Origin of the sequence: Streptomyces hygroscopicus, assembly GCF_026168105.1 — a bacterium.
GTDB lineage: Bacteria > Actinomycetota > Actinomycetes > Streptomycetales > Streptomycetaceae > Streptomyces > Streptomyces hygroscopicus_D.
Window position 1 is genome coordinate 110,435 of sequence record NZ_LBMW01000018.1, and the last position, 40,862, is coordinate 151,296.

A 40,862-nucleotide genomic window follows, 5' to 3' on the forward strand; every position below is an offset into this window, starting at 1 on the left:
CGAAGGGCCCGCATCCCTCCACCGCGAAGTACAGCGTGCAGCCCAGCGAGAACAGATCGGCGGCCGCGGTGGGCGGCCCGCCGGTGGCGCGCTCCGGCGCCAGATAGCCCGATGTGCCGATGAGTGCGGACGTCTTCGTGTACCGGGTCTCGCCCGCGTCCGGCTGCACCGAGATGCCGTAGTCGGTGAGCAGGACGCGGGCGTGCGGGGTTCCGGTGCGGTCCGGCGCCAGCAGGATGTTCGCCGGCTTCACGTCCCGGTGCATGACGCCCCGCTCGTGCCCGGCGGTGAGCGCGTCGAGCACGGCGAGCCCGATACGGGCGGCCTCGGCGGGCGCGAGGGGGCCGTGCCCGTGGACCCGGTCGCGCAGGTCGAGCGCGCCCGCAACGTACTCCATCACGATCCAGGGCAGGCCCTCGTGCTCCAGCACGTCGTGCACGGTCACCACGTGCGGGTGGCCGCGCAGCCCGGCCGCGTGCCGGGCCTCGGCGCGGGCCCGGGCGACCCGGGCCGCGCGTTCCTCCGTCGCCTCGGCCGGGTCGCGGAACACGATCTCCTTGAGGGCGACCTCACAGGCCAGCCGCTGGTCGTGGGCGAGCCAGACGTGACCCATGGCGCCGGCGCCGAGCCGGTTCAGCAGGAGGTAGCGGCCGGCGATGACCCGGCCCACTCCTGACTGTGGCGATCCTGAGGGCATCCGCTCACTCCCCGGTCCAGGTCGTGCCGGCCGTGGGCGAGCCCGTGACGGGGTCGCGTGTGACCGGTGGCTTGCCGGTGACCGGTGCGCTGGTCGCCGGGTTGCTGGTGCGTGGATTGCTCGTGGGGGGTTTGCTCGTGGGGGGCTTGCCGGAGGCGCCTCCGGCGCTCGCCGTGGGCGGGGACGAGTGGGTCGTCGACGGAGTGGTCGAGTGACTCTCCGGCGGCGGGGTGGTCGAGTGACTCGCCGTGGGCGGGGACGAGTGGGTCGTCGACGGAGTGGTCGAGTGACTCTCCGGCGGCGGGGTGGTCGAGTGACTCGCCGGGGGTGGGGACGAATGGGTTACCGGGGGCGAGGACGTGCCGCTCGTCGGCGGCGAGGAGGAGTGCCCCGTGGCGGGCGGCGAGGAGGTCGTCCCGCTGTGTGTCGGCGTGGAGGGAGAGGTACGGCTCCCGCTGGGCGTCGTCCCGCCCGACGACGGGGGAGTGAATGTGATGCCGCCCGCTCCCGCCGTCGTCCCGGCACCGCCGCCGGTCTGCCCCGTGCCGGTACCGCTCGGTCCGCCCCCGCCCGGACGGTCGGCCCCGCCCGTCTCCACCGACAACGTCACGTACTGCCCGAACGCCAGCTCGGTACCGGGCGCCGGATCCGAGCCGGTGACCAGGGCCTCGTCGGGCGGCTCCCCCTTACCGGCGTAGGCGACCGCCAGTCCCTGCGCCGTCAGCTGCCGGCCTGCCTCGGCGAACGTCCTGCCCGTCACATCGGGCACCTGGTGCCGCACCCGGGTGTCGAAGGGGGCGTCGTGTCCGCCGGTCGTGCCGACGGGCCGGGCGATCCCGCGGTTCGGGTCGTCGACGTCGACGAGTGCGAGCCGGGCCAGCTGCTGCGGCGCCGGCCGGACCGCCACCACGGAGGAGCGGTCGTACCCGGCCCATTTCCTGTTGCCGTCCTGGAACGTGACGGAGATCCGTGTGGTGTCGCCCCGGAAAGGAAGCAATGGATTTCCGCACGAGCACTTCACGGTGGGCTGCCCCTGCGCGTCCACCAATACTGCGATTCCTGCTTCGAGCAGGGAGTCGAATGGGGTGGCCCGGCCCTTCTTGTAGTCGTGGTTCTGAACGAGGGTGTCGTGGCGCAGTCGCACGGGTGTGAGCCGGTCGAGATAGTCCGGAATCTCCGCCTGGGAAATGCCGAGGACCTGTGCCCAGACCTTCGCCTTCTGATCGTTGCGCGGGTCGGTGAGGAATTCCTTCAGCCGCCTGACGTCACAGATCGTCGGCTTCCGCGAACCGCCGTAGAGCCCGGGGGTGTTGCCCGCCTGCAGGCCACCGGGTGCCTGCCGCACCCGGATCGCGGCGTCCTGGCCCAGTCCGCTGCGCTCGTCGAAGAAGGGGGCCAGTGACCGAACTCCGGCGGCCACGGCCTTCACTGCGAACAAATGTGCGTCTCCGCTGCATCCGCTCAGGAGCAGCGTCCCGGCCAGGAGTAATCCGATCCTCCGGATTGTCGACTTCCGGGTCTTTTGCAGGAATCCGCGCAGTGTCATCACCGCTCCCCCCAGCGGTCCCCCTTCGTCCTGCCGGGCAGAGGCAGGACGTCACGCACCAGGTTACCGAACGCGGAAGCAATTCAGGCGGTCTGAAATGAAAGGGAATTCAGCGGTGTGGCAGAACTCAGCGGCTGCGTGCGTTGAGTGAGGCCAGATAGGCGTTGTATGCCTCGAGTTCCTTGTCGCCGTCGCGGTCCGCGGCCCGGTCCTTGCGCTTGGCCTGCCGCTGCTCGGACCCGTACCACTGGAACAGCAGCGCCAGGAGCACCAGCACGGACGGGACCTCGCTGAACGCCCAGGCGATGCCGCCCGCCGAGGTCTGGTCCGAGAGGGCGTCGATGCCGAGCGAGGCGGGCGGGTGGCGGTAGGTGTCGATCATCGGTGTGGAGGCCATCATCAGCGCGATGCCGAAGAACGCGTGGAACGGCATGCCCGCGAACAGTTCGAGCATCCGGATCAGATGGCCGGGGCGGTGCGGGCCCGGGTCGACACCCATGATCGGCCAGAAGAACACCAGGCCGACGGCGAGGAAGTGCACCATCATCGTGATGTGCCCGGCCTTGGACTGCATCAGGAAGTCGAAGAGGGGGCTGAAGTACAGCCCGTACAGGCTCGCGATGAACAGCGGGATCGTGAACGCGGGGTGGGTGACGATCCGCATGTAGCGGCTGTGCAGCAGCATCAGCAGCAGTTCGCGCGGCCCCTTGCGGCCGCGGCCCGCGGGCGGCAGCGCGCGCAGCGCCAGGGTGATCGGCGCGCCGAGCAGGATCAGGATCGGCGAGAGCATGCTGATCACCATGTGCTGCACCATGTGCACGCTGAACATGACCATGCCGTAGTCGTTCAGCTTGGTGCACATGACCAGCATCACGGTCAGGACGCCGGCCACGTACGCCACGATCCGGCCGACCGGCCACTTGTCGCCGCGTCGCATGAGCCGGACCACGCCCCATCCGTAGAGCGCGAGTCCGGCGAGGCAGGCGACGAGGAAGAACGGGTCGGCGGACCATTCGAGCCCCCGCCCCAAGGTGAACGGCGGAAGCTCCATGATCATGCCGTGCCCGCTGTGATCCATCCGCCGGCTCCTGTTTCGTGGGGGTTGTGCGCTGTCTGTCCACAGCTGTCTGTCCGCACCCCAGAGTAGAACCGCCCCCGGCCGCGACTACGACCGGGGGCGGACACTTCGGCTCCCTGCGAATCAGTCCCGCCCTACAGGACGCACTCCGCCTCGGCGTACCGCTCCTGGGGCACCGTCTTCAGCTTCTCCACCGCCTCCGCCAGCGACACCATCACGATGTCGGTGCCGCGCAGCGCGGTCATCCGGCCGAACTCCCCGCGGTGCACGGCCTCCACCGCGTGCCAGCCGAAGCGGGTGGCGAGCACACGGTCGTACGCCGTCGGCGTGCCGCCGCGCTGGACGTGCCCGAGGATCACCGGACGGGCTTCCTTGCCGAGGCGCTGCTCCAGCTCCAGGGAGAGCTGACGGGCGATGCCCGCGAAGCGCTCATGGCCGTAGACGTCCTTGCCGCCCTCGTCGAAGTCCATGGAGCCCGGCTTCGGCTTGGCGCCCTCGGCGGCGACGACGATCGCGAACCGCTTGCCGGCGTCGAACCGCTCGCCCACCCGGGCGGTCAACTCCTCGATGTCGAAGGGCCGTTCGGGCACGACGATCGCGTGGGCGCCGGCGGCCATACCGGAGTGCAGTGCGATCCAGCCAGTGTGGCGGCCCATGACCTCCACGATCAGCACGCGCTGGTGGGACTCGGCGGTCGTCTTCAGCCGGTCCAGCGCCTCGGTGGCCACTCCCACGGCCGTGTCGAAGCCGAAGGTGACGTCCGTGACAGCGATGTCGTTGTCGATGGTCTTGGGTACGCCGACGATCGGCAGACCGTTGTCGGACAGCAGCCGCGCCGCCTTGAGCGTGCCCTCGCCGCCGATCGGGATGATCGCGTCGAGTCCCAGTTCCTCGACATGGCCCCTGGCCCGCTCCACGCCGTCCCGCAGATGCTCAGGACGGACCCGGGAGGAGCCGAGGATGGTGCCGCCGCGAGCCAGGATGCCGCTCACCGCGTCGAGGTCGAGCTTGAGGTAGTCGCACTCCAGAAGCCCTTTCCAGCCGTCCCGGAAGCCGATGACCTCGTCGCCGTGGTCGACGACGGCGCGGTGCACGACGGACCGGATGACGGCGTTCAGGCCGGGGCAGTCGCCGCCGGACGTGAGGACACCAATGCGCATAGCCCGAAATACCTTCTCAACGTGGGCCGGGTCCGGACCACGCTGTCCGGCTCGATCCCCGCCACCCTACCGGCGACAGGGGGCGGGGCAGCACCGTGCGTCCGACTGCTGGACGCGGCCGCTCACCTGTGCGGACGGGGCGTCAGACGGGCCGGCTGCGTCCGGCGTGCGATCAGGTGTACCGGCCGTCGGACGCGCTCCGCGGAACCGTTTCGCGACCGCCCCCGAAGGAGCCCTACGCGGGCTGCTGGGCCGCCGCGATTCGCTCGTTGCGCAACGCCTCGTACCAGCGGTCGTCGAGCGGCGGGAGCGCGTTCACATCGAGCGCCAGCTTCAGCAGCAGATCGGCGATCAGCGGGTTGCGTGCGAGGACGGGACCGTGCATGTACGTACCGAAGACCGTCCCGTTGTATGCGCCCTCCGTGCCGTCGCCCGTGCCGTTGCCCTTGCCGAGCCGCACCTGCGCGAAGGGGCGGGCGGTCGGGCCGAGGTGGGTGACGCCCTGGTGGTTCTCGAAGCCGGTGAGCTGGGGCAGGCCCAGGCGCGGGTCGATGTCCGCGAGGACGTCGCCGACGCACCGCTCGGCCTCGCCGCGCACCGAGACCACGTCGAGCAGGCCGAGGCCCGGCTCGCGCTGCCCGAGGTCGTTGATGAACTCGTGGCCCAGGATCTGGTAGCCCGCACAGACCGAGAAGACGATCGCGCCGTTCTCCACGGCCCGGTACAGACCTCCGTCACGGCGCAGCCGCTCGGCGGCGAGTCGCTGCGGACGGTCCTCGCCGCCGCCGATCAGATAGATGTCGCCGGAGGTCGGGATCGGCTGGTCGCTGCGCACGTCGAGACGGGCGACGTCGAGGCCGCGCTGGCGGGCCCGGCGCTCCACGACGAGCGCGTTGCCCTGGTCGCCGTAGGTGCTCAGCAGGTCCGGGTAGATCCACACCAGACGCAGGCTGTTGTCAGTCATCGATGATCGTCCTTCGTGGTCAGTTGCCGACGCGGCGGCGCAGGTCCTGGAACGCGGTGTAGTTCGCGATGACCTCGATGCGGCCCGGCGGCGCCAGCGATGCGGCCTGGTCGAGGTCCTCGCAGACCTGGAAGGACTGGTTCGCGACCTCCAGGCGCACGGCGAGGTCCAGCTTGCGGTCGCCGATGACGAAGAGCGGGTGGCCGGTCAGCCGCGTGTAGTCGACGTCCCACAGCCAGGAGGTGTCGGTGCCGTCCGCGCCGCGAGCGTTCACCGAAAGGATCACCGGGGTCGGCGGCGGGTCGATCAGCGAGAACGTCTCCAGCCAGCCCGCCGGGTTCTTCGCCAGCAGCAGACGCAGGTCGCGGCCCTGGAACTGGACGACGTCATAGCGGCCGGCGACCGCCTGCACCTGGTACATGCGCTCCAGGGCGACCTGCGGGGGCACTCCGAAGACGGCGGCGACGGCGGCCGAGGAGGTGGCGTTCGCCTTGTTGGCACGGCCCGGCAGCTGAAGGTGGATCGGCCAGGCGGAGCCGTGCGGGTCGAGGACGTGATCGCCGGAGAGCGCCCAGCTCGGGGTCGGCCGGCGGAAGCCGCACTCGCCGCAGTACCAGTCGTCGCCGGGGCGCTGCATCACACCGCCGCAGGACGGGCAGGACCAGGCGTCGTCCTTCCACATCTGGCCTGCCGCGACCCAGATCACGTTGGGCGAGGAGGAGGCGGCCCACACGACCAGCGGGTCGTCGCAGTTGGCGACGATGACGGCCTTCGAACCCGACAGTCCCTCGCGCCAGTTCTCGGCGAGCATACGGGTCTCGGCGGCCCGGTCGAGCTGGTCGCGGGAGAGGTTGAGCAGTGCGATGCACTTCGGGCCGGTGTCCCGGGCGACCCCCGCGAGGTACTTCTCGTCGACCTCGATGACACCGAACCTGGCGTCCGAGCCGCCGGCCAGCGCGGAGGTGATGCCGGCGGGCATGTTGGCGCCGAGCGCGTTGGAGACGACCGGGCCCGCGGCGCGCAGCGCCTCGGCGACCAGCCGGGTGGTCGTGGTCTTGCCGTTGGTCGCCGAGACCAGGACGACGTCCAGGTGCTGGGCGAGCCGGCCGAGAAGGTCGGGGTCGAGCCTGAGCGCGACGCGGCCGCCGATCACCGAACCGCTTCCGCGTCCGGCGGCCCGCGAAGCCGCAGCGACCGCCTTGCCCGCGGTCACGGCCAGCTTGGCCCGCGGCGTCAGCGGGTCCGAGTTGCCTGTCATCAGTTCTCGATCCTCCTTGCGTACGGCGCCGCGCCCTGTCCCGGCAACGTGCGGACCTCAGCCTATCGAGATCCCTTCATGCGCCCGAATCGCGGCACCACCCCGGAGCCCGTGCGGCCTTGAGGACCGTACCCTTGCCGCCATGCGACACGGCTCCATCCCGGGCGCCCGAGGGCGTGTCCGGCCCATCACCCTGCTCGGTGACCGCGTGCTGCGCACCCCGTGCGCCGAGGTCACCGACTTCGGTCCCGAACTGGCCCGGCTCGTCGAGGACATGTTCGCCACGATGTACGCCGCGCAGGGCGTGGGGCTGGCCGCGAACCAGATCGGACAGCCGCTGCGGGTGTTCGTGTACGACTGCCCGGACGACGACGAGGTGCGCCACCTGGGACATGTGGTGAACCCTCGGCTCGTGGAGGCCGACGGGGTGGTGCTCCGCGGACCGGAGGGGTGTCTGTCGCTCCCGGGCCTCGAAGCGGGCACGGAGCGGTACGACCACGCCGTCGTCGAGGGCTTCACGGCGGACGGCGAGCCGGTCACGGTGCACGGCACCGGGTGGTTCGCCCGGTGCCTGCAGCACGAGTGCGACCACCTGGACGGGCGCCTGTACGTGGACCGGCTCAGCGGCCGGCGGCACCGCCGGGTGATGCGACAGGCCTCCAGGGCGTCCTGGAGCCGATAGGCGTCTTGAGCCGGTCGCGGTTGGTCGGTGCCCGGTCGCGCGCACACGGCGGAGGCGCTCCGTGCCATCACCCCGCGCACCCGAAAGGGGCGCCTCAGAACCCGGGACCTCCCATGCGGTCCCCCGCCGCAGCCAGCCGGCCCCACAGAAGATCCGCCAGGCTCCTCACCAACTCCGCCCGCGAGCAGGGCCGTTCGCCCAGCCACCAGTCACCCGCGGCGTGCATCATGCCGACGATGCCGTGGCCCCACACCCGGGCCAGCTCGTGGGTGCCCGGTCCGAGGTCCAGCCGCTCCTCGATGACCTGGGCCAACTCCTCGCCCATCCGGCGCAGCAGCGGAATTGAGTGCCGCCCGGTGTCGAAGCCCTGATCGTTCTGGGTGCCGCCCTCCGCCGGATGCATCAGGAAGCGGTACACCTGCGGTCGTGCCTCGATCGCCGCCAGGTAGGTGTCCAGCGTGGACTCCACCCGCTCCCGCCGGTCGGCCGGGGCGTCCAGCGCCGCCCGCAGCGAGTCGAGGAGCGCGTCCGTGTGCCGCTTGGCGAGTGCGGCGTACAGCCCGCCCTTGTCGCCGAAGTGGCGGTAGAGGATCGGCTTGGTGATGCCGGCTTCGGCGGCGATGGCATTCATCGAGGCTCCGGGGCCGTCGCGCAGCACCACCCTGTCGGCGGCCTCCAGCAGCTCTCGCCGTCGGCGGTCGGCGGACCGCTGCTGATCGGTCCGCTGCGTGGTGTCCATGATCTCTCCCCACCCGTGCTCTATCGGTGACGCCTGCGCAAACTAACACTCAAAGGCGGGTCGGTATCGAACGAGCTGCCGACTCGCCTTGTAGGGGGCTCGTCGTGACCCGGGAGTTGACTTTCCCTACTGGTGAGTAACAGACTTCGGTTACCGCAAGTAACAAGTTAGCGCAGTGCTGGAGGGGACATGGCCGAGTTCACCATGGAGCTCAACGACGAACAGAAGGAGGTCCGGGACTGGCTGCACGGCTTCGCCGCCGACGTGATCCGCCCCGCGGCCGCCGAATGGGACGAGCGTGAGGAGACTCCCTGGCCGGTCATCCAGGAGGCCGCGAAGGTCGGCATCTACTCCCTCGACTTCTACGCCCAGCAGCACTTCGACCCCACCGGCCTCGGCATCCCCACGGCGGTGGAGGAGCTGTTCTGGGGGGACGCGGGCATCGCGCTGTCGATCGTCGGCACCGGCCTTGCCGCCGTGGGCGTCCTGGCCAACGGTACCGAGGAACAGATCGGCACCTGGATACCCCAGATGTACGGCGACACCAACGACGTCAAGGTGGCCGCCTTCTGCTCCTCCGAGCCCGACGCCGGCTCCGACGTCTCCGCCATGCGGACGCGTGCCGTCTACGACGAGGCCAAGGACGAGTGGGTGATCAACGGCACCAAGACCTGGGCGACCAACGGCGGCATCGCCAACGTCCACGTCGTGGTCGCCGTCGTGGACCCCGAGCTCGGCTCCAAGGGCCACGCGTCCTTCATCGTCCCCCCGAACACGCCGGGCCTGTCCCAGGGGCAGAAGTTCAAGAAGCACGGCATCCGCGCCTCGCACACCGCCGAGGTGATCCTCGACAACGTCCGCGTCCCCGGCTCCTGCCTGCTCGGGGGCAAGGAGAAGCTGGACGAGCGGCTGGCCCGCGCCCACGAGAAGGCGAAGGCGGGCGGCGAGCGCGTGAAGAACGCGGCCATGGCCACCTTCGAGGCGTCCCGTCCGGCCGTGGGCGCGATGGCCGTGGGTACGGCCCGGGCCGCGTACGAGGTGGCGCTGGACTACGCGAAGACACGTGAACAGTTCGGACGGCCGATCATCGACAACCAGGGGGTCGCCTTCCAGCTCGCGGACATGCGGACGCAGATCGACGCGGCGCGGCTGCTGGTGTGGCGGGCCTCGTGGATGGCGGTCAACGGCAAGCCGTTCACGGCGGCGGAGGGCTCCATGTCGAAGCTGTTCGCGAGCGAGACCGCGAAGAAGGTGACCGCTCAGGCGATCCAGATCCTCGGTGGAAACGGATACACCCGGGAGTACCCGGTCGAGCGTATGCACCGGGACGCCGCCATCTACACGATCTTCGAAGGAACGAGCGAGATCCAGCGGCTGGTGATCGCACGTACGCTGGCGGGCGTGCCGATCCGCTAGGTGGGCGGACGACGCCTGGCGCTCAGCGGTGTTTCAAAGGCGTGAGTTGTTCGATGTCATAGCGCCTGCGCAACGCCTCGATCGCCGCGTGATCCGGTGGCCCCCCGTGGCCCAGGATCTCCAGCAGCTCCTCGAAGTAGCGTTCGTGGTCGGGGGGCGGGGACGCCTGGAAGAACACCTTCGCGGGAGCCTCCGTCGGATTGGCGAACGCGTGCGGGCAGCCGGGCGGTACGACGATGACCGTGCCCGGCGTCGCCCGCGTGACCCGGCTGCCCGTTCTCGACTCCCACTTCTGCCAGTTGTCGGGGGTCCGTACGCGCGGCTCGAAGGCGAGCACGTCCAACTCGCCCTCGAGCACGTAGAACAGTTCCTCGCTGCGCGTGTGCACATGCGCGCCGACGTCGAAGCCCGGCGGCACGATCACCTCGAACGTGGATGCCGTGCGCGAGTGCGAGCCGGTCACCTTGAACGTCACGTGCTGGGCGGGCGTCCGCACGACACGTCCGTGGCCCGGCGGCACCAGCAGTCCTTCGGTGGCCGCCGTGCCTCCGCTCGCGGCCACGCCTTCGGTCGTCGTCATCGGCCGCTCACCACGTCACCGGCAGCGCCTCGGGCCCGCGGATCAACGCGCCCTTGCCGAAGGGCACCTGGTCGGGCGGAACCGCCAGCCGCAGTCCCGGCACCCCGTCGAGGAGCGCGTCCACCAGCAGTTCGGACTCGAGCCTGGCGAGCATGCCGCCCGGGCAGTCGTGCGGGCCGAAGCCGAACACCTCATCGGGATTCGGGGCGGGGGCGAAGCCGATCGTCCCGGGGTCGGCGAGGACATCGGGGTCGCGGTTCGCCGCCAGGTACGACACGTACACGGCGTCACCGGCCCGGATGCGTACACCCCGGATCTCCGTGTCCTCCGTCGCGATCCGGGAGAGCCCGACGGCATTGCGGTGCGGGATGCATCGCAGCAGCTCGTCGATGACCCGGGGCCGGATCTCCGGCTCCGCCCGCAGTCGTTCGGCCAGGTCCGGGCGGGACATCAGAAGGTGGAACAGCTGCCCGCCGTTGCCGGTGGCCGCCTCGCCGCCGATCTGGAGGTGCACGGCGAGACCCACCGCCTCGTCCAGGGTCGCCTCGCCCCGGCCGACGGCGGCGCCGAGCAGCGAGGTGACGTCCTCGCCGGTGCTGCCCGCGCGGCCGCCGATGAGGTCGGCGAAGTACCCGCTCATCCCGTTCCTGGCCTGCTCGCCGACCTTCGCGCCGTGCGAGGAGGACAGGAGGAGCTGGGTCCAGGTGTGCATGTTCTGCCGGTCGGCGGCCGGGACCCCCATCAGCTCGCAGATCACCGCGACGGGGAAGGGGCCGAGGACCGCCGCGGCCAGGTCGGCGGGCGGCCCGTCCTGGAGCAGCTCGTCGACGAGTTCGTCCAGCATCCGCCGCGATCTCTCGCGCACCCGTTCGATACCGCGCGTCGAGAAGGCGGCGGCGACCGAACGGCGCAGCCGGGTGTCGTGGGGCGGGTCGAGGAAGCCGACCGGGCCCCGCTGCGGGATGAAGTGCGAGGCGAGCCGGGCCACCGGCTGCCCCATGACCGCCCCACGGCTGAAGCGGGGGTCGTTCGCGATCATGCGCACATCGTCGTAGCGCGTCACGAGCCAGGCCCGGCCCTCGCCGTCGGGCAGCTCGATCCGGGTGACCGGACCGTCGTGCATCAGCTCGGTCAGGACCGGGCCGAAGTCCGTACCGGTCGGCTCGAGCGCGGGCCACCGGCGGACCGGCGGCGAGGCGCCGGCGGAAATCTCCTCTTCCGTCCGCGCCGTCCCGCCGTCCGTGTCGGTCGTCATCTCACTTCTTTCCGTTCTCGGAGATCTGCCAGCGGCCCAGGGCCATCTCCGCCGTGATGCCCGGCCCGAACCCGGCGAGCAGCCCCCGGGCCGTGTGCTCGGCGCCGCCCGCGTCGAAGAGCCGGCGCAGCGCGTCCAGGACGACGGCGCTCGCGATGTTGCCGTACTCGGTGAGCGTGGCCCGGCTGAACCGGAAGGCCTCGGGCCGCACCTGGAGGAACTTGCTCAGGTCGTCCAGGATCCGCGGGCCGCCCGCGTGGATGATGTAGAAGTCCAGTTCGGAGGCGTCCCAGCCGTGCTGTCGCGCCAGCTCCTTGAGCGCCGGGGCGAGCGGTTCCATGGTGGTCGGTACCCGCTTGTCCAGCAGGAAGTGGAAACCGGTGGCCCTGACGTCGTACGCGATCCACTCCTCGGTCTTGGGGATCAGGTACGAGCCGTTGCGTTCCAGCTTGATACCGGTGCCGCCCTTGCCGCGCACGACCGCGGCCGCGACGCCGTCGCCGAACAGGCCGTTGGACAGCAGCGAGCCCACGCCCAGGTCGGTGGGCTGGTAGCACAGCGAGCAGAACTCGCAGGCCACGATGAGCGCGTTGGCGTCCGGGTACGCCGTGCAGAAGTCGTGTGCCCGGTTGATGGCCGCGCCGCCCGCGGCACAGCCCAACTGGGCTATGGGTATCTGCCGGGTGTCGGTGTCGAAGTCCATCGTGTTGATCAGCCACGCGGTCAGCGACGGCATCATGAACCCGGTGCACGAGACATAGATGATCACGTCGATGTCGGTGGTGAGCAGCTCCGCGTCGTCCAGTGCCCGCTGCACGACCGCAGGGACGCGGGCCTTCGCCTCGACCTCGTACAGGTTGTTGCGCTCCTCGAAGCCGGGGTGCTTCAGGGTCTCCTCAATGGGCTGCACGATGTGCCGGGTCCGGACTCCGGTGTTCGCGATCAGTCGCAGCGCGAGCGGGAGTTGAGGGTGGTCCGAGTGGCGTGAGCGCGCCAGTTCGAGCGTGTCCTCCATCGTGATCACGTGCTCCGGGACGGAGACCGCGGGTCTGCACAGAGTGGCCATGGAGCGCGCCTTCTTTCGCCTTGACGGAGACTCCTCGCCCCCGGCGGGAAGGGGGTTCACCCGTGGAAGGTGGTCCACCCACGATCACCCGGTGGGACGGGGATATCTCGTCGGATTACTCCACTTCAGCGATGGACGCAGAGTGAGAGGATGTGTGCACCAGGTGACGGATCCGACCTGAATCCGGCTCGAATCGGAGGAGCGCCCATGACCCGGACGGCCAGGGAAGTGCTGGACACGACCACCGGGAAGCTGGCCCCGGACCCGCACGCCAACCGCCTGCTCCCGCTGATCGCCCGAGGCGCGGCGCGCACCGCCACGCTCGCGGCCCTCGCCCAGGAACAGCGCCATGTGATCGCCGCGGACCGCCGGGCGTTCCTTCATCTGGCCGAGCGGTCGCGGGACCGGCCCGCGGGCGCGGCCTTCTTCGGCATCCTCGCGGAGGGTGAAGCCGTGGCCCAGGATCGGTTGGATGCGTACGCCGCCGCCTGCGGAGTGGACGAGGCGGAGACCGCCGCGTACGAGCCGCTGGCCGACTGCCAGGCCTATCCCGCGTACGTGGCCTGGCTCGCCCTGAACGGGGAGCCGACCGACGTCGTCCTGGCCCTGGGCCCCAACTTCGCTGCCTGGGGCGGCTACTGCGCGACGATCGGGCAGGCCCTGCGCCGCCACTACGGCTTCGACGACACGGCCTGCGGTTTCTTCGACCTGTTCGCCGAACCGTCCCCGGAGCTGGACCAGCGGGCTCGGGCGGCGGTCCAGGAGGGTCTGGACACCGGTCGCCTGGACGAGACCCGCGCACACCGCTACGGCCGGCTGCTGCAGAGCTACGAGGCCATGTTCTGGCACGCCCTGTGGGAACTGGACGGCAAGGGCTGAGCTGCCGCGCCCCGGTGAACGGACTCGGCGCGACCTGCTCGAGAGCGCGACCTACTCGAGAGAACCACTGCTGTGCGCAATGCACGCCACATCGATCCGGTCGGCCAGCTTCGCGAGTTCGATGGTCAGCGCGGCCACAGTGTCCTCGTCCAGCCCCTCCTCACCCGCTTCGACCAGCCGCAGCCACCGGCCGCCCACCGTCCGCAGCAGCTTGCTGACATCGGCGGCCGCCACCTGCAACGTGCCGCGGTCGTCGACGATCAGAGGCAGGGTCACTTCGCGGTTCACAGGGGGGATCGTAGCTCCGGAACGCTCACGCCCCGTGCCATACCGTGGTGATGTTGCAGAACTCGCGGATTCCGTGCTCCGACAACTCCCGGCCGTAACCCGAGCGCTTGACCCCGCCGAACGGGAACGCCGGATGGGACGCCGTCATGCCGTTGACGTAAACGCCGCCGGCCTCCAGATCGCGTACGAAGCGATCGAGCTCGACTCCGTTGTGCGTCCAGACGTTGGAACTCAGCCCGAACGGCGTGTCGTTCGCGATCGCCACCGCCTCGTCGAGGTCCGCGGCCCGGTAGAGGGTGGCCACAGGGCCGAACGCCTCCTCCTGGTGGATGCGCATCCCCGGGGTGATGTCCGCGAGGACCGTCGGCGGGTAGTACCAGCCGGGCCGGTCGGGGCGCTCGCCTCCGCGCAGCACCCTCGCACCCTTCCCGACCGCGTCGGCGACGAGTTCCTCCAGGTCGGCGCGGCCCCGCTCGCTGGAGAGCGGCCCGACCTCGGTCTCCTCCTCCATCGGGTCGCCCACCTTCAGCGCCGCCATACCGGCCGTGAACCGCTCGGCGAACGCGTCGAACACGTCCGTGTGCGCAATGAACCGCTTGGCGGCGATGCAGGACTGCCCGTTGTTCTGGACCCGTGCCGTCACTGCGACCTCGGCGGCACGGTCGAGGTCCGCGGACGGCATCACGATGTACGGGTCGCTGCCGCCCAGCTCCAGAACCGTCTTCTTGACCTCGTCACCGGCGACCGAGGCGACAGCCCGGCCGGCCGGTTCACTGCCGGTGAGCGTGGCGGCCTTGATCCGCGGGTCCCGCAGCACCTTCTCGACCTCCCCCGAGCCGATGAGCAGGGTCTGGAAGCAGCCCTCGGCGAAACCCGCGCGGCGGAACAGATCCTCCAGGTAGAGGGCGGTTCCCGGGACGTTCGAGGCGTGCTTGAGCAGCCCCACGTTGCCCGCCATCAGCGCGGGCGCGGCGAACCGGACCACCTGCCACAGCGGGAAGTTCCACGGCATGACGGCGAGCACCGGGCCGAGCGGCCGGTAGCGCACGATCGCCCAGGAGGCCCCCGAGTCCTTCACGTCGTCATCGGCGGGCTCCTCGTCGGCCAGCAGCCGCTCGGCGTGGTCGGCGTACCAGCGCATCGCCTTGGCGCACTTCGCGGCCTCCGCGCGGGCCTGCTTGATCGGCTTGCCCATCTCGGTGGTCATCACACGGGCGATGTGCTGCTGGTCCTGGTCGAGCAGCTCGGCCGCCCGGTGCATGCGCAGTGCCCGTTCGGCGAACGTGGTCGTGCGATGGGCGCGGAACGCGGTGTCGGCGGCGGCGAGCCTGCGCTCGATCTCCTCCGCGCCCAGGGCGTCGTACGTCTTGAGCGTCTCGCCGGTCGCCGGGTTCACAGTGGCGATGGGCATGGCTGACCTCCTGGGGACAGGCTCTGTTTCGACCTTCCCGCGCGGCGGTGGCCACCGCAAACGGGCGCGGCCACGTTTCGGTTCGGCCTCCGGGGCCTCCCTTCGGCTCTCAGCCCGAGTGCTCCGCGAGCCGGTCGAGAAACGCCGCCTGCGCCGGAACGATCAGGTCCCGGGCCCGGCCGAGGCCGAACCACTCCACGCGGTCCAGCTCGGGGAACTCCTGGAACCGCCCCGACCTGGGAGGCCACTCCATGGTGAAGGTGCCCGGTTCGATCGCCGCCGGGTCCAGGTCTGCCTCGAGAGCCCAGGCCGTGACGATCTTTCCGTTGCTCTGCCGCACCTCGCCGAGCGGGATGGCCTCCCCGTCGGGCGGCGGCAGCCCCAGCTCCTCCTGGAACTCACGGCGGGCGGCCTCCCAGGCGGGCTCGTCGGGCTCGTACTCGCCCTTGGGCACGGTCCAGGCGCCGGCGTCCCGGCGGGCGAAGAACGGGCCGCCCATGTGGCCGAGCAGGACCTGCGGACCGCGTTCGGCGCGCCGGAACAACAGCAGGCCGGCGCTGCGCTTGTGCTGCCTGCTCAAGGCGCCACCTTCGGGTGGGCGGCCAGCAGTGTCTCCACGGTGTCGGCCTCCTCGGGCCGTTTGTCCTCGCGGTAGCGGACGACCCGGGCGAAGCGCAGGGTGACCCCGGCCGGGTAGCGGGTGGATCTCTGCAGCCCGTCGTAGGCGATCTCGACGACGAGTTCGGGGCGTACGGTCACACCCCAGCGGTGCTCCTCGACGGCCAGCTCCTCCAGCCGCTCGGTCTGCCAGGCGAGCATCTTGTCCGTCATGCCCTTGAACGTCTTGCCGAGCATCGCGAAGGAGCCGTCCGGGGTGCGGGCGCCGAGATGCAGATTGGAGAGCCTGCCGGTGCGGCGGCCGTGCCCCCACTCGGCGGCCAGCACCACCAGGTCGAGGGTGTGCACGGGCTTGACCTTGAGCCAGGAGGCACCGCGCCGGCCGGCGCCGTACGGGGCCTGAAGCGCCTTCAACACCACGCCCTCATGGCCTCGCTCCAGGGTCTTGGCGAGGAAGTCCTCCGCGGCGGCAGCGTCCCCGGGGTCCTCGGCCCCCGCCACGAGCGTCCGCCTTACCCGCATGGGTTCCGGTACCAGCCGGGCCAGCTCGGCGTGCCGGTCCGCGAACGGCAGGTCCAGCAGGTCCCGGCCGTCCACGGACAGCGCATCGAAGAACACGGGGGAGACGGGGACGGCCGCGGCGGCCGTCGCCACGTCCACCCGGGAGCCGACACGCCCGGCGATCTCCTGGAAGGAGCGCGGCCGCCCGTCCTCGTCCAGGGCGATGACCTCGCCGTCCAGGATGAACCGTTCGCCCGACAGCTCCAGGGCGGCGGAGGTCAGCTCGGGCAACCGGTCGGTGATGTCGTCGAGAGTGCGGGTGTACACGCGTACGTCGTCGCCGTCCCGGTGGACCTGGACGCGGATGCCGTCCAGCTTCTCCTCGACAGCGCACGCGCCCAGCTTGCCGACGGCCTCGGAGACCGAGGACGCCGTCTGCGCGAGCATCGGCAGGACCGGGCGGCCCACCGTGAGCCGGAACCGCTCGAGCGCCGCCGGACCGTCGGCTAGCAGGGCCTGCGCCACGGTCTGGAGCGATCCGGCGAGCATAACGGCCCGCCGTACGTCCGCGGGGGCGGCCCCGGTCGCCTCGGCCAGCCCCTCCACGGCATGGGCGTCGAGGGCGCCCTGGCGCACCTCACCGGTGAGCAGTCCGAACAGGAACCGCTGTTCCTCCTCGGTGGCCGCCGCCAGCAACTCGCCCACCAGCCGCCTGCGTTCGGCCTGTGAACCGGTCCCGGCGACCGCACCGATCCGGTTCAGCCGGGCGTCCACGTCGCGCACGGTCAGCGTGGGCCGGGCGGCGGGCGCGATCCCCTGATCGAGGAGCTTCCACCCGATGCCGAGCCGTCCCTGCGGCAGCCGCCCGGCCAGATAGGGGATGACGATCGGCACGTCGTCCGCCTCGGCGGCCCGGAAGAGCTCGCCAAGCAGCGCGACCTTCCGGGAGCGCGCCGAGGCGGCGGCGACCTCCTGTGACACATGGGCGAGCCGGCTCAGCAGCATGCAGTCATGGTGCACCGCAGGCGGCGGGTCTACACCCGCGCATCGGCGGGCACCGCGGCGTCGACGTCTTCGAACACGAGCTCCTTGTTGAGCGTGCCGGCCGCCATGCCACCGCCCGCCGCGGCGTTCACCACCTGCTGGGCGAAGAGCGTCGCGTTGGAGACGGTCACCTCAGACCTGCCCGATTGACAAACATGTTTGCCGAACCTGCAATGAGTTCCATGAGTACCGATGACGTTCTCGCGGGCGTCGGCCCCAGGCTGCGGCGGATCCGCAAGGAGCGGGAGGTGACCCTCGCGGTGCTGTCCGAGACGACCGGGATCTCCGTCAGCACCCTCTCCCGCCTCGAGTCGGGCCTGCGCAAGCCCAGTCTCGAACTGCTGCTGCCGATCGCGCAGGCCCACCAGGTGCCTCTGGACGAACTGGTCGGCGCCCCGCCCGTGGGGGACCCCAGGGTGCGGGTCAAGCCGATCGTCCGCAACGGCCGCACCCACTGGCCGCTCACCCGTCAGCCCGGGGGGCTGCAGGCCTTCAAGATCCTCGAACCCCAGCGCAGGCTGGAGCCGGAACCCCGGACGCACGAGGGCTACGAGTGGCTGTACGTCCTGTCCGGGCGGCTGCGGGTGGTGCTCGGCGAGCACGACGTGGTGCTCACCGCGGGTGAGGCCGCCGAGTTCGACACCCGGGTGCCGCACTGGTTCGGATCGACGGGGGAGGGGCCGGTGGAATTCCTCAGTCTGTTCGGCTCGCAGGGCGAGCGGATGCACGTCCGCGCGCGACCCGCCCGTTCGTGACGCATCCGACGGTTCCCTGAAGGGCAAGCGACCGCTTAGTATGCGACGGACCCCGGTCAGACGACGCCTGGAGGCCGCGCATGCGGGCATGGCAAGTGCACGAGAACGGCGAGCCGAGCGAGGTGATGCGGCTCCACGAGGTGGACCGGCCCACCCCCGGTGACGGTCAGGTCCTGCTGAAGGTGCGGGCCGCGAACATCAACTTCCCGGACGCGCTGATGTGCCGCGGCCAGTACCAGGTCAGGCCGCCGCTGCCCTTCACGCCGGGTGTGGAGATCTGCGGCGAGACCGAGGACGGACGTCGGGTGATCGCCAACCCCGCGCTGCCGTACGGCGGATTCGCCGAGTACGCCGTCGCCGATGCTGCGGCCGTGCTGCCGGCGCCCGAGGCCCTCGACGACGCCGAGGCGGCCGCCTTGCACATCGGCTACCAGACCGGCTGGTTCGGTCTGCATCGCAGGGCCGGTCTGGAGTCCGGCGAGACACTGCTCGTCCACGCCGCCGCGGGAGGGGTCGGCAGCGCGGCCGTGCAGCTCGGCAAGGCCGCCGGCGCCACCGTCATCGGCGTCGTCGGCGGCGCCGACAAGGCGGCCGTCGCCCGCGAGCTGGGCTGCGACCTGGTGATCGACCGGCGCGCCGAGGACGTCGTCGCCGCCGTGAAGGAGGCCACCGGGGGCCGGGGCGCGGACGTGATCTACGACCCGGTGGGCGGCGAGGCCTACACGCAGTCCGCGAAGGCCGTCGCCTTCGAGGGGCGGATCGTCGTGGTCGGCTTCGCCAGCGGATCCATTCCCAGCCCGGCCCTCAACCACGCCCTCGTCAAGAACTACTCGATCCTCGGTCTGCACTGGGGCCTGTACAACACCAAGGACCCGAAGCTCGTGCAGCACTGCCACGAGCAGCTCACCGAACTGGCTGCCCGGGGCGCCGTCAAGCCCCTCGTCAGCGAGCGCGTGCCGCTGGAGGGCGCCGCCGCCGCGGTGCAGCGCGTCGCCGACGGTGTCACCACGGGGCGTGTCGCGGTGCTCCCCGGTCTCGAGGAACTCCAGGAACTCCAGGAACTCCAGGAACTCCAGGAACTCCAGGAAGGAGGAGCGGCATGACCGACGCCGCCGAACTGCGGGAACGTACCCGGGAGCTGCTGGCCGCGCACCCACCCGCCACCATCGGCCGCCGCGACTTCCTCGAGGCCCGCTTCGACGCCGGACTCGCCTGGGTGCACTACCCGGAGGGTCTCGGCGGCCTGGGCGCTCCGCGCTCGCTCCAAGCTGTCGTCGACGCCGAGCTGGAGGCCGCGGGCGCGCCCGACAACGACCCGCGGCGCATCGGAATCGGTCTCGGTATGGCCGCGCCGACGATCCTCCGCTTCGGCACCGACGAGCAGAAGCGGCGCTATCTGAGGCCCCTGTGGGTGGGCGAGGAGGTGTGGTGCCAGCTGTTCAGCGAGCCCGGCGCCGGATCCGACCTCGCGGCGCTCGGTACCCGTGCCGTCCGTGACGACGGGGGAGACTGGGTCGTCAACGGGCAGAAGGTATGGACCTCCAGCGCCCATGTCGCGCGCTGGGCGATCCTCATCGCCCGCACCGACCCGGACATGCCCAAGCACCAGGGCATCACCTACTTCATCTGCGACATGACCGACCCCGGCGTCGAGGTCCGGCCGCTGCGGCAGGTCACCGGGGAGGCCGAGTTCAACGAGGTCTTCCTCACCGGAGTCCGGATCCCCGACTCCCGCCGCCTCGGCGAGATCGGCGACGGCTGGCGTGTCGCGCAGACCACGCTGATGAACGAGCGCGTGTCCATCGGCGGCATGCGCATCCCGCGCGAGGGCGGCATGATCGGCGCGCTCGCCAGGACCTGGCGCGAGCGCCCCGAACTGCGCACCCACGACCTGCACCAGCGACTGCTGACGCTGTGGGTCGAGGCCGAGGTCGCCCGGCTCACCGGCGAGCGGCTGCGCCAGCAGCTCTCCGCGGGCCAGCCCGGGCCCGAGGGCTCCGGCATGAAACTCGCCTTCGCCCGCCTCAACCAGGAGATCAGCGGTATGGAGGTCGAACTCCTCGGCGAGGAGGGCCTCGTGTACGACGACTGGACGATGCGCCGGCCCGAACTCGTGGACTTCACGGGCCGTGAGGCCGGCTACCGCTACCTCCGCTCCAAGGGCAACAGCATCGAGGGCGGGACCAGCGAGGTCCTGCTCAACATCGTCGCCGAGCGTGTCCTGGGCCTGCCCGCCGAGCCGCGCACCGACAAGGACGTCGCATGGAAGGACCTGTCCCGATGACGACGCAGACGACGCAGCCCGATCTGCTCTACTCGGAGGAGGAAGAGGCGCTGCGCTCCGCCCTCCGCGACCTCCTCGCCGACCACTGCGACCCGGCGGGTGTCCTCGCCCGGGTCGAGTCGGACACCCCCCACGACCGCGCGCTGTGGAAGGCGCTCGCGGAGGGCATGGGCCTGGCCGGACTGCTCGTGCCGGAGTCCCTGGGCGGTCAGGGCGCCTCGCACCGTGAAGCCGCCGTGGTGCTGGAGGAGTTGGGGCGCGCGGTCGCTCCGGTGCCGTATCTCACGAGCGCGGTGGTGGCCACCGAGGCCCTGCTCGCCTGCGCGGGCGACGAGGCGAAGAGGCTGCTGCGCGAACTGGCCTCCGGGCGGACCGTGGGCGCGCTCGCGGTCGGGCTGTCCGCCGGGCCCGACGGCGCCTACGGTGTCGTACGACAGGAGGACGGGGCGCTCCACGGGGAGTTGACCGCGGTCGCGGACGCCACCGCAGCCGATGTGCTGCTGGTACCGGCGGAGGACGGCGGCCTGTACGCGGTGGACGCACACGCAGTGACCGTCACCCCGCAGGTGTCGCTGGACCTCACCCGGCCGGTGGCCACGGTCACGTTCGACGGGGCGGCCGGCCGTCGGCTCACGGATGACGCCAGGTCGGCCGTACGCCGGGCCCTGCGCGCGGGAGCCGGTCTGCTCGCCTCCGAGCAGCTCGGTGTCGCCGACTGGTGCCTGACGGAGACCGTGCGCTATCTCAAGGATCGCAAGCAGTTCAACCGGCCCGTCGGCGGCTTCCAGGCGCTCAAGCACCGGCTCGCGCAGGTGTGGCTGGAGGTGGTCAACCTGCGGGCCGCCGCGCGGAACGCCGCGGACACCCTCGCCACGGGCAGCGAGGACGCAGCCATCGCGGTCGCCGTCGCCGAGGCGTACGCGGCACCCGTCGCCGTCCACGCCGCCGAGGAGGCCCTTCAGCTGCACGGCGGGATCGGTATGACCTGGGAACACCCGGTGCACCTCTATCTGAAGCGGGCCAAGGCGGATTCGATCGCCTACGGAACCGCCGGCGGCCACCGTGCGGAACTGGCCGAACTGGTCGGCCTCCGGCCGCCGGCGTAGACGCTCCTTCCGGACAGGCCCGTCCCCGCGCGAGGGGCGGGCCTTCTCCGTCCGCACGGTTCCGGTGAAGTGAACGAGGGGCGGCACTCCGGCCAACTCCGCACGGAAGCGGGGCCGTTGACTCGGCGGGGCCGCATACTCCCTGAGGTCCGGTACGGCCCTTCAAGGGAGGCAGAGCATGGCCCTCACCACCCGTCGCAGAGCCCTCACCACCCTCGGCGCCGCCCTCGCGGGCTCGGTCGCCCTGCCCGCCGCCCGCGCATGGGCGGGCGAGAACGCCCGCGGTCCGCGCCCGCTGTGGCGTGCCCATGCGCACAACGACTACGAGCACCCGCGTCCCCTCTTCGACGCCCTCGCCCACCGCTTCGGCAGCGTCGAGGCCGACATCTACCTGGTGGGCGACCAGCTCCTCGTCGCCCACGACCCGGTCGAACTCGACCCCCGGCGCACCCTCGAATCCCTCTACCTCGATCCGCTCGCCGACCTGATCAGGGCCAACCACGGTGTCGTGTACCGGGGTTGGCGCAGGCCCGTGCAGCTTCTCATCGACATCAAGACCGAGGGCTCGTCGACCTACCTCGAACTCGACCGCCATCTCAGGCGCCACCGGCACCTGTTCACGACGTACGCACACGGATGCGTGTACCCCGGCCCGCTCACCGCGGTCGTCTCCGGCGACCGCGCGGCCCGCGTGCCGATGGAGGCACAGACCGTGCGGCACGCCTTCTACGACGGCCGCCTCGGCGACCTCGGCAGCGCCGCGCCGGCCACCTTCATCCCGCTGATCAGCGACAACTGGACCCTTGCGTTCGGCTGGCGCGGGGACGGCCCGTTCCCCGAAGCCGAGCGGCACAAGCTCTGCGACATCGTCGCCCGGGCGCACGCACGCCGGCAGAAGGTGCGGTTCTGGGCCACGCCGGACGCGGCGGGTCCGGCTCGGGACGCCCTGTGGGGCGAACTGTTCGACGCGGGAGTCGACTACTTCAACACCGACGACCTGGCCGGCCTCGAGGCGTTCCTCGACGCTCGCCGACGGCCGTAGAACCACACGTTCGGCGGACACGTCAGCCGCACGGACCAACCCCTCGCTACGCCACACTTGCGGCCTAAAGCCGCGAAGTGGGCGTGGCGAAGGAGGTTGACGATGGCCATTTCCATCTCGGTGGTGCTGCTGCTCCTGATCATTGCGGTGATCTTCCTGCGCAACGGCGCGTTGAAGATCTCGCACGCCCTCGTCTGCCTGCTGCTCGGCTTCTTCCTGGCCAGTTCCAGCATGGCTCCGACCATTCACCAGGGGCTGGCCGCGACGGCGCAGATCGTCGGCAGTCTGCGCCCATGACCCTCAGAACCCGGAGAAGACCCCGATGCCGTCCGGAACCGGGCGCTCGGAGCCCCCGCTGGGGTGGTTGCGCACCGTCACCGAGTGCGCGCCCCGCGGCCTGACGACCAGCGTCGTGGAGCCGCCGCCGTCGAGATTGAATCCGTCCGTGGCGCCCAGCCGCCCCAGGGCCGATGCGACTTCGGCGACCGTGAGGCCACTGCGGTAGCCGGCCCCGCCGTCCAGGGCGAGGAGCAGCAGTCGGTGGCCGCCGTTGCCGATGCCCACCGCGGTACGCACGGTGGACGTCACGTCGTCCAGACCGGACAGCGGCCGGCCGTGCCGCAGCACGGGACATCCACCGATGGCGAATTGGTACGGAACCCGTGACGCGGCAGCCACCAGAGCGCTGTGCACGCGCACCGGCTCGCCCTTGTGCAGCCCGCGCAGTTGCCGCGCCCCCGCCTCCCGTCCGACCAGCACCGTGGTGCCGGAGGCGATGGAACCCGTGCCGGGCCGGCCGGCCGTGGCGACGACCCTGCCCTTTCTGATCGTCACCTCGTAGGTGTCCGAGCTGCACGGCCCGCCCCGGTCGGTGTCGGTGCCGCAGACCGCCCGCAGCCGCGAGACGGCGCCCCAGTCCGACGTGTACGCCCCGATCGATCCCTGGGGCAGCGCGTACTGGTTCAGGCCGCCGAGCTCCAGCCGTTCCCGCGGGGTGCTCACCGTGCCGTTCAGGACCAGCCGGTCGAGGCGGGCCGTGCGGTCGGCGCCCACCCCGAGCACGTCCTCGGTGCTCGTCCCCGGCGGCAGGGCGGGCCCGAAGCGCTGCCCGCGGGGGACGGCGGCCTTGAGCGTGTGCCCGCTCACGATGGCCGGGCCGACGGCCGAGCCGGTCGCCTCCACCCACGGGTGCTGGACCTCGTTGATGTTGAAGAAGTCGCCGTTGATTCCCGCGACGGCGCCCTGTGCGTCGGCGAGCCGCGAGACGGTTGCCCGGGCCGCCACCGACCCCGGGTGGAGCAGGTCGACGCGTACGTGCCGGTCGCGCAGATCCACGCTGACGAGGTGGACGTGTGCCACCCCGTGGGCGCCGGAGATGTCGAACTGCCGGTACTGGACCCCCGGTGCGACGGCCCCGGGGCCCGGCGCGCCACTGGCCGGTGTCGCCCCCGTAAGGGCCGCACCGGCCAGCGCGCTCCATGCCGCCAGAGCCGTCAGTGCCGTTCTGAGCCGTGTGTCGCGACGCGTCACGCTGCCCCCCGATGTCTCGTCAACTTCCTTAGGACTCAGGGGAAGTGCACCAGACCGCCGTGTCCCGTACGGTGTTCAGGCCTCGACAACCCGGGAACGGATGAGAAAACGCACTCCTTCGGGTGCTTCCAGGGAGAAGCCGCTGCCACGGCCGGCGACGACGTCGACGATCAGCCGGGTGTGGCTCCACACCTCGTACTGGCTCCTGGACATCCAAAAGCCCACCGGTTCGTCGACCCCGTCGACCCGCAGCTTGGCGAGCAGCACGTCCGAGCCGCCGGTGCGGAACTCGCCCTCCGGGTAGCACATGGGGGCGCTGCCGTCGCAGCAGCCGCCGGACTGGTGGAACATCAGCGGCCCGTGGACCTCCCGCAGCCGCCGCACCAGCTCGGCGGCCGCAGGCGTCAGCTCCACGCGCGGGATCCTGTCCGTGGTCACAGGACCCATCCCAGCGGACACCACGTTGCAACGACGTTGCGTGTCTCCGCCCGGGCCCGGGGACGTGCAGCCCGGGCCCGGGCGGAGCGGACCGGACACCCGTAGTTGCCCGCCCAACGCCCGTGTCGGGGAGGTGGGTTCGAACCCCTGCAGACCTGGCCGCGGAACTGCTGGGCACATGGGACTCCGACGCAGTTTCTCGCCGGGGCGACCTGCACGAGGAGTGGCGCCGGACCCACAAGTGCTCCATCTCCCAGGCGCGTTGGCCGCACACCTGCCCGGCCGGGACACCATCGAAGGGCACTCGGACGATCGGGACTTCGTCCTCAACCGGCCGTTGGCCGTTGGTGCTGCCCCAGGAAGAGATCGAGCGGATCCGGCCGCTCACGGAAGAGGGCCTGGAGGCCGGGGTGACTGTCGATCCGGTCGAGCGGAGGGCTCGGGCGGGTGTGAGCCACCAGAGCCGGGAACGGTCCGCCCGTATGCAGGCGCAGGCGCCTCGGGCGTGTGTTCGGTCGCCGACCGTGCGGCGTGGCGGTGCCTCGGCGGCACCCGTGCCCGTCAGGGAGGCCGTACGCGCCCGCGCCCCGGGCCCTCGGCCGCCTTCCGTTGCGGCTTCCCGGGCGGGGCGCGAAGATCAAAGGAGGACTTTCCGGCTACCCGAGCTGGAGTGCTGAGGTGGGTGCCATGCCGCGTCCGACGTCCGGCGGACACCGGGGCCTGCCCTCGGGGCCCGTGGCACCGAACGGCGACCCCCTGCTTGCCGCGCGGTTCAGCGTGCCCGTACCCCCTGCGACCTTCGTACGCAGACCACGCTTGACGGACCGGCTGAGCCAGGGCGTGGAAGGTCCCCTGACCCTCGTCAACGGGCCCGCCGGAGCCGGCAAGACACTGCTGGTGGCCGACTGGATCGCCGCCGGGGGAGGGGGCCGGGTGGCATGGCTGACGGTGGCGCCCGAGGACAGCGGTCCCGGCCTGTTCTGGACCTACGCGCTCGAGTCCCTGCGGCGGCACGGTCTCGCGTCCCCGGACGACATCGGCAGCCCGGCCCGCCCCGGTGAGGTCGACCACTCACTGCTGACCAGGCTCGCCGCCTGCCTCAGCCGGCAGCCGGAGCCACTGATCCTGGTCCTCGACGAGTTCGACCGGGTGGCCACCTCGTCGGAGATCGCCGAGGAACTCCAGTTCGTGCTGCGCCACGCGGGCGAGGGACTGCGCCTGCTGATCATCAGTCGCACCGAGCCCCTGCTGCCCCTGCACCGCTACCGGGCCGCCGGCGAGGTCACCGACATCCGCGGCGCCGACCTGGCCTTCCTCCCGGAGGAGACGGCCGAGCTGCTGGGCCGCCACGGTGTGCTCCTGTCGGACGACGGCACCCGGGCGCTGACGGAGCGGACCGGGGGCTGGGCCGCCGGACTGCGGCTGTGCCTCCTTGCGGCGCAGGGCGCCGACGACCCGGAGGCCTTCCTGAAGGACTTCGAGGCGGGCCAGAGCACCCTCGCCGACTACCTGCTCGCCGAGGTGCTGGACACCCAGCCGCCCGAGACCCAGGACCTCCTGCTGCGCACCAGCATCCTCGAACAGATCCATCCCGGCCTCGCGGGCGCACTCACGGGCAGGGACGACGCGGAGCCGATCCTGGCGGCGCTGCAGCGCGCGAACGCCTTCGTCGAGGCCATCGGTCACGCGTGGTACCGGCTGCACCCCCTGTTCGCCGAGATCCTCCAGGTCCATCTGCGGGTACGGCACCCCGGGCTCGAACCCGAACTCCACCGCAGGGCGGCACGCTGGCTGACCGAGGCGGGGCTGCTCGCCGAGGCCCTCCCGCACGCGGCGGAGGCGGGCGACTGGGAGCCGGTCACCACCCGGTTCATCGACGAACTGGCGATCGGGCAACTGCTGACCGGTCTCGACGCCGAACGCCTGGACGAGCTCTTCTCCCGGATGCCCTCCGATGCCACGGGACCAGCCGCGGACATGGTGCGCGCCGCCTGCGAACTGGCGCGGCACGACGTCGACCGGGGCCTTGTCCATCTGCGCCGAGCCGAGCAGGACCTGCCCGCCGAGGAGGACTCCGGCTCCGCCGCGGGGCGCTTCAGCTGCGCCCTGCTGCGCGTCCTCGCCGCCAGGATGACCGGCTCGGCCGACCTCGCAGAGGCCGCCGCCAAGGACGTGGAAGTGGCGGAACGCGCCCTCCCCGCCGAGCGTCTCGCCCAGCACCCGGAACTGCCCGCCCTGGTGCTGATGGACCTGGGATCCGCGCAGCTGTGGGCGGGACGCTTCGACGCGGCACGGTCCAGGCTGTCCGCCGCCGCTGAGGTGGCCCCCGGGCCGGAGACCGCGTTCCCGCGGCACGAGTGCCTCAGCCGGATGGCCCTGCTCGACTTCCTGCAGGGCTGGCCGTCCCGGGCCGAGACGCAGGCCCGGGAGGCGGTCGCGGAGGCCGAGCGTGCCGGGCTGCCGCCCGCCGCCCGTACCGGTGTCGCCCAGCTCGTCCTGGCCGCCGTCGCCATCGACCGGGACGAGCTCGCCGCGGCACGCGCCCACCTCGACCACGCCGCCTCCTCGGCGGTACCGCGCGATCCCCTCGTCACCGCGGGACTGGCGCTGCTCCGCTCCCGTCTGCTGCTCGCCCAGGGCCATCCACGGGCGGCACTGCGGCTCCTGGAGGGGCTCAGACAGCTGACCGCCCAGGCGCCCTCGCCCTGGCTGAGGGAGCGCACGGCTCTGACCATGTCCGGCGCTTACCTCGCCGACGGCCGCCCACGGCCCGCTCGGGAGGTGCTCGAGGCAGAGGGGACCACCGGAGCGGAGAACGTGGTGGCCGTGGCCCGGGCCCGGCTCGCCGACGGCGACGGCGAGGCGGCACTGGACCTGCTCGAGGGACTTCCCACCGGGCAGGGAGAGGGGCCGGCCATCACGGTACGGGCCCTGCTGGCGCGCGCGCAGGCGGCCGATGCCCTGGGCAACGGCCCGGAGTCCGAGCGCCTGGTCGCGCGGGCCCTGGGCGCGGCCCGGCCGGAGCTGCTGCGGCGGCCGTTCCTGGAGTCCGGGCCCTGGCTGCGGCGGCTGGCGCACCGTCGGCCCGCCCTGGTGCAGGGGCACGACTGGCTGCCTGCCTCGCTGGTCGGGCACGCCCCGGCCGCGGACGCCTCCGACGGCGGTCCCGCCCCGGTGACCGAGGCGCTCAGCGAGCGTGAACACGAGGTGCTGGAACGGCTGGCGCAGATGATGTCGACGGAGGAGATCGCCGCCGACCTGTATCTGTCGGTGAACACCGTCAAGACCCATCTGAAGAGCCTGTACCGCAAGCTCGCGGCGACCAGGAGGGGCGAGGCCGTACGCAGGGCCCGGGACCTGCACCTCCTGTGAACGAAGAACCATCAGTCCGGCATGCGGCGCATCTCCACCACCCGCAACCCCAGTGACTGGCAGCGCGCCAGCAGGCCGTACAGCTGGGCCTCATCGGTGACCTGGCCGTAGAGCACGGTCTGCTGGGGCACGACGAAGCCGTCCAGCTCCGGGAACGCCTGGGTCAGCGTCTCCGACATCTGTCCGTCGACCCGAATCTCGTATCGCATGAGGACGCTTCTTTCGCGGTCGTACGGCGCCCTGTGGCCCGGCAGCCCCCTGTGGTCCTAACCGGGAACGTTTTCGCTCCCGGCCACGCACAGGGCCCAGATGACGAACCCGTACAGCGCGATCAGGGTCAGCGACCACAGCGGGTAGTACGGGATGGACAGGAAGTTGACGATGATCAGCAGGGCCGCGATGCCCACGCCGACGGCCCTCGCCCAGGTGGCTGCCGCGAACAGGCCGATGCTCACGGCCACGGCGAGGGCGCCCAGTATCAGATGGATCCAGCCCCAGCCGGTCAGGTCGAACTTGAACACGTAGTTGGGGGTGGTGACAAAGACGTTGTCCCGGGCGATCGCCATGACTCCCCGGAAGATCGCCAGGACGCCGGAGATGAACAGCATCACGGCGGCGAACAGCGTCAGGCCGGTCGCGGCCGCCATGGCTCCGGACGAGCGGTGCGACGGGGCGGTGCTGACCATGTCGGGACCTCCATTCGTTGATCGGCTGCTGCTCACAGCCGCTCACTTAGGAGCCTGAGCTTCTGGGCCGCCGTGTTCTTCACCCGTCGGGGGTGACCGGAGGCCGACCGGGGTGAAAACGCGTGCCGACCGGGGCGGCCTCCACAGCGGGCCGCGGTTCCGGAGCCGCCGGGTATCACCCGCGGCAGGTGACACAGGGGGAAAGGCCTCTCAGGAGTGTGCGGTAGGGTTTACCTGCGTGATCACGCGGAACCCGCGCGAGACGCAACGGGACGTGGCGCAGCTTGGTAGCGCACTTGACTGGGGGTCAAGGGGTCGCAGGTTCAAATCCTGTCGTCCCGACTTGCGAAGCAGCAGGTCAGAGGTCGTATCGGAGCAGCCGATGCGGCCTCTTGACCGTTTTGGCGGCCCGGAGGGGGCCAAGCGGTCTCCCCCGCGCGGCTCCGGCCGACGATCCGCGGCGGCAGGACGCGGTGCGGGGCAGCCCGTCCCCCGGGCCACCGACCTGGCTGCGAAGCCGGTCGATGGCCTCAGTCTTCTTCTCGTTCGGTCTCGTCTGCGGGGCGCACTCTTCACCCGGTTCACTCGCTGTCATCGGCGGTCACTCCGAGGAATGCGCCGAGCCGCCCGAGGGCGCCACCTGGTCGGCCCGCCTCGCCCGCGGTGTGGATCAGGCTGGCGATCATCTCGGCCTCCTGCTCCTCAGTGGTGGTGTAACTGGTCCGGGCCATCAGGCGCTTGATCAGTTGAGGCTGGAGGCCGCTCAGCAGTCCGTTGAGCGGGTCGGCCTGCGTGGGGTCTTCCGCCCCATGGTGGTCGCACAGCATGTGGCCGAGTTCGTGGAGGATGATGTGCTCGGTGTGCAGGCGCGCGGTCCGGGCCTCGTAGAAGACGTAGTCCGCCTCGTCCGTGCTCAGCCACAGACCACAGGCTCCGGCCATCGCGATCTGCTCAGGCAGCTCCTTGAGAATGAGTGGGCGTCCCCGCCATTCCTCCACCCAATCACGTATCAGTGCAAAGGAGTTCGTCTGGGGCACGTTGAGTTCGTCGAGAATCTTCTGGCACCGACGCTGTAATCGCAGATATTCGCCGTCATATTTCACTTGCCGCCATCCCTTCTTTCCCGCGTGACAGCGTCAGCTGCATGTGCACGATCGACCTCCGAGGCTTCAGCCCGCATCGCGGGCGCCGCTTGCTGCACGGCTGTCGCCAGCGTAACTGACCGTTGTAAGAGGCGAGTTGGGCGGCGGGTTGAGCGCATTCGGCCCGATCGTGCCGTGTGAGCGGGCTCACGTCCGGGTGGCCGGGTGACGTCCCCGACGTCCTTGGGCCGAAGATGCCGCTGCATCGAAGAGCAGCGCATCGGGGACGTAGCAGTGTCGTGTCCCCGAATCTCTGTCGTGACGCATCAGGAGGTATGTGTGAGGGGCGCGGTCGCGGATGGAGGCGCTCGTAGTCGTTCGCGAATTCAGTGCGAATTCAATAGGAATTCAGCGCGAATAACGGTGATTCCCGTCCGGGTGGTGCTCTTCCTCGTTCGCGGCCGCCGCCGTTCCTCCCAGGGAGTCGCGGGCCTGGGCGGCGGCGTCGATGATGCCGTTCAGGAGATGTGACAACTGGTCGGCGGAGAGGGATGTCGGGTGCGACCCGCGCATTGCCAGGGCCTGAACCTTGTGCCGGCTCAGCGCCCGGACTGCCTCCAACTCCGTGTTGACCTGCTGGAAGACCTGCTCGTCGAGGAAGTAGGCCCAGCGTGCGATGCCCAGGCTGTGGGCCACCTTCACCAGCGTCTCGATGGTGAGATTGGTTCCCTCGGCGGACTCGGCTGCTGCCAGGGTGCGTTTCGAGACATGTGCACGCTCGGCCAGCCTGGCCAGGGTGAACGGCCCCTCCGGGTGGTGCTGCCGGATGTATCGCAGTCGCGCGGCGATCGCGGTCTTCGCCGCCTGGACCTGTCCGTCAAGGGTGTGCCCCATCGAACCGTCAAGCTCCTTGTGTCGGCCGTCCACGACTTCCCACCTCCATGGTGCAATATTCTGCATCATGCACGCAGCATGTTGCACTAGATCGCCTCGGCGGCTTATCGTCCTCGTAGTGAGGCGCGGGCCTCGGGGAGACGGGAGGTACCTGCTAAGAGGCCCTGCTGCACTGCGAGTTGCACGCGTCGACGACGAGTCATTGGGCAGTGTAATGACGTGATGGGTCTGCCCTGCAACCCGCATATGGCGACCTGCCGGTGGCCGGGCTTGACGCTGCCGCAGGTGAAGGCGGGCCTGTAGGCCTCGTCGGACCTGGCGTCCGTCGCAATCATGGCCGAGCTGCGGCCGCCGTGCTGCGCAGGCCCAGGGGAGAACTGCACGATATCGGGCTGCCCTTGAGCGCTCGGTGCCCAAATTGTTGATCACCACCTGCGGCAGCCGGCAGCGGTCGTCGGCCTGCAGATTTCTGTGTGGATGACGCCGAGTACCTGCGTCGTTCCAGTCCATTCCGTCGCCAGGTCCAGGTCATGTCCGAATCAAAGCTGAGCTCGACGGAGAACCACCGCCAACGGCTTCGGTTGACGAGTGGCGTGGGTGTCCGATTTCGCTATCGAGGAGGATTTCTTGAAGCTGACGGAAGAGACCGTGGCTCAGTACGGCCGTGATGGATTCGTCCTTGTGCCGGAAGTCTTCTCGCATGCCGAGCTGAAAGCCCTCAGGGCTGCGCTGGCCGAGGACCTGACGGCCAGGGGGCCTCACCAGGTCCTGGAGGACGACGACGTGACGATGCGGGCGGTCTACGCGTCGCACGCCCGTCACCCGGTCTTCGGCGGGCTCGTTTCATCCCGGAGGCTGCTCGGGCCGGCGATGCAACTGGTGGACCAGGATCTCTATGTGCATCAATTCAAGATCAACACGAAGCGGCCATTCGGTGGCGAATCATGGGCCTGGCACCAGGATTACCCCGTGTGGCGTGACGCCGACCGGATGCCGGCGCCGCGCGCCGTGAACGCTGCCGTCTTCATGGACGACGTCACCGAGTTCAACGGCCCCGTGGTCTTTCTCCGAGGCTCGCACAGGCTCGGGTCGGAAGCCAGCTCGCGTCGGCGCGGCGATCAGGCGGAGGAGCACATCGACCCGCACGACTACGCGCTGTCCACCGCTGACCTGACCAAGCTCGCCGAGGTGCACGAGATGACGAGTCCCAAGGGTCCCGCCGGAACCGTCGTGTTCTTCCACCCGGAGATCGTGCACGGTTCCGCGCCCAACATCTCACCCTTCCCGCGGGACCTGATGATCGTGACCTACAACGCTTCTTCCAACGCCCCGAGGCCGTCGGGCGAACCACGCCCCGAATACTTGGTGGGCCGGGACACGAAGCCCCTCGTCCCCCACTCCCACCCCCTCGAGGCCGCCGCGACGTCCATGGCATGGGCGGGATCGTGACGACCGGACAGTTCGCCGCCGCGGCGGTTCTCGAGGAGTTCGGAAAGCCGATCTCGATACGTCACCTGCCCGTGCCCGAGCCGGGCGACGGCGAGATGCTCATCGACATCACGTACGGCGGCATATGCGGAACCGATCTGCATCTGCAGCAGGGCCACCTGCCGATTCCCACCCCGCTGACGCTCGGGCACGAGGGACTGGGGACGGTCCGAACCCTCGGACCGGGAGCGGCTTTTGACGCGCGCGGCGCGCAACTGGCCGTGGGGGACACGGTCATGTGGGCCTCGTCGATATCGTGCGGCCGTTGCGTCCCCTGTCGGCAGTATCGCGAACCCACCTTGTGCGAGGCGCGCCGGACGTACGGCGTCAACCGCCCGCTCGGCGAAGGCTCCGGACTCTCCGGTGCCTGGGCTGAAGCCATTCTCCTGCATCAAGGGGCGGTGGTCGTGAAACTGCCCCAGGGCGTGGACGAGTTGGCTGCCATGTCGCTGGCCTGTGCCGGACCGACCCTGGTGCACGCCTTGTACGAGCGGCGTCCCGTACTCCTCGGGGAAACCGTGATCGTCCAGGGGAGCGGACCGGTCGGCCTGGCTGCCGCGGCGTTTGCGCATCTGGCCGGCGCGGAGAAGGTCATCCTGGTCGGCGGCCCACGCCCGCGGCTGGACCTGGCCGCGAGGTGCGGAATCGGCGACCACCACATCGACATCGTGGACGGGGAGCCCGGGCGGGCCCTCGACCGGGCGCGCGAGCTGACTCCGGGTGGTCACGGTGGGGATCTCGTCATCGAGTGCGCGGGCGTTCCGCAGGCGGTCGCCCAGGGCATGACACTGGCCCGGCGCGGTGGCTCGTACCTCATCGTCGGCCAGTACACGGACAACGGGGACACCATGCTGAACCCGCACCAGATCGTCCATCGCCAACTCGACATCCATGGCTCCTGGGCGTTCAGCGGTGCCCACCTGGTCGAGTACGTGCGACTGCTTCCCGCGCTCTCCAGCCGTTTCGACCTTCGAGGCCTGGTGGTTCCCTTTCCGCTGGCCGACATCCGACGGGCCACGGAAGCCGTGGCCAACGGCACGGTCATCAAGGCCGTACTCCAGTCGTCCTGACGTCCTTTCAGTGATCTGACGGTCCGCCCGCGGCGTGCCGGTTGCGTACGCGGTTTGAGGAGCGAGACATGCCTGCCCCCCTCTTCGGAGACACCTTCCCAGACACCGAAATCTTCGGTGACGCCTATATGCAGGACCCGTACGGCGCCTATGTGCGGTTACGCAAGGCCGGGCCGGTGCACCAGGCGAAGACGCCCAGCGGCCTTCCCGTCTGGGTGGTCACCGACTACGAAGCGGTACGCGCCGCCCTGACCGATGGGCGTCTGGCCAAGGATGCCGACCGCATGAGGGCGATCGCCGACCGCAAGACGGCCGCGGCCGGCGGGCCCTCGTCGGTGTCCGAGACACTCGCGGCCAACATGCTCAACAGCGACCCGCCCGACCACACCCGGCTCCGCAAGCTCGTGGTCAAGGCGTTCACCACGCGTCGCGTCGAGCAGTTACGGCCACGGATCGCCGGCATCACCGACGAGCTGCTCGACTCGCTCGAACTGCGCGCACGAAACGGCCAGGCCGTCGATCTGATCAAGGACTTCGCCTTTCCGGTGCCCATCGCGGTCATCTGCGAACTGCTCGGAATCCCCCTCGCGGAGCGCGAGACCTTCCGTGCCTGGTCCAAGACGCTGGTAGGCGCCGGACCGCGAGAGGATGTGCGGCACGCATCGATGGCCATGGGGGGCTACCTCATGCAGGTCATCGCGGCCAAGCGTGCCCAGCCGTCCGACGACCTCCTCTCCGACCTCATCCAGGTCAGCGACGACGGAGACCGGCTGGACCGGCTCGAAGTCGTCTCCATGACGATGCTGCTTTTGGTGGCCGGACACGAGACAACCGTCAACCTCATCGGCAACGGGATCCTCGCCCTGCTGCGCCATGACGACCAGCGTGCGGCGCTTCGGGCCGATGAGAGCCTGATCCGCGGCGCCGTGGAAGAACTGCTGCGCTATGACGGCCCGGCTCCCATGGCCACGATGCGTTTCACCGCGGAGCCGGTGGAGATCGGCGGAGTCACCATTCCCGCCGGAGAAATCGTGTTCCTGGGGCTGGCCGCGGCCAACCGGGACGGGAGCAGATTCGACCGCCCCGATGAGCTCGACATCACAAGGCCCATCGGCGGACATCTGGGCTTCGGATTCGGAATCCACCACTGTGTCGGGGCTCCGCTGGCCAGGCTCGAAGCCGAAGTCACCTTGGGCAAGTTCCTCAGGCGCTTCCCTGACGCACGGCTCGCTGTTTCACCCGGCGCGCTGCGATGGCGGTCCAGCGTGATCATGCGTGGTCTCGAGAGCCTCCCGACAACGCTCGCCCTGGCCGGACGAGTTGCCCACGCCGACACGGACACCAAGTGAGGAGAGACATGGGTACCGCGGAAGAGAACAACGCCAACTTGATGCGAGTGAAGAAGATCGTGTGCGATCGACTGGAACTCGACGAGGAAGAGGTAACCCTCACCAGCCTTTTCCGTGACGATCACGGTGCCGACTCCTTGCAGAGCATCGAAATCCTCGCAGCCCTGGAGTCGGAGTTCGACATTGAGATCGACCAGGCCCACATGGCGCGGATGGTCAATGTGCAAGGCGTCTACGAGGTCGTAGCCGAGATCGTCGGCTGGTAGGCGCAGTCCCATCCGTCACCGATTTGCAGGAGTCTGATGTCCACGGTGCCCCTTGACATGATGCCAGGTGCCTCACCGCGCCGAGTCGTGCTGACCGGCATGGGTGTCGTATCGAGCATTGGCATCGGCGTGAGCGAATTCGCCGCGTCGCTTCGCGCCGGACGAAGCGGCGCGGGGCCGATCAGTCAGTTCGATACCGCAGGATTCGCTCATGCCAATGGCTGTGAGGTGACCGGGTTCGAGCCCGAACGCTGGGTTTCCCACCTGGATCCGGAGGATCTCGGGCGGGCCAGCCAGTTCTCCGTCGCCGCCGCGCGGATGGCCGTCGCGGATGCCGGTCTGACGACCAGGGCCCTCGCGGCTGAACGCGGACTGATCTGTATCGGAACCACCGACGGCGAATCGCATGACCTGGACCGACTTGTGGAGATGGAGCTGCGGGACGGCCCGGAGAACATGTCCGCGACCGTCGCCGGGCGGGTCAGCCCCATCCGGCTCTCCACAACCATCGCCCAGGAACTCGGCCTCACCGACGTCGAGACATCGTCGATCGCGACCGCCTGCGCGGCGGGGAACTACGCAATAGGCAGCGGTTTCGACGCGGTCCGTTCCGGAGAGGCCGACTTCGCCCTGTGCGGGGGTGCCGACGCCATCTGCCGCAAGACCTTCACCGGTTTCTACCGGCTGGGCACCATCGCCCCCGACGTCTGCCGGCCCTTCGACAAGGACCGCAAGGGGATCCTCACCGGAGAGGGCGCGGGCGTTTTGGTGCTGGAACCCCTGGAATCCGCGCTCGCCCGTGGCGCCCGTATCTATGCCGAAGTCCTCGGATACGGTCTCAACTGCGATGCCTACCACCAGGTGGCACCCCATCAGGAGAGCGTCACCCGCTGCATGGAGCTGGCGTTGAAGGATGCCGGTGTCGACCCGCGTGACGTGGATATGATCTCGGCTCACGGCACCGGTACGAAAGCCAATGACGTCACCGAGACCCGGGCCATTCGAGACCTCTTCGGCGATAATCCGCCGCCCACCGTTTCGATGAAGTCCATGCTCGGCCACACCATGGGGGCCGCAAGCGCGCTGGCCGCCATTGGCTGTGCCCTGGCGCTCACACACGGATTCATCCCGCCCACCATCAACCATGTCACCACCGATCCGGAATGCCAGATCGACTGCGTCCCCAACGAGGCGGTCGAGGCCGGCCTGAGGATCGTCCAGAACAACGGCATGGCGTTCGGCGGGAACAACGCGGTGCTGATTCTTGGCGCTTACGAAGACGAGGTGAACTCGTAATGACGGCCACAAGGCCCGCCAACGGCCGCCGCCTCGTCATCACTCGATGGTCGGCCATCTCCCCGTTCGGGCTGGGGCGGAAGGCGTTCCAGGAGGGCATGCGCACCGGGCGGAAGACGGTGACCGCCATCGACGGCGAGCAGTGGTCCGCTCCCGAACGGCGCGCCTGCCTGGTACCGGACTTCTCCGTCAGGGAGTTGCTGGGGAAAAAGGGCACCCGCGACATGGACCGGGTGACGGGCCTGGCTGTTGGCGCGACGGCGCAGTTGTTGGGGGACGACAGCGGAGGGCCGTCCATTCCGACGGGGGAAGGCACCGGTCTCGTCCTCGGAACGACAACCGGCAGCGCCGAGAGCATGATGGGCTACACCCGCACATCGATGCGGAAGCCGAAGCCGTACCTCGTCGATCCCGCATTGATGCCGTACGCGGTCATGAACTGCGCCGCCGGGCAGTGTGCGATCTGGCATGGACTCAAGGGCCCGAACGCCACGATTGCGGGCGGCCCGTCCGCGGGCCTTCTCGCACTCGTCTACGCACGACGGCTGCTCGCATCCGGGCGTGCCGAAAGGATCCTGTGGGGTGCCGCGGAGGAATTCTCCGCCGCGCGTTCCTGGATCGAACATCACCGGCGCGGAGGGGAAGCGGTCGACTCGGTCCTCGGGGAAGGCAGCACGATGTTCCTCCTCGAGTCCAAGAACGACGCCGACGCCGAGTCCGACTACGAGTTCGAGCGTCAGCCGCTTGCCGATGTGATCGACGTGCGTTCCCGAACCCACTCGCGTGGTGCCGTCCGCGGCGCACTCGCCCGGTGCGTCTCGGATGTTCTGGAGAGGAACGGCGTACACCCCGGCGAGGTGTGGGCCATCGCTCCCTCCGGGATGCAGACCCAGTACGCGGACCAGGAATCCGATGCGCTGCACGACTGCTTTCCGCGCGCCGATGCCAGATGGATCCAGGTGACGGACCTGCTGGGCGACACGGGAGCGGCCGGGGCGACCTTCCAGATCGCCGCGACTTTGAGCCTCGCGGGTCCGGAGACTGCGGGCAGAGTCGCAGTGATCACCTCCGTGGACAGGGACGGCACCGTTGCGTGTTCGCTGATCAGGACGAGGGGCGAGGCCCGATGAGCGACAACCGGACGACCGGGGCCACGGGGGCGGACGCGGGGGCGTCCCGAGTGGCCCTGGTGAGCGGAGGCTCACGGGGGATCGGCCGCGCGGCCGTGCTGAGACTGGCGCGTGACGGCTTCGACGTGAGCTTCTGCTACCAGTCGAACACCGCAATGGCGGAGGCGGTCCGGAAGGAACTTGCCGACCTCCCTGTCCGGACGCTCGCCGTGCGGACCGACGTGTCGGACGCGGACGCCGTACGCGCGTGGGTCTCGCGCACCGAACGCGAACTGGGCCCCATCGACGTGGTCGTCACCTGCGCCGGCATCACCAGGGACAAGCCACTGATGATGATGGGCGACGACGACTGGCACCAGGTCCTCGACACCAACCTCGACGGTTGTTACCACGTGAACCGGGCCGTCGTCGTCCCGATGATGAAGCGGAAGTCCGGCTCCATCATCAACGTTTCCTCCGTCTCCGGTGTTTACGGAAACCCCACCCAGGCCAACTATTCGGCATCGAAGGCCGGGATCATCGGATTCTCCAAGGCACTGGCCAAAGAGGTCGGACGGTTCGGCGTGCGGGTCAACGTTGTTGCCCCCGGGCTCATTGACACCGATATGACCGACGCCTTGAGCGATCAGGCCAGGGGGGACCTGCTGCGTGCGATTCCGCTTCGGCGGTTCGGTCACGTCGAGGAAGTCGCAGATTTCATCTCCTACTTGTCCTCGAGTGCTGCGTCGTACATCACAGGCAGCGTGCTCGAAATCCACGGTGGCATCACCATCTGAAAGCGCGGAGAGCGCTTATCCACAGCTGGTTCAAATTGCGTGAAGACGGGAGCGACTCGTTGTCCAGTGGCCGCCGCGGAATCGTCCTGCCGTTGTCCTCGGCACAGCGCGAAGTATGGTTTGCGCAACAACTAGACCTGGACAATCCGATCTACAATGTCGGGGGCTACCTCGAGATTCTCGGTCCGATCGACCCGACGCTGTTCGAGGTGGCGCTTCGTCAGGCCGTCAACGAGGCCGAGACTCTCCACGTGCGGTTCGTGGAGCACAGGGGCGAACCGGGACAGGTCCTCGAACCCCCGTCGTCGCAGTGGCCACTGCACCGTATCGACGTCGGCGACGCCGCGGACCCACGAGCCGCCGCAGAGGAGTGGATGCGGGCCGATCTCACGCAACCGTACGACCTCTCTCGGGCCCCGCTCTTCCGTCAGGCGCTCTTCACCGCCGGCCCCGACCGCTTCTTCTGGTACCAGGGCACCCACCACATCGTGCTCGACGCCCTCAGCGTCTCACTCGTCATCCGACGCGTGGCCGAGGTGTACACGTACCTCACCAACAACGAGCCGGTCCCGGCCACCCGCTTCGGGTCGTTCACCTCTCTGCTCGACGACGAAGCGGACTACCGCCGGTCACGCCAGTACGAGAAGAACCGCGCCTACTGGCTGAACCGCTTCAGCGACGCCTCCGAAGCCGTACGGTTCGCCGGTCCGCCCACCGCCATGCCGTCCACCTTCCTGCGCCGCACGGCCTACCTTCCGCACGACGTCTCGCAGCTCGTCCGCAAGACCGCCGCGGACACAGGGACCATCGCCCCCGGCGTGATCACCGCCGCAGTGGCCGCCTTCCTGCAGCGGATGAGCGGCGCGAGCGAAGTCGTACTCGGTCTCGCCGTCACCGGCCGTGACAGCAGCCGGCTGCGGCGCATCCCCGGCATGCTCGCGCACGCTGTTCCGCTCCGGCTGCGGGTAGGGGCCGACACGACCCTGGCGGACCTTGTGCGCCGGACCTCCCAGGAGACCTTCCAGGCGCTGCGCCACGTTAGGTACGGCAGCGACGAACTCCGCCGCGATCTGCCTGCTGCCGGCGGACGCCAGGGCGTCTTCGGCCCGCTCGTCAACTACATGTCGTTCGACTACGACCTGCGCATGGGGCCCCATCGCACGCGCTTCCACAACATCTCCAACGGCCCCGTCGAGGACCTGTCGATCGCCGTCTACGACACCAACGACGGCCAGGACATTCGACTCGACTTCGACGCCAACCCGCAGCTGTACAGCGAGTCCGAGGTTGCGACGCTGCAGCAGCGGTTCCTGCGCTTTCTCGAATCCTCCCTCTCCCGCGACATCGAGCAGCCGATCGCGCGGGCTGAGCTGCTGTCGGCGCAGGAGCGCGACCGGATGCTGGTGGGATGGAACGCCACGGGCCGGGAATCGGTGGTGCCGGCGCTGTTGCCGGAGAAGTTCGAGGCCCAGGTGCGTGCGACACCCGACGCTGTCGCGCTGGTGTGCGGCACATCCGAGGTGTCGTACGGTGAGTTGAACGCACGAGCCAACCGCCTGGCCCGGTTGCTGATCGCGCGCGGCGCGGGGCCGGAGCAACTCGTGGCCCTGGCCGTTCCGCGCTCGATCGACCTGATGGTCACGGTGCTGGCCGTGCTCAAGGCGGGGGCTGCCTATCTGCCGCTGGACGTCGACTATCCGGCGGAGCGGCTGGCGTTCATGGTCCGCGATGCCTCACCGGTGCTGTTGGTCACCACCGCGGCGGCCGAGGAACTGCCGTGTGGAGTCGAGCGAGTGCTGCTGGACGACCCGGCGATGCTCAAGACACTGGCACAGACACCGGCGGGTGATGTGCAGGCTACGGAGCGCCCGGGCGTGGTGGTGCCGCAGTCGCCGGCGTATGTGATCTACACCTCCGGTTCCACGGGCACTCCCAAGGGCGTGGTCGTCACGCACGCAGGTGCGGCGAGTCTCGTCTCGCAACAGGTCGAAGGACTTGACGTCACCGCGGACAGCAGGGTGCTGCAGTTCGCTTCGGCGAGCTTCGACGCCATGTTCTGGGAATGGTGCATGGCGCTCCTGACCGGAGCCACGCTGGTGCTTGCGGCGAACGAGCGCCTCGCGCCGGGGCATGCGCTGGCCGAACTGGCAGCCGAGCACCGCATCACCCATGCCACGATTCCCCCCGCCGCGTTGGCGACCATGGCACCGGACTCCCTGCCCACGGTGACCACGCTCGTGGTCGCCGGTGAGGCGTCGTCGGAAGCCCTCATCCGTGACTGGTCCCGAGGGCGGACGGTGATCAACGCCTACGGGCCGAGCGAATCCACCGTCTGCGCGACCATGAGCAGCCCCCTGCCGGGGACCGGTGCGCCTGCGATCGGGCGGCCGATTGCGAACTCCCGGGTGTATGTGCTGGATGCGGGGTTGGCTCCGGTGCCGGTGGGGGTTGTGGGTGAGTTGTATCTGGCGGGGGTGGGTTTGGCGCGGGGGTATTTGGGGCGTCCGGGGTTGACGGCGGAGCGGTTCGTGGCGTGTCCGTTCGGGGCTGTGGGGGAGCGGATGTATCGCACCGGGGATCTGGTGCGCTGGAACGGTGCTGGTGAGCTGGAGTATCTGGGCCGGGTGGACTCGCAGGTGAAGGTGCGGGGTTTCCGGATCGAGCTGGGGGAGGTCGAGTCGGCGCTGGCGGGGCTGGAGTCGGTGGCGCAGGTCGCGGTTGTGGTGCGGGAGGACCGTCCCGGTGATCGGCGGATCGTTGCCTATGTGGTGCCGGGTGGGGGTCAGGTGGTTGTGCCGGGTGATGTGCGTCGGCGTGTGGCGGAGGTGTTGCCGGAGTACATGGTGCCGTCGGCGGTGGTGGTGCTGGATGTGTTGCCGTTGACGCCGAACGGGAAGTTGGACCGCAGGGCTCTGCCGGTGCCGGAGTTTGGTGGGCAGGTGGCCGGGCGGGCCCCGCGTACGGCGCAGGAGGAGGTGTTGTGCGAGCTGTTCGCGGGTGTGCTGGGGCTGCCGCGGGTGGGTGTGGATGACAACTTCTTCGATCTGGGTGGTCATTCGCTGTTGGCGACGCGGTTGATCAGTCGTGTGCGGTCGGTGCTGGGTGTGGAGTTGTCG

General features: G+C 70.0%; 39 protein-coding genes and 1 tRNA gene (1 of these 40 cut by a window edge). 19 read left to right on the plus strand and 21 right to left on the minus strand.

Going from position 1 to position 40,862, the window contains the following annotated elements:
* The 6 genes from AAW14_RS19140 to AAW14_RS19165 all read right to left on the minus strand — a co-directional run.
* On the minus strand, positions 1–697 hold the start of the coding sequence (locus AAW14_RS19140; RefSeq protein WP_265565092.1) for a serine/threonine-protein kinase. It extends 1,265 nt beyond the left edge of the window; 697 of the gene's 1,962 nt are visible here — the first part of the coding sequence; the start codon lies at positions 695–697; the stop codon falls past the left edge of the window.
* Between the two features lie 4 nt (positions 698–701).
* Positions 702–2,126, minus strand: a complete 1,425-nt coding sequence (locus AAW14_RS19145) for a DUF6777 domain-containing protein (protein WP_322741081.1) — start codon at positions 2,124–2,126, stop codon at positions 702–704.
* Between the two features lie 244 nt (positions 2,127–2,370).
* The gene (locus tag AAW14_RS19150) at positions 2,371–3,321 is read right to left on the minus strand and encodes a cytochrome c oxidase assembly protein (RefSeq protein WP_265565094.1); all 951 of its coding nucleotides are present in this window, start codon (positions 3,319–3,321) and stop codon (positions 2,371–2,373) included.
* Positions 3,322–3,455: 134 nt separating this feature from the next.
* Positions 3,456–4,481, minus strand: a complete 1,026-nt coding sequence (locus AAW14_RS19155) for a 6-phosphofructokinase (RefSeq protein ID WP_265565095.1) — start codon at positions 4,479–4,481, stop codon at positions 3,456–3,458.
* Between the two features lie 235 nt (positions 4,482–4,716).
* Complete coding sequence (locus AAW14_RS19160; RefSeq protein WP_265565096.1) at positions 4,717–5,445, minus strand: type 1 glutamine amidotransferase; 729 nt, start codon at positions 5,443–5,445, stop codon at positions 4,717–4,719.
* 19 nt (positions 5,446–5,464) lie between these two features.
* Positions 5,465–6,703, minus strand: coding sequence for a MurT ligase domain-containing protein (locus tag AAW14_RS19165; RefSeq protein WP_265565097.1), 1,239 nt, complete (start codon positions 6,701–6,703; stop codon positions 5,465–5,467).
* A gap of 142 nt (positions 6,704–6,845) precedes the next feature.
* Here AAW14_RS19165 and def point away from each other — a divergent pair, with 142 nt between their 5' ends.
* On the plus strand, positions 6,846–7,385 hold the full coding sequence (gene def, locus AAW14_RS19170) for a peptide deformylase (protein WP_265565098.1): 540 nt from the start codon (positions 6,846–6,848) through the stop codon (positions 7,383–7,385).
* A gap of 94 nt (positions 7,386–7,479) precedes the next feature.
* Here def and AAW14_RS19175 read toward each other — a convergent pair whose 3' ends face one another.
* A complete protein-coding gene (locus AAW14_RS19175; protein WP_265565099.1) occupies positions 7,480–8,124 on the minus strand; it encodes a TetR family transcriptional regulator in 645 nt (214 codons plus the stop codon).
* A gap of 189 nt (positions 8,125–8,313) precedes the next feature.
* Between AAW14_RS19175 and AAW14_RS19180 the strand changes: the two genes are divergently transcribed.
* Positions 8,314–9,540, plus strand: a complete 1,227-nt coding sequence (locus AAW14_RS19180; protein WP_265565100.1) for an acyl-CoA dehydrogenase family protein — start codon at positions 8,314–8,316, stop codon at positions 9,538–9,540.
* Between the two features lie 22 nt (positions 9,541–9,562).
* On the opposite strand, the gene AAW14_RS19185 is transcribed toward AAW14_RS19180, so the two are convergent.
* From AAW14_RS19185 to AAW14_RS19195, 3 genes are read right to left on the minus strand one after another with little or no spacing between them, the layout of a single operon-like run.
* Entirely contained in the window at positions 9,563–10,120 is a 558-nt protein-coding gene (locus tag AAW14_RS19185) for a cupin domain-containing protein (protein WP_265565101.1), read from the minus strand.
* Between the two features lie 7 nt (positions 10,121–10,127).
* Entirely contained in the window at positions 10,128–11,375 is a 1,248-nt protein-coding gene (locus AAW14_RS19190) for a cytochrome P450 (RefSeq protein WP_265565102.1), read from the minus strand.
* 1 nt (position 11,376) lies between these two features.
* Positions 11,377–12,501, minus strand: coding sequence for a type III polyketide synthase (locus AAW14_RS19195; protein WP_416223334.1), 1,125 nt, complete (start codon positions 12,499–12,501; stop codon positions 11,377–11,379).
* A 147-nt stretch (positions 12,502–12,648) separates the two neighbouring features.
* Between AAW14_RS19195 and AAW14_RS19200 the strand changes: the two genes are divergently transcribed.
* The gene (locus AAW14_RS19200; RefSeq protein WP_265565104.1) at positions 12,649–13,320 is read left to right on the plus strand and encodes a transcriptional regulator; all 672 of its coding nucleotides are present in this window, start codon (positions 12,649–12,651) and stop codon (positions 13,318–13,320) included.
* A 51-nt stretch (positions 13,321–13,371) separates the two neighbouring features.
* Here the strand turns inward: AAW14_RS19200 and AAW14_RS19205 are convergent, their stop codons facing one another.
* The 5 genes from AAW14_RS19205 to AAW14_RS19225 form a co-directional block, all read right to left on the minus strand.
* The gene (locus AAW14_RS19205; RefSeq protein ID WP_265565105.1) at positions 13,372–13,608 is read right to left on the minus strand and encodes a DUF6213 family protein; all 237 of its coding nucleotides are present in this window, start codon (positions 13,606–13,608) and stop codon (positions 13,372–13,374) included.
* 25 nt (positions 13,609–13,633) lie between these two features.
* Positions 13,634–15,019, minus strand: coding sequence for an NADP-dependent succinic semialdehyde dehydrogenase (locus AAW14_RS19210; protein WP_265565106.1), 1,386 nt, complete (start codon positions 15,017–15,019; stop codon positions 13,634–13,636).
* A gap of 109 nt (positions 15,020–15,128) precedes the next feature.
* The gene (locus tag AAW14_RS19215; RefSeq protein WP_265565107.1) at positions 15,129–15,599 is read right to left on the minus strand and encodes an NUDIX domain-containing protein; all 471 of its coding nucleotides are present in this window, start codon (positions 15,597–15,599) and stop codon (positions 15,129–15,131) included.
* Positions 15,596–17,143: an ATP-dependent DNA ligase gene (locus AAW14_RS19220; protein WP_265565108.1), complete on the minus strand. Its 1,548-nt coding sequence runs from the start codon at positions 17,141–17,143 to the stop codon at positions 15,596–15,598. Before AAW14_RS19220 ends, AAW14_RS19215 begins: the two co-directional genes overlap by 4 nt.
* A 29-nt stretch (positions 17,144–17,172) precedes the next feature.
* Positions 17,173–17,313 carry a hypothetical protein gene (locus AAW14_RS19225; RefSeq protein ID WP_265565109.1) on the minus strand — a complete coding sequence of 47 codons (141 nt, stop codon included), beginning with the start codon at positions 17,311–17,313 and terminating at the stop codon, positions 17,173–17,175.
* A 51-nt stretch (positions 17,314–17,364) separates the two neighbouring features.
* On the opposite strand from AAW14_RS19225, the gene AAW14_RS19230 reads away from it, so the two are divergent.
* From AAW14_RS19230 to AAW14_RS19255, 6 genes are all read left to right on the plus strand, one after another.
* The gene (locus AAW14_RS19230) at positions 17,365–17,937 is read left to right on the plus strand and encodes a helix-turn-helix domain-containing protein (protein ID WP_265565110.1); all 573 of its coding nucleotides are present in this window, start codon (positions 17,365–17,367) and stop codon (positions 17,935–17,937) included.
* Positions 17,938–18,017: 80 nt separating this feature from the next.
* On the plus strand, positions 18,018–19,040 hold the full coding sequence (locus AAW14_RS19235; RefSeq protein ID WP_265565111.1) for an NADPH:quinone oxidoreductase family protein: 1,023 nt from the start codon (positions 18,018–18,020) through the stop codon (positions 19,038–19,040).
* Positions 19,037–20,221: an acyl-CoA dehydrogenase family protein gene (locus AAW14_RS19240; protein WP_265565112.1), complete on the plus strand. Its 1,185-nt coding sequence runs from the start codon at positions 19,037–19,039 to the stop codon at positions 20,219–20,221. The genes AAW14_RS19235 and AAW14_RS19240 overlap by 4 nt, the downstream gene beginning before the upstream one ends.
* The gene (locus tag AAW14_RS19245; protein WP_265565113.1) at positions 20,218–21,327 is read left to right on the plus strand and encodes an acyl-CoA dehydrogenase family protein; all 1,110 of its coding nucleotides are present in this window, start codon (positions 20,218–20,220) and stop codon (positions 21,325–21,327) included. Before AAW14_RS19240 ends, AAW14_RS19245 begins: the two co-directional genes overlap by 4 nt.
* A gap of 178 nt (positions 21,328–21,505) precedes the next feature.
* Positions 21,506–22,369, plus strand: coding sequence for a phosphatidylinositol-specific phospholipase C/glycerophosphodiester phosphodiesterase family protein (locus AAW14_RS19250; RefSeq protein WP_265565114.1), 864 nt, complete (start codon positions 21,506–21,508; stop codon positions 22,367–22,369).
* A gap of 102 nt (positions 22,370–22,471) precedes the next feature.
* Positions 22,472–22,666 (plus strand): hypothetical protein, encoded by a 195-nt coding sequence (locus tag AAW14_RS19255; RefSeq protein ID WP_265565115.1) that lies wholly within the window; start codon positions 22,472–22,474, stop codon positions 22,664–22,666.
* 3 nt (positions 22,667–22,669) lie between these two features.
* Here the strand turns inward: AAW14_RS19255 and AAW14_RS19260 are convergent, their stop codons facing one another.
* Together AAW14_RS19260 and AAW14_RS19265 are read right to left on the minus strand one after the other, a co-directional pair.
* Entirely contained in the window at positions 22,670–23,899 is a 1,230-nt protein-coding gene (locus AAW14_RS19260; protein ID WP_265565116.1) for a phosphodiester glycosidase family protein, read from the minus strand.
* Between the two features lie 75 nt (positions 23,900–23,974).
* Positions 23,975–24,337, minus strand: coding sequence for a DUF779 domain-containing protein (locus AAW14_RS19265; protein ID WP_416223335.1), 363 nt, complete (start codon positions 24,335–24,337; stop codon positions 23,975–23,977).
* Between the two features lie 687 nt (positions 24,338–25,024).
* Between AAW14_RS19265 and AAW14_RS19270 the strand changes: the two genes are divergently transcribed.
* Complete coding sequence (locus tag AAW14_RS19270; protein WP_265565118.1) at positions 25,025–27,709, plus strand: LuxR C-terminal-related transcriptional regulator; 2,685 nt, start codon at positions 25,025–25,027, stop codon at positions 27,707–27,709.
* A gap of 11 nt (positions 27,710–27,720) precedes the next feature.
* On the opposite strand, the gene AAW14_RS19275 is transcribed toward AAW14_RS19270, so the two are convergent.
* Positions 27,721–27,918 (minus strand): hypothetical protein, encoded by a 198-nt coding sequence (locus tag AAW14_RS19275; RefSeq protein ID WP_265565119.1) that lies wholly within the window; start codon positions 27,916–27,918, stop codon positions 27,721–27,723.
* Between the two features lie 57 nt (positions 27,919–27,975).
* Positions 27,976–28,395 carry a hypothetical protein gene (locus AAW14_RS19280; RefSeq protein WP_265565120.1) on the minus strand — a complete coding sequence of 140 codons (420 nt, stop codon included), beginning with the start codon at positions 28,393–28,395 and terminating at the stop codon, positions 27,976–27,978.
* Positions 28,396–28,663: 268 nt separating this feature from the next.
* Here AAW14_RS19280 and AAW14_RS19285 point away from each other — a divergent pair.
* Positions 28,664–28,737 (plus strand) — tRNA-Pro (locus AAW14_RS19285).
* 239 nt (positions 28,738–28,976) lie between these two features.
* Here AAW14_RS19285 and AAW14_RS19290 read toward each other — a convergent pair.
* Both AAW14_RS19290 and AAW14_RS19295 read right to left on the minus strand, forming a co-directional pair.
* On the minus strand, positions 28,977–29,336 hold the full coding sequence (locus AAW14_RS19290; protein ID WP_265565121.1) for a hypothetical protein: 360 nt from the start codon (positions 29,334–29,336) through the stop codon (positions 28,977–28,979).
* Between the two features lie 549 nt (positions 29,337–29,885).
* The gene (locus AAW14_RS19295) at positions 29,886–30,371 is read right to left on the minus strand and encodes a helix-turn-helix domain-containing protein (RefSeq protein ID WP_265565122.1); all 486 of its coding nucleotides are present in this window, start codon (positions 30,369–30,371) and stop codon (positions 29,886–29,888) included.
* A 627-nt stretch (positions 30,372–30,998) separates the two neighbouring features.
* On the opposite strand from AAW14_RS19295, the gene AAW14_RS19300 reads away from it, so the two are divergent.
* From AAW14_RS19300 to AAW14_RS19335, 8 genes are all read left to right on the plus strand, one after another.
* Entirely contained in the window at positions 30,999–31,820 is an 822-nt protein-coding gene (locus tag AAW14_RS19300) for a phytanoyl-CoA dioxygenase family protein (RefSeq protein WP_265565123.1), read from the plus strand.
* Positions 31,817–32,929: a zinc-binding dehydrogenase gene (locus tag AAW14_RS19305; RefSeq protein WP_265565124.1), complete on the plus strand. Its 1,113-nt coding sequence runs from the start codon at positions 31,817–31,819 to the stop codon at positions 32,927–32,929. Before AAW14_RS19300 ends, AAW14_RS19305 begins: the two co-directional genes overlap by 4 nt.
* 68 nt (positions 32,930–32,997) lie before the next feature.
* Positions 32,998–34,278: a cytochrome P450 family protein gene (locus AAW14_RS19310; RefSeq protein WP_265565125.1), complete on the plus strand. Its 1,281-nt coding sequence runs from the start codon at positions 32,998–33,000 to the stop codon at positions 34,276–34,278.
* Positions 34,279–34,286: 8 nt separating this feature from the next.
* The gene (locus tag AAW14_RS19315) at positions 34,287–34,544 is read left to right on the plus strand and encodes an acyl carrier protein (protein WP_265565126.1); all 258 of its coding nucleotides are present in this window, start codon (positions 34,287–34,289) and stop codon (positions 34,542–34,544) included.
* A gap of 36 nt (positions 34,545–34,580) precedes the next feature.
* Positions 34,581–35,840 carry a beta-ketoacyl-[acyl-carrier-protein] synthase family protein gene (locus AAW14_RS19320; RefSeq protein WP_265565127.1) on the plus strand — a complete coding sequence of 420 codons (1,260 nt, stop codon included), beginning with the start codon at positions 34,581–34,583 and terminating at the stop codon, positions 35,838–35,840.
* Positions 35,840–36,970: a beta-ketoacyl synthase N-terminal-like domain-containing protein gene (locus AAW14_RS19325; RefSeq protein WP_265565128.1), complete on the plus strand. Its 1,131-nt coding sequence runs from the start codon at positions 35,840–35,842 to the stop codon at positions 36,968–36,970. Before AAW14_RS19320 ends, AAW14_RS19325 begins: the two co-directional genes overlap by 1 nt.
* Entirely contained in the window at positions 36,967–37,746 is a 780-nt protein-coding gene (gene fabG / locus AAW14_RS19330) for a 3-oxoacyl-[acyl-carrier-protein] reductase (protein WP_265565129.1), read from the plus strand. The genes AAW14_RS19325 and fabG overlap by 4 nt, the downstream gene beginning before the upstream one ends.
* Before the next feature lie 59 nt (positions 37,747–37,805).
* Positions 37,806–40,862 (plus strand): amino acid adenylation domain-containing protein (locus AAW14_RS19335; protein WP_265565130.1); only part of this gene is annotated, 3,057 nt, incomplete at its 3' end.

What these genes read in the sequence shown, in the direction of transcription:
- AAW14_RS19150 (WP_265565094.1), bottom strand. Translation starts at nt 3,321, where the DNA reads ATGGATCACAGCGGGCACGGCATGATCATGGAGCTTCCGCCGTTCACC.
- AAW14_RS19155 (WP_265565095.1), bottom strand. Translation starts at nt 4,481, where the DNA reads ATGCGCATTGGTGTCCTCACGTCCGGCGGCGACTGCCCCGGCCTGAAC.
- AAW14_RS19160 (WP_265565096.1), bottom strand. Translation starts at nt 5,445, where the DNA reads ATGACTGACAACAGCCTGCGTCTGGTGTGGATCTACCCGGACCTGCTG.
- AAW14_RS19165 (WP_265565097.1), bottom strand. Translation starts at nt 6,703, where the DNA reads ATGACAGGCAACTCGGACCCGCTGACGCCGCGGGCCAAGCTGGCCGTG.
- def (WP_265565098.1), top strand. Translation starts at nt 6,846, where the DNA reads ATGCGACACGGCTCCATCCCGGGCGCCCGAGGGCGTGTCCGGCCCATC.
- AAW14_RS19175 (WP_265565099.1), bottom strand. Translation starts at nt 8,124, where the DNA reads ATGGACACCACGCAGCGGACCGATCAGCAGCGGTCCGCCGACCGCCGA.
- AAW14_RS19180 (WP_265565100.1), top strand. Translation starts at nt 8,314, where the DNA reads ATGGCCGAGTTCACCATGGAGCTCAACGACGAACAGAAGGAGGTCCGG.
- AAW14_RS19185 (WP_265565101.1), bottom strand. Translation starts at nt 10,120, where the DNA reads ATGACGACGACCGAAGGCGTGGCCGCGAGCGGAGGCACGGCGGCCACC.
- AAW14_RS19190 (WP_265565102.1), bottom strand. Translation starts at nt 11,375, where the DNA reads ATGACGACCGACACGGACGGCGGGACGGCGCGGACGGAAGAGGAGATT.
- AAW14_RS19200 (WP_265565104.1), top strand. Translation starts at nt 12,649, where the DNA reads ATGACCCGGACGGCCAGGGAAGTGCTGGACACGACCACCGGGAAGCTG.
- AAW14_RS19210 (WP_265565106.1), bottom strand. Translation starts at nt 15,019, where the DNA reads ATGCCCATCGCCACTGTGAACCCGGCGACCGGCGAGACGCTCAAGACG.
- AAW14_RS19220 (WP_265565108.1), bottom strand. Translation starts at nt 17,143, where the DNA reads ATGCTGCTGAGCCGGCTCGCCCATGTGTCACAGGAGGTCGCCGCCGCC.
- AAW14_RS19230 (WP_265565110.1), top strand. Translation starts at nt 17,365, where the DNA reads ATGAGTACCGATGACGTTCTCGCGGGCGTCGGCCCCAGGCTGCGGCGG.
- AAW14_RS19235 (WP_265565111.1), top strand. Translation starts at nt 18,018, where the DNA reads ATGCGGGCATGGCAAGTGCACGAGAACGGCGAGCCGAGCGAGGTGATG.
- AAW14_RS19240 (WP_265565112.1), top strand. Translation starts at nt 19,037, where the DNA reads ATGACCGACGCCGCCGAACTGCGGGAACGTACCCGGGAGCTGCTGGCC.
- AAW14_RS19245 (WP_265565113.1), top strand. Translation starts at nt 20,218, where the DNA reads ATGACGACGCAGACGACGCAGCCCGATCTGCTCTACTCGGAGGAGGAA.
- AAW14_RS19250 (WP_265565114.1), top strand. Translation starts at nt 21,506, where the DNA reads ATGGCCCTCACCACCCGTCGCAGAGCCCTCACCACCCTCGGCGCCGCC.
- AAW14_RS19255 (WP_265565115.1), top strand. Translation starts at nt 22,472, where the DNA reads ATGGCCATTTCCATCTCGGTGGTGCTGCTGCTCCTGATCATTGCGGTG.
- AAW14_RS19270 (WP_265565118.1), top strand. Translation starts at nt 25,025, where the DNA reads ATGCCGCGTCCGACGTCCGGCGGACACCGGGGCCTGCCCTCGGGGCCC.
- AAW14_RS19275 (WP_265565119.1), bottom strand. Translation starts at nt 27,918, where the DNA reads ATGCGATACGAGATTCGGGTCGACGGACAGATGTCGGAGACGCTGACC.
- AAW14_RS19280 (WP_265565120.1), bottom strand. Translation starts at nt 28,395, where the DNA reads ATGGTCAGCACCGCCCCGTCGCACCGCTCGTCCGGAGCCATGGCGGCC.
- AAW14_RS19290 (WP_265565121.1), bottom strand. Translation starts at nt 29,336, where the DNA reads ATGGCCGGAGCCTGTGGTCTGTGGCTGAGCACGGACGAGGCGGACTAC.
- AAW14_RS19295 (WP_265565122.1), bottom strand. Translation starts at nt 30,371, where the DNA reads ATGGGGCACACCCTTGACGGACAGGTCCAGGCGGCGAAGACCGCGATC.
- AAW14_RS19310 (WP_265565125.1), top strand. Translation starts at nt 32,998, where the DNA reads ATGCCTGCCCCCCTCTTCGGAGACACCTTCCCAGACACCGAAATCTTC.
- AAW14_RS19315 (WP_265565126.1), top strand. Translation starts at nt 34,287, where the DNA reads ATGGGTACCGCGGAAGAGAACAACGCCAACTTGATGCGAGTGAAGAAG.
- AAW14_RS19320 (WP_265565127.1), top strand. Translation starts at nt 34,581, where the DNA reads ATGTCCACGGTGCCCCTTGACATGATGCCAGGTGCCTCACCGCGCCGA.
- AAW14_RS19325 (WP_265565128.1), top strand. Translation starts at nt 35,840, where the DNA reads ATGACGGCCACAAGGCCCGCCAACGGCCGCCGCCTCGTCATCACTCGA.
- fabG (WP_265565129.1), top strand. Translation starts at nt 36,967, where the DNA reads ATGAGCGACAACCGGACGACCGGGGCCACGGGGGCGGACGCGGGGGCG.